Raw genomic sequence first — 48,687 nt, forward strand, 5'->3', positions numbered from 1 at the left:
CCGGCCACTGCTGGCCGTGCTGCGGATCGCGGCCCAACCGGAGCTGCTCGACGTCGACCTCGCCGAAATGCTGCTGTCCTCGACGCTGGGCGGGGCCGATCCGCTCGCGTTGCGCCGGGTCCGCCGTGGCCTGCGCCGGCTCGAGCTGGCCGGCGGCGGCCAGCGCTCCAGCGACGAGCTGCTCGTGGAAGCCCTGCGCGGCGGCGACATCCTGGTCGGGCTCGCCGACGCCGAGGCGACGCCGGTGCGGCGCGTCGGCAAGCTGCTGAGCGTCACGCACCAGGCCGTCGCGCGCGGTGAAGGCGTGGAACAAGTGCTGTGGGAGCTCTGGGAGGCCAGTGGCCTGCAGGAACGGCTGCTGCGGTTCGTCGACCGCGGCGGCTCGCTCGGTGCGCAGGCCGACCGCGACCTCGACGCCGTGGTCGCGTTGTTCGACGCCGCCGGTCGTTATGTCGACCGGCTGCCGCGCGCGAGCGTCGCGTCGTTCGCCGACTACCTGTCGTCGCAGAACATCGCGGGGGACACGCTGGCGCCCGCCGCGATCCCGGGCGAGGGCGTGTCGCTGCTGACCGCGCACGCGGCTGCGGGTCGTGAGTGGACGGTCGTGGCCGTGGCGGGCGTGCAGGAAGGTGCGTGGCCGGACCTGCGCCTGCGCGGCTCCGTGCTCGGCGTGGAGCGGCTCGTCGACCTGCTGTCCGGAGTGGACGACGGCGACAAGGTCTCCGCCATCGCCCCGATCCTCGCCGAGGAACGGCGCCTGTTCTACGTCGCCGCCGCCCGCGCGCGCCGGACGTTGCTGGTCACGGCCGTGGCGGGCGAGGACGAGCAGCCGTCCCGCTTCCTCGACGACCTGGAAGAGAACGGCGCCGACGACGGCGCGCTCGACTCCCGCATGAAGCCACCCGGCCGTTCGCTGGTGCTGGCCGAGCTCGTCGGCGAGCTGCGTGAGGTCGTGTGCGACGACAAGGCCGACCCCGAACGTCGTGCCCGCGCGGCGAAGCAGCTCGCACGGCTGGCCGACGCCGGCGTGCCCGGCGCGCACCCCAGCACGTGGTACGGCCTGCTGCCGTCTTCCACCGACGAACCGGTGCACAAACCCGGTGACCTCATGCGGATCTCACCGTCCACAGTGGAAATCCTGGTGAAGTGCCCGCTGCGCTGGCTCGTCGAACGCCACGGCGGCAGCGACCCCGCGCAGCTCGCCGCGGTCACGGGAACGCTGGTGCACGGCCTTGCGCAGGCCGTCGCGGGCGGGCGCACCGAAGACCAGATCCAGGCCGCGCTCGACGACGCGTGGGTGCGCGTGGACGCCGGTGCACCGTGGTTCTCCCGGCGCGAGCGCAACCGCGTGGAGCAGATGCTGCGCAACTTCGTCGCGTGGCTGGAGGGCAGCCGCAAGGAGCTGATCGAGGCGGGTGTCGAGCAGGACATCGAGGTCGAGCTGCCGATGGGCGACGACGAGGTGCGCGTGATGTTGCGCGGCCGCGTCGATCGCGTGGAGCTGGACAAGGACGGCCGCCCGGTGATCGTGGACATCAAGACCGGCAAGGTGCCGGTGTCCAGCGCCGACGCCGAGCAGCACCCGCAGCTCGCCGCGTACCAGCTCGCCGTGCTGCTCGGCGCGATCGAGGGCAAGAACACCCCGGGTGGGGCGCGGCTGGTCTACGTCGCGAAGACCAACAACAAGACCGGCGCCACGCAACGCGACCAGCCGCCGCTCGACGACGACGGCGGCCGGCAGTGGCTCGACCTCGTGCGTTCGGCGGCGGCCTCCGCGGCCGGGCCCGGCTACCAAGCCCACGAGAACCCCGACTGTGACCGCTGTCCCGCCCGCAGCTGCTGCCCGCTGCGGCCCGAGGGCAGGCAGGTGACCGGCCCGTGAGCTTGCGGCTCATCGCCAACCCGGTCGAGCCCGCGGAGATCGCCGACGCACTGGGCCTGCACCGCCCGACCCCCGAGCAGGCCACGGTCATCGCCTCGCCCGTGGAGCCGTCGCTGGTCGTCGCGGGCGCCGGCGCGGGCAAGACGGAGACGATGGCCGCGCGCGTGGTGTGGCTGGTGGCCAACGGGATCGTGAGCCCCGAACGCGTGCTGGGCCTGACGTTCACCCGCAAGGCCGCGCGCCAGCTCGGCGAGCGCGTGCGCGCCCGGCTGCGCCGCCTGGCCGGGTCCGGGCTGCTCGAGAAGCTCGACCCGTCGGGCGGGTTGCGCGCCACGGTCGTCGCCGGTGAGCCCACCGTGCTGACCTATCACGCCTACGCCGGGCGGCTGTTGTCGGAACACGGCCTGCGGCTGCCGGTGCAGCCGGGCGTGCGGCTGCTTTCGGAGACGTCTTCGTGGCAGCTCGCCCACCGCGTGGTGTCCACTTGGGACGACGACCTCGACACCGACCGCGTGCCGTCCTCGGTCACGGCGCAGCTGCTCGCGCTGGCCGGGGAGCTCGGCGAGCACCTCGTGTCGACCGAACGGCTTGCCCAGTACACGACGTGGCTGTGCGAGGTGATCGAGAACGCCCCGCGCGCCAAGGGCCAGCGGGCGGCGCTGCCGCAGAAGCTGCAGGAAGTGATGGCGGCGCAACGGTTCCGGCTCGCGCTGCTGCCGCTCGTCGAGGCCTACCACCGGCGCAAGCGGGCCGAGGGCGCGCTCGACTTCGCCGACCAGATGTCGCTCGCGGCGCAGCTGGCCGACGGCTACCCGGCCGTGATCACCGGTGAACGCGAGCGCTACGGCGCCGTGCTGCTCGACGAGTACCAGGACACCGGCCACGCGCAACGCGTGCTGCTGCGGTCGTTGTTCGGCGGGGGCGACCACGCGCCGATGCCGGTCACCGCCGTCGGCGACCCGGCGCAGGCCATCTACGGCTGGCGTGGCGCGTCGGCCGCCAACCTGCCGCGCTTCACCACCGACTTCCCGCGCCAAGCCGAAGGGCGGCTCGCGCCCGCGCACGAGTTCGGCCTGCTCACCAGCTTCCGCAACCCGCCGCAGATCCTGGACCTGGCCAACGCCGTGGCCGAGCCGTTGCGGTCGCGCGGCCTCGGCGTCGAGCCGCTGCGGGCGCGTGAGGGCGCCGGCCCGGCCGACATCGCCGTGGCACTGCTGCCGGATGTTCGAGCCGAACGCGAGTGGGTGGCCGACGCGCTGGCGCGGCGCTGGCTCGCCGAGAAAGAGGAGACGGGCAAACCGCCGACGGCCGCCGTGCTGGTGCGCCGGCGCGCGGACATGGCGCCGATCGCGGCCGAGCTGCGGATGCGCGGGCTGCCGGTCGAGGTCGTCGGCCTCGGCGGGCTGCTCGACGAACCGGAGGTCGCCGACCTCGTCAGCACGCTGCGGGTGCTGGCCGACCCGCTCGCCGGCAGCGCGGCGGCCCGCCTGCTCACGGGCGCGCGCTGGCGGCTCGCGGCGGCGGACCTGGCCGCGCTGTGGCGGCGCGCGGGGGAGCTGTCTTCGCCCGTGCCACAGGCGGATTCCGAGGACGAACCCGTGCTGGTCACCGAACGCGCCGAGCAGGCCGGGCTCATCGACGCCGTCGACGAACCCGGCAAGCCCGAGCGTTACTCCGCGGACGGCTACCGGCGGATCCGGCGCATCGGTGCGGAGCTGGCGGCGTTGCGGCGGCGCCTCGACCAGTCGTTGCCCGAGCTGGTGGCCGACGTCGAGCGCACGATGCTGCTCGACGTCGAGTCCCTCGCCCGCCCAGGCTCGGCCGGCCGCGCGCACCTCGACGCGTTCGCGGAGGTCGTCACCGATTACGCCGAGACGGCGCCGACCGCGACTCTGCTGTCCTTTGTGGACTACCTCAACACCGCCGCCCACGCCGAAGACGGCCTCACGCCCGGCGAGGTCGAGGTCGTGCCCGACCGCGTGCAGGTGCTCACCGTGCACTCCGCCAAGGGGCTGGAGTGGGAGGTCGTGGCCGTGCCGCACCTCGTGGCGGAGGTGTTCCCGAGCAAGCGCCGGTCCTCGTCGTGGCTGCGCACGGCGACGTCGCTGCCCGCGTTGCTGCGCGGCGACTCGGCCGACCTGCCTGAGCTGCGCGTTTCCGACGGCTTCGACCGCAAGGAGGTGCAGGAGGCCCTCGAGCTGCACGAGGAGGGTTTCGTCGAGCGGGAGGCCGACGAGGAACGCCGGCTCTGCTACGTCGCGTTGACGCGGTCGGAACGCGCGCTGATCGTGTCCGGTCACTGGTGGAACGAGAGCAGCACGCGCGCGAAGGGACCGTCGGTGTTCCTCACGGAGATCGCCGACGTGCTGCGCGCGGCCGAACCGCCGATCGGCGTGCTCGACGCGTGGGCCGACGAACCCGCCGAGGACGAGGAGAACCCGCTGGTCGCCGACTCCCGCAAGGCGAGCTGGCCCGTCGACCCGCTGGGCGACCGGCGGACCGGGGTGTCGACCGGTGTCGAGATGGTGTTCGCGGCGATGGCGGCGCTGCCCGAAGCACCCGAAGAGACAGAACCTGCGCCGGTGAAGGCCGAACCCGAGCAGCCGGAACTGTTCGGCGTCGCCGAAGACGACGAGGTGCCGCTCCCGCCCGAACCCGACGAGTTCGACGAAGAACCTTATGAGGACGAAGAAACCTACGAGGAAGACGATGAGGACGACGAAGACGACGTCGACCCCGAAGACCCCGACGGCTGGGCCGCCGACACCGACGTCCTGCTCGCCGAACGCGCCCGCGCCCAGGCCACTGTGGACCGGGTCGTACTCCCCGCCCAGCTTTCCGTGAGCCAGCTCGTGGAGCTCGCCGCCGACGCCGAAGCACTCGCCCGGAAGCTACGACGCCCGCTTCCGTTGCCGCCCAACACCTTCGTTCGCCGCGGCACCGCGTTCCACACCTGGCTCGAACAGCGCTTCTCCGGCGAGGGCCTGCTGGACATCGACGACCTGCCCGGCGCCGCCGACGTCGGCGAGGCCCCCGACTCCGATTTCGAAGTACTGCAAGAAGCCTTCGAACGCAGCGAGTGGGCCGAGCGTGTGCCGCTGGCCGTGGAGGTGCCGTTCTCGGCCGACGTCGAGGGCATCACCGTGCGCGGCCGGATGGACGCCGTCTACGCGGATCCCGACGGCGGCTGGACCGTGGTGGACTGGAAAACCGGCTCCGTCCCGTCAGCCGACCGCCTGCCCGCGCTGGCCGTGCAGCTCGGCGCGTACCGGCTCGCGTGGGCGGCGCTGAAGAACGTGCCGGTGGACCGCGTCCGCGCCGCGTTCCACTACGTCCGCCACGGGCACACGCTCAGCCCCGCCGACCTCCTGGACGCCGAAGGCCTGAGGGACCTGCTCCGCCGTGTCCCGCGCGAGTGACTGTCCCGCGCGAGTGGCTCAGGCGTTGTCGCGAACCTTCAACGCCCATTTCACGAGCGGCCACTGTGCTGTCAACCGGAACCAGGCCGCCGCGCGCACCGGCGCCGCCAGCTTCTTGCGTTCGAAGTCCAGCGCCATCTTCACGTTGCCGGGGAGCACACCCACGAACAGCAGCGCCGCCGCGAGCCCGCCCAACCGGCGGGTCCGGGGCAGCGCGATGGCCGCCGCGACGCCGAGCTCGGCGGCGCCCGAGGCGTACGTCCATGCTCGACGCGAACCGGGGAGCTCCTCCGGTACCAGCGCGTCGTACTGCTTCGGGCGCAGGAAGTGCGTCAGGCCCGCGGAGGCGAGGAAACCGGCCAGCCAGTACGCGGGCCGTTGCGGCCTGCTCGAGTCGGACATGCGTCCAGCCTGCCACAACGTGATCAGCGCGACGGGTGTGCGGGCGATGACCTTCGGCTATCCTCCCCGCTGTGAGTGACGCCGAACACCCGCGGGGAGCCGGTGCATGAAAGCCTTGAAACGGCTGCCCCTGAACGTCCGGCTCAACGACCGCCCCGACCACGAGCTCGTCGGCGTGATCCGCATGCCGGAGTTCACCACGAGCCCGATGCGCTCGATCGTCAAGCGGATCATCGGCGCGCTGCTCGCCCTGCTGGCGACGGTGCTGATCGTATTCGCCGACCGCGGCGGCTACCGCGACGTCAACGGCGACGGGGTGTCCTTCCTCGACGCGATCTACTACTCCACCGTCTCGCTCTCCACGACCGGCTACGGCGACATCGCGCCGGCCTCGGCCTCGGCGCGGCTCGTGAACGTCCTCATCATCACGCCCTTGCGCGTGCTCTTCCTCATCGTCCTCGTCGGGACCACGCTGGAGGTGCTCACGGAGCGCTCCCGGCAGGCATTCAAGATCCAGAAGTGGAGGACGAAGGTGCGTGACCACACCGTCGTCGTCGGATTCGGCACCAAGGGCCGCTCGGCCGTCAACGCGCTGCTCGGCGACGAGGACGTGCAGCCCAGCCGCATCGTCGTGGTCGACACCGACCAGCAGGCGCTGGAGGCGGCGAGCTCGATGGGCCTGGTGACCGTGCACGGTTCCGCGACCAGGTCCGACGTGCTGCGGGTGGCCGGCGTGCAGCACGCGAAGGCCGTGGTCGTTGCCCCGAACCGCGACGACACCGCCGTGCTGGTCACGCTCACCGCGCGTGAGCTGGCGCCGAAGTCGCACATCGTGGCGTCGGTGCGGGAGGCGGAGAACGTCCACCTGCTCAAGCAGTCGGGCGCGAACCAGGTCGTGGTCTCGAGCGAGACGGCCGGGCGCCTGCTGGGCATGGCGACGTCGACGCCGCTGGTGGTCGACATGGTCGAGGACCTCATCACGCCGGAGTCGGGCCTGGCGATCGCCGAGCGCGCCGTGGAGCCGTCCGAAGAGGGCGGTTCGCCGCGGCACCTGCCCGACATCGTGCTCGGCGTGGTCCGCGACGGCGTGCTCTACCGCGTCGACGCCCCGCAGGCCGATGCGATCGAACCGGGCGACCGGCTGCTGTACGTCAAGAAGGTCACCTCGGCCGACAAGGTCGAATCCTGATCCGTGACTTCTTGACCACTGGGTGACGGCCGATCGGCGGAGGGTGACGCCGGTGGTCGGGACCTCACTGGGTTTTGCCCCGTGGATCTGGAACCATGGCGGCGTGCAGCTCTCCGACCTCACGAGCAAGACCTCAGTCCAGAGGTGGCTGCAGGTGGGCATCCCGGCTGCCGCCGGCGTGCTTGTGGTGGTGCTGGCGTGGCTCGCCGGGCCCGGCCTGTTCGGCATCGCGGGCGACGAGGCCGGCGCGCCCGTGCAGGCCGAAGTGACCCAGCCGGCCGCGTGCTCGGCGGGGAACCCGGTCGAGTCCGTCACGTTCAGCCTCGGCGGCAAGCCGCGCCAGGGCACGCTCAACGGCTGCGGCCATGCCAAGGGCGAACGCGTCGAGGTCGGCGTGCCCGTGGACGCTCCGGCCGACGGCCCGATCACCGTCAGCGCGGCCGACACCTCGGCGGGCGCTCAGGACTCGCGCGGGCCGGTCGCGCTGGTGCTGCTGGTCTTCGCATGCTTCGCCGGCGGCACGTACGCGTTCCTGGTCATCAAGGGTCCCGGCAAACTGGCCCTGCTGCACTGACCGCCCCAGCACCCCAATGCGGCATTGGTTGCGCTCAACGCACCGAACGCCACATTGGGTGCTCCATCCATGCCCCCGCCACCACCCTCAACGGAGGCGCTGCGCGCCCAGGCCCGGTTCAACGCACCGAACGCCACATTGGGGCGCGTTAGCTGACCAGGGACGACGGCGCCGCGAACGTGTTGCAGTCGGCGATCCGATTGGCCTTCGCGCCCTGGCGCCACCAGTAGGCGTAGTGCGCGTTGGTGCCGTGGTCGTGGCTGTGGGAGGTGTTGTCGCCGCGGGTCTCCTGGTCGTTCCAGGCCTTGTTGTACATGTCGCGGGTGATCGTGCCGCCCTGGTCCACGTGGGCACCGAGGAACATGCCCGAGAAGCACTGGGCCTGCAGCTCCTTGCGCCGCGACATCTCCAGGCCCTGGGCGCTGTTCTGGCCGGCCGCGTAGATCTTCTGCCACGCGGCGTCCATGATCCCGGCGACCTCCTGCACGTGGTGGCCGTACTCGTGAGCGAACAACGCCAGGTAGACACCCGGGTTGTTGCCGTACTGGTCGGTCTGCAGCCCCGCGAAGGGCACGTACAGGTTGTCCTCGCAGTAGTACGCGGCCGTCGCGATGCCGACCTGGATCGTGCCGCACGCGGTTTCGAAGCTCGGCCCGGTGGGGAAGTGCAGCGCGGGCGGGGTGAACGGCAGGTTGTAGGCCTGGAGGAACGGGCCCCACGCCGCGTCGAGGCACTTGCTGGCCGAGGTGAAGAACGCTTCCGCGCCCGACTGCGTGCTCTGCCACGTCGGTAGATCGCAGACGCGGTTCTGCAGCCCGGCGTTGGGGTCCTGCAGGATCGGATGGTCGGCCAGCTTGAGGATTTTCTGCGGGCCGGCGGAGCTCGGTTCGGAGGACTCAGTCGGCGCCGAAGACGCGGTGGAGGACGAGCCGTTGTTGGGCGGCAGCTCGAACGCGCTGGTCGGCGCGGGTGCCGGCGGGTTCTGGTAGCCGGTGGCGTTGACGTTCTGACTCGGCCGGTTCAGCGCGACGATCGCGACGACCCCGAGCACCAGCACCGTGACGGCACCGAGCGCGATCCCGATGATCGCGCCCGGCGACTTCTTCTGGTGCTGCGGCGGGAAGCGCTGCGGTGGGTACTGGCCCATCCACGGGCTCTGCGGCGGCGGCCCTTGCGGAGGTCCCTGGGGCGGGCCCTGCATCGACGGACCCTGCATCGTCGGACCCTGGGGCGGGGGACCCGCGGGTCCCTGCCTGCCGGGTCCGTGACCCGGGACCGGCGGTGGTTGAACGGTCCCGCGAGGCGGCACCTGGCCGTAAGGCGGTTGCGTCATCAGGGCAGTCCCGGAGGGTCTCGGCACGGGCCGGGCGGCCCCCGGCTTCCGTTCAGCATATCGGGGGAACGGGGGGCGTACGCACCACTCGTGCCGACGCCGTCACCCGACCCGGGTGTCACCCCAGGTCTGGCCCGGTTTGGGCGCCTCTGGAAGAGTGAGCGGCAGCAAGTGACGGGTCGTGAGTACGAGGGGCTTCGATGACAAACACACCCGGTTCGCCGGGGTCCGGCGCACCCGACGACGCGCCCACCCCGAGCCAGGGTTTCCAGCGTCCCGAACCGACCAGTCCTGAACAGACCGGATCCACGGGCACGCCCGCGTCCGGCACGCCCGCGTCCGGCACCGCGCAGCCCGAAGGCTCGCCGCAGACGCCCGGCTCCGGCGGCGTTTCGCCGCAGCAGCCCCAGACCCCGCAGACCCCGCCGTCCGGCGGCTGGCAGTCGCCGGGGCAGCAGCAGACCCCGCCGCCCAGTGGTCAGTGGCAGTCGCCCGGTCAGCAGTACGGGCAGCCGATGCCGCAGTACCCCGCCGGCGCCTATGGGCAGCAGGGTGGCTGGACCCCGCACGGCCTCGGCAAACCCGGCGTGATCTCGTTGCGCCCGCTCAACGTCGGCGACATCCTCGACGGCGCGATCACCGCCATCCGCCGCTACCCGGCGCTGATCCTGGGCACGTCGGCGGTCATCGCGGTGTTCGTGGCGGGCCTGAACCTCATCGTGCAGCTCGTGGTGCAGCCCGACCTCAACCGCGTCGCGACGCTCGGTCCGGCCGCCACGCAGCAGGAAGCGCTCGACGCGATGTACAACCTGCTGGGCAGCACCGCGTTGTCGCTGATCCCGACGCTGATCATCACGCTGCTCGGCCAGACGTTCCTCACCGGTTTCCTCACGGTGGTCATGGGCAAGGCCGTGCTCGGCCGTCCCGTCGACTTCCGCACGGCGCTGCGCGAAGCCGCGCCGCGGCTGCTTCCGCTGCTGGGCCTGACGGTCCTGTACGCGCTGGCCACCATGGTCGCCGCGATCTTCTGCCTGCTGCCGGCCGTGATCCCGTACGTGTTCTGGGCGCTCGCCAGTCCCGCGCTGATCCTGGAGCGCGGCACGATCCGGCAGGCGTTCGGCCGTTCGCGCACGCTCGTGTCGGGCGCGTTCTGGCGCGTGCTCGGCATCCTGCTGCTCGCCGCCGTGATCGGCTACCTGATCTCGGCGATCATCGCCATCCCGTTCGACCTGGGCTCGGGGGCGTTCTCCGGCCTGTTCGACCCGCAGGCCACGGCGCCGGTCCAGACCACCGGTGGCCTGGTGCTGAGCGCGGTGGGCGTGGTGATCGCGAGGACGATCGTCGCGCCGTTCATCGCGCTGGTCACGGTGGTCCTCTACATCGACCAGCGGATGCGCCGCGAGGGCATGGACATCGAGCTGGCGCGCGCCGCGGGCCTCAACCCGCCGCCGGCGCCGCGGCAGGCGTGGTGACGTTCCTGCTCACCGACGTCCCGGTCGACATCGACCGGGACCCCGCTCACCTGCGGGCGATCCAGGAGCTGAGCGACCCGTCGTACGCGGCCGCTCGGCCCGGTGTGCTGCAACAGCTCGCGCACTGGCTCGGCGAGCTGTTCAGCGAGCTGCTGAACAGCCTGTCCGGCGTGCCGGGCGGGCCGCTGGGTCTGCTGCTGATCATCGGGCTCCTGATCGTGCTGATCGTGGTGGTGCGGCTGCGCGTCGGGAAGGTCGGACGCGCGGCGCGGGCGGCGCGGCAGGTCTTCACGGGCCGCCGCCGCAGCGCCGGCGAGTACCGCAAGGCGGCCGAACAGGCTGCCGCACAAGGACAGTTCGCCGACGCCGTGCGTGAGCGCTTCCGCGCCATCGTGCGCGGCCTCGAAGAACGGGCGCTGCTCGACTCGCGCACCGGCCGCACGGCCGACGAAGCCGCCGCCGAAGCGGGCGCGCTGCTGCCTGCCCTCGCCGCCGACCTCGCGGCGGGCGCCCGGCAGTTCGACGACGTGCACTACGGCGGCCGGCCCGGCACCGAAGCCGCGTACCGTGCCCTGACCGAACTCGACGACCGCGTCCGCCGTGAGCGGCCGGTGCTGGTGGGCGCGTGAGCACTTCTGTCTCGCCTGATCTCCGGCGTATTTGGCACGGCGTGCGGGTTCCGCTCGCGCTCCTGCTGCTGATCGTGGTCGTCGCGCTGGCGCTCGTGCTCAGCCGCGGCGACCAGACGAGCGGCGAGCTCGAGCCGGGTTCCTACGAACCGAACGGCAGCCACGCCCTTTCCCACCTGCTGCAGGAAGAAGGCGTCGACGTCCACCCCGTCCACACCATCGCCGAGGCGCTGGAGCAGGTCGACGGCGGCACGCTCGTGATCACCGCGCCGGATCGGGTTCCGGGCGACGGCCTCGTCGACCTGCGCCGTCGCGTCGCGCACCTCGTGCTGCTGGCGCCGGGGCCGGAGTCACTGTCCAAAGTGCTCCCGACGGTGAGCGCGGTCGGCAGCACCGACGTCGCCACGCTCGACCCGGGTTGCACGGTCGGCGCCGCGGTCGGCGCCGGTCCCGTGACGCTCGGCGGCACGCGCTTCCGCACCGACGACCCCGAAGCCCGCCAGTGCTACCGCGACGGCGACGCGCCGACGTTCGTGCAGGTCGCCGACCGTTCGGGCACCGTCACCGTGCTCGGCACGGGCGCACCGCTGACCAACGACCGCCTCGCCGACGAGGGCAACGCGGCGCTCGGGATGCGGTTGCTGGGCGACCACCAGCGGCTCGTCTGGTACGTGCCGTCGCCGACGGATCCCGCGCTCGCCGGCGTGCAGAAGACCTTCTACGAACTCATCCCGCCCGGCTGGCGCTACGGTGCTTTGACGGCCGGGATCGCCGTGGTGCTGCTGGCTTTGTGGCGCGCGCGCCGCCTCGGCGCGGTGGTGAGCGAACCGTTGCCGATCGTGGTGCGCGCGGCGGAAACGGCCGAGGGCCGCGCGCGGCTGTACCGCCGGGGCGGCGCGGCCGGGCACGCGGCGGAGACGTTGCGGGAAGCGGCCCGCGCGCGGCTGCGCACGAGGTTGGGCTTGCCACGTGACGCCGAGGCGGCCGCGGTCGTCGAGACGGTGAGCGCGCGCACGGGCCGGAACCCGGCCGAGGTCGGCGGCGTGCTCTACGGTCCGCCCCCGGCCGACGAAGCCGGGCTGGTCCGGCTGGCGGACGAACTGGACAGCGTGGAACGAGAGGTGGAGCGGTCTTGAGTACCGAACAGACGCAGGCGCCGAATCAGGCTCAAGACGCGCGAGCGGCCTTGATCGCCCTGCGCGCCGAGGTCGGCAAGGCCGTGGTGGGCAACGACGCGGCCGTCACCGGGCTCATCCTGGCGCTGCTCTGCCGCGGCCACGTGCTGCTGGAGGGCGTGCCCGGCGTCGCGAAGACGTTGCTGGTGCGGGCTTTGGCGGCGTCGCTGGACCTGAAGACCAAGCGCGTGCAGTTCACGCCCGATCTGATGCCGGGCGACGTCACGGGTTCGCTCGTGTACGACGCGCACAGCGGCGAGTTCTCCTTCCGCGAGGGCCCGGTGTTCACGAACCTGATGCTGGCCGACGAGATCAACCGCACGCCGCCGAAGACGCAGTCGTCGCTGCTGGAGGCGATGGAGGAGCGGCAGGTGTCGATCGACGGCACGCCGCGGCCGTTGCCCGACCCGTTCATGGTGATCGCGACGCAGAACCCCGTGGAGTACGAGGGCACCTACCCGCTGCCGGAGGCGCAGCTGGACCGGTTCCTGCTCAAGCTCACCATGCCGGCGCCCTCGCGTGAGGACGAGATCGGCATCCTCTGGCGCCACGCGCAGGGCTTCGATCCGCGGGACCTCGCCGCCGCGGGCCTCCGCCCGGTCGCCGGCGCGGAGCAGCTCGCGACCGCGCGCCAGGCCGTGGCCCGCGTGACGATCGGGCCCGAGGTCATCGGTTACGTCGTGGACCTGTGCCGAGCGACGCGCGAGCTGCCGGCCGTGCGCATCGGCGTTTCCCCGCGTGGCGCAACGGCTTTGCTCGCCGTCACGCGCGCGTGGGCCTGGCTCGCCGGGCGCGACTACGCGACGCCGGACGACGTGAAGGCGCTGGCCCGGCCCGCGCTGCGGCACCGGCTCGACGTGCGGCCCGAGGCCGAGCTCGAGGGCGTGACCGCCGACGGGGTCCTCGACCGGGTGCTGGCCTCCGTGCCGGTGCCGCGCTGAGCGGTGGCCCTCACCGGGCGGCTCGGGCTGCTGGCGCTGCTGGGTGCGCTGGTGGTCGGGCTGCTGTTCCCGTCCGCGGCCGGCGTGCTCGGCGTCGTCGTGGTGCTGCTCGTGCTGGTTGCCGTGGACCTCGTGTTCGCCGGCAGCGTGCGTGCGCTGCGGTTTTCGCGCAGTGGCACCACTTCCGTGCGCCTTGGCGAGCCCGCCGAGGTCGCCTTGACCGTCACGAACCCGGGCCGGCGCGCGGTGCGCGGGCTGCTGCGCGACGCGTGGCCGCCGAGCGCGGGCGCCGACGACCGGCACCGGATCTCCGTGCCACCGGGCGAACGCCGGGTCTTCACCACCGCGATGCTGCCGACGCGCCGAGGCGACCGCCGGGCGTTCCGCGTGACCGTGCGCGCGGCGGGACCGCTCGGCCTCGCGGCGCGCCAGGGTTCGCACGAGGTGCCGTGGTCGGTGCGTGTGCTGCCGCCGTTCCACAGCCGCAAGCACCTCCCGTCACGGCTGGCGCGGCTGCAACAGCTCGACGGCCGCAGCGCCGTGATGATCCGCGGCCAGGGAACGGAGTTCGACTCCCTGCGCGAATACGTGGCCGGCGACGACGTCCGCTCCATCGACTGGCGCGCCACCGCCCGCGCGGCCGACGTGATGGTCCGCACCTGGCGCCCGGAACGCGACCGCCACGTGGTGCTCGTCCTCGACACCGGCCGCGTCTCCGCCGGCCGCGTCGGCGACGCACCTCGGCTCGACGCCGCCATGGACGCCGCGCTGCTGCTGGCCGCCTTGGCCTCCCGCGCCGGCGACCGCGTGGACCTGCTGGCCTACGACCGCCACATGCGCGCCGCCGTGCCGGGCTCGTCGGCCACGACGTTGCTGCCGTCGCTCGTGAACGCCATGGCGCCGCTCGAACCGTCCCTTGTGGAGACCGACTCCCGCGGCATGGTCGCGGAAATCCTCCAGCGCACCCGCCGCCGCGCCCTTGTCGTGCTCCTGACGGGCCTCGACGCGGCACCGCTCGAAGAGGGCCTGTTCCCCGTGCTCAGCTCCCTGACCTCCCGGCACCAGGTGATCATCGCCTCCGTGGCCGACCCGCGCGTCGCCGAGATGGCATCAGGCCGCGGCGACGCCGATGCCGTCTACGACGCCGCCGCCGCCGAGCGCACGCTGGCCGAACGCGCCTCCGTCACCGCCCGCCTGGGCCGCCGCGGCGTCGACGTGGTGGACGCCGTGCCGGAAGACCTGCCCCCGGCGCTGGCGGACCGGTACCTGGCGCTGAAGGCCGCCGGCCGGCTGTAGGGGAGTCGGGTTCTGCGCCGACGTGGTCCAGCACGAGATCCGCACCCGATGGAGTGGCTCCCCTTGGTCCGCCGCGGCCGGTGCTGTTAAGCCGGAAGCAACTTCGGCTCGAGGGAGTGCTCGCGTGCGACGGCTGCTGTTCGTGGTGGTGCTGCTGTTCATCGGGTCCGGCGGGGTCGCGTACGCGGCCGACGGCGCGCCCGTCTACCTCGCCGACGGTGGTGGCACCGTCTCGCTCGCCACCGTCGGCGGCAAGGTGCAGCTGGCCGACGCGAAGGACCCGGGCGCGGCCTGGACGTACGACAAGGCTTCCCAGCACTACCGCAATGTCGCGAGTGGACAGTGCCTCGCCGCGCAGAGTCCCGTCGACGGCGTGGGCGTGCTGGTGGCCGCGTGCGCCGACGGGGATCACAAGCAGCAGTGGCGCCGCGTCGCGGGCAACCCCGGGCTGGTGACGATCGCGAACGTCGCCTCCGCGCGCTGCCTCACCGCCGAGGCGCCGACGCCGGGCGCGCGGCTGTACCAGGAAGTCTGTTCGCTGCCGGGCCTGTCCAACGCGTGGGCGGCGGGTGGCCGCACGCTCGCCATCCTGTCCGGCAACGGCCAGCACCTGGCCACGAAAGACCCCGCGAACCCGTTCGTGGTCCGCGTGATCGGCGAGAACGGCCAGCCGGCGCCCGACGTGCCCGTCACCTTCTACGTCCACGCCGCCCGGGCGCAGAACGTCCTGGTCTTCGAAGGCGGCAAGGAAACCGCACAAGCCAAAACCGGCGCCGACGGGCAAGCCACGAGCCCGAAGCTCGTCCTCACCGACCCCGGCGAGTTCGACATCCGCTTCACCGGCAGCGCCACCCTCGACGACGGCAACTCCATCGCCTTCGAGGGCAGCTGCCTCTGCTAGCCCGCTTCCGGCAGCGAGTCGCCGGTGTAGCGGCGGTCGAGGTCGCCCCGCTCGCCGTCACGCGCGGCGCGACGGCCGAGGGTGAAGACGTAGGTCAGGAACAGCAGTTCCACGACCGCGCCGATGCCGATGCGCACCCACGTCGGCCAGCCCGACGGCGTCACGAAGGCCTCGATCACGCCGGACACCAGCAGCACGCACGCCAGCCCCAGCGCGATCACGACAACGGACCGGCCCTGTTCGGCCAGTGCGGCGCTGCGGGAGCGGCGGCCGGGGTCGATCACGGTCCAGCCGAGCTTCAGGCCGGTGCCCGCGGCGATGAACACGGCTGTGAGCTCCAGCAGGCCGTGGGGCAGCAGCAGGCCGAGCAGCACGTCGCCGCGGCCCGCCGAGGACATCAGGCCGATGGCGATTCCCGCGTTGAGTGAGTTGAGCCACAGTGCGCTGATCACGGGCAGGCCCAGCGCGACGCCCAGGAACAGGCAGGTCGCGGCCACCCACGCGTTGTTCGTCCACACCTTCGCGGCGAACGAGCTCGCCGGCCCGGTCGAGTAGTACGTCTCGTACTGGCCGCCGGGCGCCGTCATGGCCTTGATCTCGTCGGGGGAGACCAGCGCCGAACGCACGGACTCGTCGCTCGCGATCCACACGCCGAGCACCGCCATCACGACCACCGACGCCAGCGCGGCGGGGATCCACCAGCGCCGGCTGAGGTACACCGCGGCCGGGAAACGGCGGGTGAAGAACAGCGCCACCTCGCGCCACGCCGGGCTGTGCGAGCCCGTGACGGCCGAACGGCCCCGCGCGACCAGGGTCGACAGCCGCGCCAGCAGGGCCGGGTCGGGCGCCGTCGAGCGGATGATCGACAGGTGCGTCGCTGTGCGCTGGTAGAGCGTCACGAGCTCGTCGGCCTGAGCCCCGGACAGCCTGCGCTGCCGCACGAGCTCGCCGAGCCGGGCCCACTCCGCGCCGTGCGCCGCGACGAAGACGTCGACATCCACCGGATCACCTCCTGGAACCCCAGCCTAGGGCTCAGTGCGCCGTCTGTTGCCGACCGGCCACAGCCACGGCGGAAACGTTGCGACATGCAGGTGGCGCTCGGTTGGGTGTCCGCCTACTTTTGGCCGGACCGGCAACTGCGCCGTCTGTTGCCGATCCGGCCACAGTCACGGCGGAAACGTTGCGACATGCAGGTGGCGCTGAGTTGGGTGTCCGCCTACTTTTGGCCGGACCGGCAACTGCGCCGTCTGTTGCCGATCCGGCCACAGTCACGGCGGAAACGTTGCGACATGCAGGCGGCGCTCGGTTGGGTGTCCGCCTACTTTTGGCCGGACCGGCAACTAGGCTGGCCTGGTGCAGGAAGAGTCCGATCTCGTCACCGGTGAGGCTGTGGTCCTCGACCTTCGGGTGGCCAAGCTCGCCAGCCGCGGCGCCGCGATGCTGCTCGACGTGCTCGTGCAGGGCGCGCTCCTGCTGATCGTCGTGGTCACCGTGGCCGCAACTTCGTCCGACCTCGACCCGGCGCTCACGATCGCGCTGTTCCTTTCGGTGTTCGTGCTGATCGTGATCGGCTACCCGGTCCTGTTCGAGACGCTCACCCGCGGCAAGTCGCTGGGCAAGATGGCGCTGGGCCTGCGCGTGGTCCGGCTCGACGGCGGCCCCATCCGCTTCCGCCACGCCCTCACCCGCGCGCTCGCCGGCTTCTTCGTCGACTTCTGGGCCCTCGGCTTCCTGGGCGCGGTAGCCGTGATCACGTCGCTGAGCTCGTCGAACGGCCGCCGCGTCGGCGACTACCTGGCCGGCACGCTGGTGATCCGCGAACGCGTGCCGCAGAGCGCGCAGGCCCAGGTCGTGATGCCGCCGGGCCTCGAAGGCTGGGCTGCGCAGCTGGACCTCAGCCGCCTGCCCGACGACCTGGCGCTCGCCGCGCGCCAGTACCTGAACCGCTTCCACGAGCTGCGGCCCGACGCGGCCCACGCGCTCGGCCAAGGGCTTGCCGACCAGACGGCGCACGCTGTGGGGGTGGCGGTGCCGCACGGGATGCCGGCGTGGGTGTTCCTCTCGGCGGTGCTGGCGGAACGGCGCAACCGCGACCAGGCGCGGCTGGCGCAGCAGGTGTACGCGGGGCCGCAGCAGCAGGCGTACCAGCCGCAGCCGTTCCAGCAGCAGTCGTCTCAGCAGTTCCAGCCGCAGCAGTTCGAGCCCGCCGCCCAGCAGACTCAGCAGTACCAGCAGCAAGTCCAGCCGACGGCCCAACAGCTCCAGCCGGTCGCGCCTCAGCCGCAGCAGCAGTTCCAGCCGGTCGCGCAGCAGACCCAGCCGCAGCAGTTCGAGCCCGCCACGCAGCACCTGTCCCAGCCGGTCGCCCAGTACCCGCCGCAACAGCCCGCGCCACCGGCCCCGCCGGAGCGGGGGCCGGAGCCGGAGAACCCCTTCACCCCGCCGAGCTGACCCGATGCTCCTGGAACTCGCCACGGCGCTCGCCGGGCTCACCGCCGACGTCACCGCCACGGCCCACCCCGACGGCTCCGTCACGGTCACCGAACAGGTCACCACCGGCACTCCCGCCACTCACCGCATCGCCCTGCGCGTGGCCACCACCGACGACGAGGACCGCGTCTACACCGTCCGCGACGCCCGCCTCACCGGCTCCGGCCACCTCGACGAGGACTCCGACGGCCTCGCCGCGACCTACACCGGCCCCGCCACCCTGTCGTACACAGTGGACGGAGCCGTCGCCGGCGGCGGGCAGCTGCGCTGGCAGGTCACCGGCGGCTGGGACGCCGACCTCACCCGCCTCACCACGGCGTTCAGCGCCCCGGGGATCTCCACAGTGGACTGCTACGCCGGCGCGATCGGCTCGGCTCGCCACTGCACGTTCTCCGAGCTCGGTGCCGGCGGTATCGCCCGCGTCGAGCAGGACGGCCTGCGCCGCGGCGAGCGCGTGGACCTCGCGGTCGAGATCCCGCCCGGCGCGCTGCCCGCCAACGCCCGGTTCGTCGCGGTCTCCCCGGTGGCCGACTTCTTCAAGGGCCCGGGCATTCCCGTGCTCGCCCTGGTCCTGCTGCTGATCGCCGCCGTGCCGACGTGGCTGCACCGCCGTCGTGGCAAGAACCGCTTCGAGGTGCTCAGCCATGGTTACTGATCCGGCCAATAGTAGGCCGACCCCCGCGCGGCACGTAACCGTTGCCGCGAAGTCATTCGGCCGTGACTGTGGTCGGATCGGTAACGATCGGCACAGTAGCTTCCGCAGCTTCGCCGTCGTCCTGGCGATCCCGGCCCTCGTCTTCGCCGCGACCCCGGCCCAAGCCCAGGACCTGCCCGCCCTGCCGCAAAGCGCCGAGGTCACGCTCAAACTCCAGCGCGACGGCACCCTGTCCGTCACCGAGGCCGTCTCCGTCCCGGCCGGCACCACGATGACGCGCACCCTCCCGCTGCGCACCTCCGCCGACGCCGGCCACGACCGCGTGCTCACCGTGCGCGACCTCAGCATCGAGGGCTCCGGCAGCACGCAAACCACGGACGACCAGATCGTCGTCGACCTGCGCGGCGGCACTTCGGTGGTCCGCTACACCGTGGCCGGGACCGTCGGCAGGACGCTCGGCGTCGAGCACCTGACCTGGGACCTCGCCGGCGGCTGGGACACCCGCCTGGAGCTGCTGCGCGCGACCTTCGCCGCGCCGAACTTGCCCGACGCCGTGGTCTGCCTGGCGGGCCCGCCCGGCTCCGCCACCCCGTGCGGCGCCGCGCAGCTCGACCACTCCGGGCTCACGCGCGTGTCGGTGTCGAAGCTGGCGCCGGGCGACCGCGTGGAGCTCACCGCGGAGCTGCCCGCCGGCACCGTGCCCGCGACCGAACAGCTCGTGCCCGCGAAGTCCGTGGCCGGCGCCTTCCTCGTCACCACCCCGATCCTGGCCGCGTGGCTCGCCCTCGCGGCGCTCGCCATCGCCGGCCTCGTCACGCTGCTGGTCCTGCGCCGCCGCGACCGGGCCGCCGTGCTCCCGGTCCGGCTCGAAGTCGACGGCCAGTTCTCCTCACCCCAGGGTGTGCTCCCCGGTCACGTCGGGTTCCTGCTCACCGGCCGTACCGACGACCTCGACGTCGCCGTCACCGTGCTCGACCTCTGCGTCCGCAACTACCTGTGGGTCGGCGAAGACGGGCAAGAAGGCTGGACCCTCCACCGCCGCAACCCACCCGACGGGTACCTCACCGCCTTCGAACGGACGGTCTACGAAACCGCCGTCCCCGGCGATTCGGCGCCGCTGTCGGCCATCACGCCGGACATCGAGGACGAACTGCGCACCGCCGTCGTCCGCCGCGGCTGGCTCACGCGCCGGCCGGCCCTGGTCGCCAAAATCGCCGCCCGCCTCTGCTTCTACGGCGTCTTCCTCACTGCCCTGCTCGCTTTCACCGCCGGATACGCCCAGCTCGGCCTGGTCGTGGTCGCCACCGGCGCCGCGCTCACCCTCTTCGCCCAGTGGCTGCCCCCGCGCACGCAAGACGGCAGCCTCCTGCGCGACCAACTCCGGGGCCTGCGCACCGAACTGGCCACCCCGGCGGAAGTCACCGAACTGATCTTCTCCCGCGCCCTTCCGTACGCCGTCGCGCTCGGCGAAACCGACCGTTGGCTCGGCACGCGCGCGGAACCGGTTTGTTCGCTTCAGGCGTACTGGTTCGGCGCCCCCGCCACACCCGTCCGGACCAGCGCTTTCCTGGCCGCGCTCGGCGCCGCGACCAAGAGCGCGCCCCACGCGCTGGGAGGGGTGCCACCAGCCGAGCCGAGGGTCGGGTCCTCTGCGTAGGGTGGGGGCATGGCCGATCCCGAGCTCGTCCGTTTCACGATTGACAACGGTCTGCGCGTGGTGCTCGCCCCGGACCCGACCGCGCCTGTTGTCGGGGTCAGCGTGCACTACGACGTGGGCTTTCGCTCCGAGCCGGAGGGGTTGACGGGTTTCGCGCACCTCTTCGAGCACTTGATGTTCCAGGGCAGTGAAAGCCTGGAGAAGCTGGCCCACTTCCGCCACGTGCAGTCGAGCGGCGGGACCTTCAACGGGTCCACCCACCCCGACTACACCGACTACTACGAGGTGCTGCCGTCGGCGGCCCTCGAGCGCGCGCTGTTCCTCGAAGCCGACCGCATGCGCGCCCCGAAGCTGACCGCGGAGAACCTGGCGAACCAGATCGAGGTCGTCAAGGAGGAGATCCGCCTCAACGTGCGCAACCGCCCGTACGGCGGGTTCCCCTGGATCCTCCTGCCGCCGGTGCTGTACTCGACGTTCGCCAACGCCCACGACGGCTACGGCGCGTTCGAGGACCTCGAAGGCGCGACGCTCGACGACTGCGCCGCCTTCTTCGACACCTACTACTCGCCGGCCAACGCGGTGCTCACCGTCGCCGGCGACTTCGAGGTGGAGAACGCCAAGGCGCTCATCCAAAAGCACTTTGGCGACGTGCCGCACCGGCCCGCGCCGGTGCGGCCTTCGTTTGCCGAGCCGCTGCCCACCACGGAGCTGCACGGCGAGCACGAGGACGCGCACGCGCCGCTGCCCGCGATCGCCGTGGGCTACCGCATGCCCGACCCGATCAATGACCTCGACGGTTACCTCGCGTACCTCGTGCTGGCCGGTGTCCTCACCGACGGTGACGGTTCCCGCCTGCAGCAGCGCCTGGTGCACCGCGAGCCGCTGGTGGTCGACATCGGTGCCGGCGCCGGGCTGTTCGGCCCGTTCGAGGCGCGCGACCCCGACACGTTCACGATCACCGCGATCCACCCGCCGGACGTGGATCGCGAGCGCGTGCTGGCCGCCCTCGACGAGGTGCTGGACGAGCTCGCGACGACGCCGCCCGATGAGCAGGAGCTCAAGAAGGTGACCGCGCGCTGGGCCGCGAGCCTGCACTCGGAACACGACCGGCTGGTGTCGCGCACGCTGGCGCTGGGCGCGTTCGAGCTGCTCTACGGCGACGCGTCGCTGGTGCACCGGCTGGCCGACCGCATGTCGGCGGTCACCGGCGAAGCCGTTTCGGCCGCGGCGAAGGCGCTGCGCCCCGACGCGCGCGCCGTGCTCGTCGTGAAGCCCGCCAACTCCGAAGGGATGGACGAGCAGTGACTTCGGCTACGCATCGCAGCGCGCAGGAGATCGGGCGCACCGCGACCGGTCCGCGTCCGCTGCCCGAGCTCGGCGCGCAGCGCGCCGCCACCGACCTGTCCCATGTGGACACCACGCTGAGCAACGGCCTGCGCGTGCTCGCCGTGCGCAAGGCCACGGTCCCGCTGGTCGAGGTGCGGCTGTGGATCCCGTTCGCGGGTGAGGACGCGCTGCACCCGGCCACCGCGGAGGTGCTGGCCGAGACGCTGCTCACCGGCACCGCGAAGCGCGACCGCGTGGAGATCGACGCCGAGCTGGCGCTGATCGGTGGCGACCTCGGCGCGGGCGTGGACCCGGAACGCTTGTACCTCAACGGTTCCGCCTTGGCTGAAGGCCTGCCGACGCTGCTCGACGTGCTCGGCGACGTGCTGACCGGCGCCACCTACGGCGAGGCCGAGGTGACCCGTGAACGCGAGCGGCTGATCGAGCGCATCGCGGTGTCGCGCACGCAGCCCCGCACGATCGCGCGGGAGGCGTTGCAGAAGCAGCGCTACGGCGACCACCCCGTCACGCGTGAGGTCCCGCAGGCTTCTGATGTTGCTGTTGTCGTTCCCGAGCAGGTGCGGGCGCTGCACGCGGCATCGGTGCTGCCGCGTGGTTCCGTGCTGGTGGTCGTCGGCGACATCGACCCCGACACCGTGCCGGCCGAGCTCGAACGCGCGCTCGGCGGCTGGGCCTCGGACCGCTCGGCTCTCGTGCTTCCGACGCTGCCGGAGCTGACCGGCGGCAACGTGCTGCTGGTGCCGCGCACCGGCGCGGTGCAGTCGCAGATCCGGCTTTCGGCCCAGACGGTGGCCCGCACGCACCCGTCGTACGCGGCGCTGCAGCTGGCGAACCTGGCGTTCGGTGGGTACTTCTCCTCGCGCCTGGTCGAGAACATCCGTGAGGACAAGGGTTACACCTACGGCGCCCACTCCGGCTTCGAGTTCACCGGCGAGAACGCGGTGGTGAACGTCGACGCCGACACGGCCAACGAGGTCACCGCCGCCGCGCTGCTCGAAACGCGCTACGAGCTGGGGCGCCTCGGTCTCGTGCCGCCGACGGCCGAGGAAGTGGAGTCGGTGCGCCAGTACGCGATCGGCTCGCTGCTCACTTCCACGTCGTCGCAGTCGGGTCTGGCCGGGCAGCTGATGGCGCTGGCGACCACGGGCCTCGGCGTCGAATGGCTGCAGGAGCACCCGGCGCGCCTCGCGGCCGTGACGGGGGAGCAGGTGGCCGAGGTGGCGCTGGAGTACTTCGCGCCCAAGCGGTTCACCGGCGTGGTCGTCGGCGACGCGGAGCTGCTCGCGCCGAAGCTGACGGCGCTGGGCGACGTGACGGTGGGCTCGGAGACGGCCGACTGATGACCGTACCGTTCACCCTGGAGTCGCTGCCGACCCTGTCGCGGTCCACTGTGGACCGTCAGGAGACGTTGCGCACCAACCCGGAGCGTCTCGTCTCCAAGTGGTCCGAGGCCCGCGTGGTGCTGCTCGACGACACCGGCCGCACGCCGGTGGCCGAGGGCAGCTCCTCGCTGGCCGCCCGCAAGGCCATCGACTTCGGCACGGAACCCCCGGCCGACGCGGTGTTCCTCGGCGAGTGGGAGGACACCGACTACTGGTCGCTGCCCGGCCGCCCCGAGGGCGACGTCGACACCGTGCAGATGTCCGGCAGCTGGGGCGTGGTCGAAGAGGTCCCGCGCGTCGACGGCGAGATCTGGGTCGAGCTGCGCGGCTACGGTGACCAGCTGGACGACACCTCGGCCGGCCTGTTCACCACCGCGCAGGCCCTGCGCCACTGGCGGCGCCAGGCCCGCTTCTGCACCCGCGACGGCTCACCCACGAACCTGATCCAGTTCGGCTGGGCCAGCAAGTGCGAGGCCAAGGGCCACGAGGAGTACCCACGCACCGACCCGGCCGTGATCTGCCTCGTCCACGACCAGGACGGCGTCAACGGCTCCCACGTGCTGCTCGCCCGCCAGCCGGTCTGGCCCGCGGGCCGCTACTCCGTTCTCGCCGGCTTCGTCGAAGCCGGCGAGTCGCTGGAGGGCTGCGTGTCGCGGGAGATCCGCGAGGAAGTGGGCGCTTCCGTCACGGACATCCGCTATCTGGGCAGCCAGCCGTGGCCCTTCCCTCGCTCGATCATGCTCGGCTTCACCGCCCGCGCCGACCGCTCCGCCCCGCTGGTCCCCGCGGACGGCGAGATCGAAGAAGCCCTGTGGGTTTCCCGCGACGAGGTTCGTGCCGCTTTCCGCAACAGCGCGGGCGGCGAGGCCGTCCCGACTCCGATCGCAGGTGGTGCGTCGGAGATCATTCTGCCGGGTAACTCGTCGATCGCTCGCGTGATGCTGAAGGCGTGGGCTGACGCGGAGGAGTGACCTTCGGTTTTGCTCGTGACAGGGCCCCTTCCCGGCTTGAGCCGGGGAGGGCCTTTGTCGTTTCGCGGTGCGATTGCTCGTTGTATAGCGCGACTCGGCGAACCATTTTCGGTGCGTGCGAGGACGGCGGACCGCACGCTGCTCGGTGATCTACGACAGCCACCCCGAAACCAGCGACAACGAGGAAGACTTCGACGGTGAATGATCTTCCGGTCGCCGCTTACTGACTCCTGACCAGGCGAGGGGGCCATTTTCGCCCGGGGCTCTTTTCGTTTCGCAGTAGCGTGATTTCCCTGTGCCGTCGTTTCCTCGAACCGGCTGCGCTCGGCGAGCCTCCGTCGACCACGGCTGCTCGGTGCCAGCATGGGGCTCATGGACACCGTCGTCGTTCCGCGGAGCGTCCTCAGTGCGCTGAGGCAAGCCAGTGTCGCCGGAACAGCCACCGTGCTGATCGACCGATTTCGCACCACCGCCCGGGAAGCGGTCGCGCGGCCGCCGGCCGCGTACGGCGAGATCTTGGCTTGGCTGTGGCGGATAGACGCCGATGCCGCCGTGATCCACATCGCCGACCTGATGAAGCAGCTGCGCGAACACCATCCGCTCGCCCACGTGGTGACGCCTCCCGTCGGATTCGGCGAGCTCCTTGACGGCGTGCGCGAGTGCTTGCCCGCCGGCTTCGCCCAGGCTGACCTGCTGATTTCCTACACCCGCACCTCGCTGGGCGACTTCTACGGCGGTTGACGGCCTCCGGAGACCTGCCTCTGACGCCGCGCGCACGCTGAGCACCCGCTCAGTCACCCACCGCCGCGCCCGAAACCTCCTGGACTCGAAGTGTTACCCGCTCGTTCCGGATGACCATTGACGCGATGTGGCCCCGCTCACTACAGTCGCCCGAAACCGTCTGTAAAGTATCCTAATTAAGGGGCCACGAGTGCGCGCCGGAAGCCCGAGGATGTTGCGCGAGATCAACGATCGCGCGGCGATCGAGGCGTTGCTGCGCGGCGGGCCGCTCACGAGGGCGGAGCTCGAAGTCGTGATCGGGCTGTCCAAGCCGGCCACGGCGCAGCTGCTCACGCGCCTCGAGCAGGACAATCTCGTGGGCAAAGCGGGCGAACGCGCGGGCGGCGGACGCGGGCCGCGGGCCCAGCTGTGGGCCGTCAACGGCAGTCTCGCCCACGTCGCCGCCGTGGATCTCACGCCGCACGTCGCCGATTTCGTGATCGCGGATGTCGCGGGGACGGTCGAAGCGGAGTATCAGGTCGAGCTGCCTGTGCACGAGGGCGCCGACGTGATCGGCACGTTCGGCAAGGCGCTCAAGCACGTCACCAAGAAAGCCGGCAAGAACCTCGACGACCTGGCCAACGTCGTGATCGGCGCGCAGGGCGCGTTCGACCCGCGCACGGGCCTGCTCTCCTCCGCGCCCCACATCCCCGGCTGGCTGGGGTTCGACGTGCCGGCAAGGCTGAGCGAAGAGCTCGGGATCGCCGTGACCATCGAGAACGACGTGAACCTGGTGGCCGTCGAGGAGATGACGGTCGGGAAAGCCCAGGAAGTCGACGACGTCGTGATGGTGTGGCTCTCCGAAGGCGTCGGTGGCGCCGTGGTCATCGGGCGCCGGCTGCTGCGCGGCGCGACCGGCGGTGGCGGCGAGATCGACTGGATGCGCGTGCCCGATCCGTCCACTGTGGACACTAGTGACCGCTGGCCCGAGGCCGGCGCACGATTCGGCAACCTCGTGGACTCGCCCGCCATCGCAAGGCTCGCCCACGCGCACGGCCTCACTGCCGAAACAGGCCCGCAAGCGGTAATCCAAGCGACAACCCAAAGCCACCAACCCTTCCTCGACGACCTGGCCCGCCGCGTCGCCGGCGGTCTCGCGAGCCTCGTGGCCGTTGCCGACCCGCAGCTCATCCTGCTTTCGGGCGACACGAGCCGCGCCGGTGGCGACGAATTCGCCCAGCGAGTCGCACGAAAACTCCACGAACTGGTCCTGCCCCGAACCCCCGTCGCGCTCGCTTCGGTGCAGGGCAACGCCGTGCGCGCGGGCGCGTTGCAGTCCGCGCTCGCCACCGCCCGTGAAGACGTCTTCGGCGTCGTCACCCCCACGCTCCGCGGGTCGCGTCGGCCCTTGGAGGACACAGCGGGAGTGCCTCGGACGGCACTCCCGAGCTCTGCCCCGTCCCCGACCGAGTAACCACCATGAGGAGGAGGGTCATGGCCCCCACGACCCGCATCCGGAGGATCGCGCGAAGGCGTGGTTCTCTGCTGCTGTCCGCCGCGGCCGCCGCCACGCTGCTGGCGACCGCCGCGTGCGGCGCGGCCGCGCCGAGCGGCTCGGGCGACGCCGCCGCGCCGCCGAACAAGGACGACAAGCTCACCCTCACCGTCTACAGCAAGTTCACCGACCGCGAGTACGGCGTGGTCACGGCCGCGCTGAACAAGCTGAAGGCCAAGTACCCCAACATCACCATCAACCACGAGGGCAACCAGGACGACGACAAGCTCACGCAGTCGATCCGCGGCGGCAACCCGCCCGACGTGGCCATCTCCTTCTACACCGACAACCTCGGCGCGTGGTGCTCCACTGGCAGCTTCCAGGACCTCAAGCCGTACCTGGACCGCGACAAGATCGACGTGAACCAGATCCCCCAGGCCGTGCGTGACTACACGTCGTACCAGGGCAAGCGCTGCGCCATGCCGATGCTCGCCGACGTCTACGGCCTGTACTACAACAAGGACATGTTCGCGGCGCACGGCATCTCCTCGCCGCCGAAGACCACGACCGAGCTGTTCGAGGACGCGAAGAAGCTCACCGAGTTCAACCCGGACGGCTCGATCAAGACGATGGGCTTCATCCCGGCGATGCCGTTCTACGCCAACCAGGCGCAGTACTGGGCTCCGAACTTCGGAGCGCAGTTCATCGGTCCGGACGGCAAGTCGTCGATCTCGTCCAGCCCCGGCTGGAAGGCGATGTTCGAGTTCCAGAAGAAGCTCATCGACTTCTACGGCGGCCACGACAAGGTCGAGAAGTTCAAGGCCGGCCTCGGCGACGAGTACTCCGCCGACAACGGCTTCCAGAAGGGCAAGCTGGCGATGATGTACGACGGTGAGTTCCGCACCGCGTTCATCAAGGACCAGACCCCGACGCTGAACTACGCCACCGCGCCCGCGCCGGTGCTCGACAGCATGGCCGACCACTACGGTGCCGGCTTCGCCACCGGCACGATCATCGCGATTCCCAAGGGCGCCAAGAACCCCGGCGCCGCGTGGGAGCTGATCAAGCAGGTCACGCTCGACACCGACACGCTCGTGGACATGGCCAACGGCCTCAAGAACGTGCCGAGCACCACGGCTTCGCTGTCCTCGCCGAAACTCGACGCGCCGCCGCAGTTCAAGACGTTCCTCGACATCTACGGCAGCGGCAAGCTGGTCGCCAACCCGTCCACGCCGATCGGTGACGCCTTCCTCAAGGCGGTCAACGACTTCGCCGAGAAGTGGCAGGCCGGCTCTGTGCCCGATCTCGACGCCGGCCTCAAGCAGGTCGACGCCCAAGTCAACGACGAGCTGGCGCAAAAAGGATCGGGCGGATGACTCTGTCCAACGGCGCCTCGGCGGTAACGAGTACCTCGTCGCAGGTCCTCCCCACTGAGGCGACGATCCCGCCTGCACCTGCCAAGGTGCGGGCGGGATCCCGCCGGGCCAAGCGCCGTCGCACGGTGTTCTACTTCATGGCGCCGGCGACGCTGGGGTTCCTGATCTTCTTCGGGTACCCGCTCATCGCCACGGTGTACTACTCGTTCACCCGCTACGACCTCATCAACCCTCCACAGTGGATCGGGTTCGACAACTACGTGCGCATGTTCACCAGCGAGCCGCTGGTGAAGACCGCCGCGTACAACACGTTGTGGCTCGTGATCATCCTGACGATCTGCCGGGTGCTGTTCTCGCTCGGCGTCGCGTCGGTGATCTCGCGGCTGAAGTCGGGCGTCGGCCTGGTCCGCACGCTGTGCTACCTGCCCACGCTCGCGCCGCCGGCCGCGGCGACGCTCGCGTTCGTCTTCGTGTTCAACCCGCAGTTCGGCCCGGTGAACCGGTTCCTGCACCTCGTGGGCATCGACGGCGGGCTGTGGTTCAACAGCCCGGTGATGTCGAAGCCGTCCCTCACGCTGCTGGCGCTATGGGGTTCGGGCGAGCTGATGATCATCATCCTGGCCGCGTTGCTCGACGTGCCGACCGAGCAGTACGAGGCCGCCGAGCTCGACGGCGCCGGCGCGGTCCGCAAGTTCTGGCACGTCACGCTGCCCACGATCTCGCCGGTGCTGCTCTTCGGCGTGGTCAACTCGATGATCTACGCGCTGCAGTTCTTCACCCAAGCCATCGTGGCGTCGTCCGCCTCGGCGGGCACTGCCGACGTGGCCGGCAACTCGAAACTCATCGGCGCGCCGGAGAACTCTACGCTGACGTATCCGATCTGGTTGTACGTACAGGGTTTCCGCTACTTCAACATGGGCTACGCGGCGGCGATGGCCGTGCTGCTGTTCATCGTGTCCGCGGCCTTCACGTGGGTGCTGGTGCGGCAGCTGCGTAAATCCCAACACCAGGAGGAGGGGGCATGACGACGCTTTCGGCTCCTGCGAAACCCGCGGCTCCCGTCCCACCACGCGTGCAGTTCAAGCGCCAGTGGGACAAGCGGCTGGGCTTCATCGCGACCCACGCCATCGGCATCGCGCTCGGTGTGATCTTCGTGTTGCCGCTGCTGTTCGTGTTCCTCACCGCGGTGATGAAGAGCGACCAGGCGATGACGTCGAGCCTGTGGCCCACGGAATGGCACTTCGAGAACTTCGTCGAGGTATTCCGGAAGGCTCCTCTGCTGGAGTACTTCGGCAACAGCCTGCTGTACTCGTCGCTCGCGACGGTCGGCGCGCTCGTGTCGGCCATCCCGGCCGCGTACGGCCTCGCGAAGGTCAAGTGGCGTGGGCAGAACCTGTTCTTCATGCTCACGGTGGCCGCGATGATGCTGCCGCCGCAGGTCACCGTCGTGCCGCTGTACGACCTGTGGGTGCGGATGGGCCTCACCGGCACGCTCGTGCCGCTGATCGTGCCGTACTTCTTCTTCGACGCGTTCTCGATCTTCCTGCTGCGCCAGTTTTTCCTCACCATTCCCAAGGATTACCTGGAAGCGGCGAAGATCGACGGCTGCAACGAGTTCCGGGCCATGACGCGGGTGCTGCTGCCCATGGCCAAGCCCGGAATCGCGGCCACCGCGATGTTCTGTTTCCTGTTCACCTGGAACGACTACTTCGGACCCCTGCTCTACACCGGTGAGAACCAGGACAACTGGCCGCTTTCGCTGGCCATCGCCTCGTTCCGCGGCATGCATCACGTGGAGTGGAACCTCACGATGGCCGCGACCGCGCTGATCATGGCGCCGGTGATCGTGTTGTTCGTGTTCGCGCAGAAGTCGTTCGTCAAGGGCATCACGTTCACGGGAGTCAAGGGATGAAGCTGGCAGTCGTCGGTGGCGGGTCCACCTACACGCCGGAACTGGTCGACGGCATCGCGGGCCGCAGGTCCACTTTGGATGTCGACGAGATCGTGCTGATCGACCCGGACTCCTACCGCGTGGAGACCGTCGGCGGGTTCAGTCAGCGGCTGCTCGACCACGCCGGGCACCCGGCGCGGGTCCGTACCACCGCGAACCTGGAGGAAGGCGTCGAAGGCGCTTCGGCTGTGCTCATCCAGCTGCGGGTGGGCGGACAGAAGGCGCGGGCGTCGGACGAGACGTTCCCGCACGCGTGCGGATGCCTCGGCCAGGAGACGACCGGCGCGGGCGGTTTGGCGAAGGCCCTGCGCACGGTGCCGGTGGTGCTCGACATCGCCGAGCGCGTGCGCAAGGTCGCGGGTGACGACACTTGGATCGTGAACTTCACGAACCCCGTCGGCATCGTCACGCGGGCGCTGCTGCAGGAAGGCCACCGCGCGGTGGGGCTGTGCAACGTCGCGATCAACCTGCAGCGGAAGTTCGCCAAGCTGCTCGGTGCGTCGACGGGAGACGTGCGGCTCGTCCACACCGGACTCAACCACCTGAGCTGGGAGCGCGGCGTGCTCGTCGACGGCGTCGACCGGCTGCCCGAGCTGCTGGACAAGCACGCGGAGTTCCTTGGCGAGGAGGTGACCGCGCCCGTCGAGTGGATGCGCCGGATGAACGCCGTGCCGTCGTACTACCTGAAGTACTACTACTCGCACGACGCGCAGGTGGCCAAGCAGCTCACGGAACGCCCGCGCGCCGAGGTGGTGAGCGACGTCGAGGAGGAGCTGCTGAAGATCTACCTCGACCCCGAGCAGGTCACCAAGCCGGATTCGCTGGAGAAGCGCGGCGGCGCGTACTACTCGGAGGCCGCCGTGCAGCTCGTGCACGCGCTGACGGCGGGCGGGCCGGCCGAGGAGCACGTGGTGAACGTGCGCAACGACGGCACGTTCTCCTTCCTGCCCGATGACGCGGTGATCGAGGTTTCGTCCTCTGTGGATTCGGACGGTGCTCGGGCGATACCGCAGCAGACGGTGGAGCCGCGCTTCGCCGGCCTCATCGCCGCGGTCACGGCCTACGAGCACCTTGCCCTCGAAGCCGCTGTGAAGGGCGGACGCGACCGCGTGGCCGACGCGCTACTGGCCCACCCGCTCGTCGGCCAGTACACCAAGGCCGACCAGCTGGCCGACTCCCTCGTGTCGATCAACCGCGATTTCCTGCCGTGGGCGCGCGGATGAGCGAAGCCGGGCCCGCGGTCGTGGCGATCGACGGGGGCAACAGCAAGACCGAGGTGCTCGTGGTGTCGCGCGAGGGCGACGTGCTCGCCGAATCGCGCGGCCCCGGCGCCTCGCCGCAGAACGTCGGCGTCGACGGCTGCGTCGCGGCGCTGGAGACGCTGGTGCTTTCGGCATTGACGTCGGCGGGTCTGCCGACGGCGCGGCCGTTCGGCGTGCACACCTCGGCTTACCTCGCGGGGCTGGATTTCCCGCGTGAGGAAGAGGCGCTGCACGCCGCGTTGTTCGCGCGCGGCTGGAGCTCCACCTTGCACGTGGGCAACGACGTGCTCGCTCTGCTGCGCGCAGGCAGCTCCGACGGCACGGGCGTGGCCGTGGTGTGCGGCGCCGGGATCAACGGCGCCGGCGTCGGCCCGGACGGGCGCGTGCACCGCTTTCCCGCGCTGGGCAAGATCTCCGGCGACTGGGGCGGCGGTTACCGCCTCGGTGAGGAAGCCCTGTGGTGGGCCGTGCGGGCGGAAGACGGCCGCGGGCCTTCTACGGCGCTGCAGGCGGCGGTTTCGGGTTTCTTCGGTGTTTCGAGAGTGTTCGACGTGGTGCAGGGCCTGCACTTCAAGGAGATCGACTCCGCCCGGATCCACGGGCTGTGCCCACTGCTGTTCGACGTCGCCGCCGCCGGCGACGAGGTCGCGCAGCAGGTCGTGACGCGCTTCGTGGAGGAGGTCAGTGTGTTCGCCGCGGTGATCCTGCGGCAGCTCGACCTGACCCAGTCGGCACCCGAGGTGGTGCTCGGCGGGGGAGTACTCACGGGCGTCGGCCCGTCGGTGATCTCCGAAATCGAGCGGCGCTGCCTGAAGGTGGCTCCGCGGGCGGTGGTGCGGGTGGTCGACGTGAACCCCGTCGTCGGCGCGGCATTGTTCGGCCTCGACGAGCTGGGTGCCCCACCTTCGGCCAAAGCCGCCCTGAAGGCGGCCACCCAACGCACCCCAATGTGGCGTTCGGTGCGTTGAGCGCACCCAATGTGGCGTTCGGTGCGTTGAGCGCAACGAACGCCACATTGGGGCGGTTGGGGCCTCAGCCCACGATGTTCTTCCCGGTCTCCAGCACGGACTTGAGGTCGGAAAGCACCCAGGCCCAGCCGCCACCGGCGTTCTCGCCCGGACCGGCGTCGACGTTCTCCATCGCGCCCGACACGAGCGCCGCGTGCCCGGGCGCGCCCGTGACGTCGTGGGTCACGGTCAGTCTGGTCCCGGCGGTCTTGGTTTCCTCGATGTCGTACGTGAGCGTCGTGTAGGGCTCCGCGACGAGGCTCGGGTCCATCAGCAGCTTCCACGTGATCACGAGCTTGCGCGGCGGGTCGGATTCGAGCACCTCGCCGTCCAGCAGGTCACTCGTGAACCCCGCGTCGATGAACTCCTGCGTCGGCTTGGTGCGGTGCTTGCCGCCCGTCTTGAGGTCGAACTCGGCCAGCCCGGAGTACCCGTACTTCTGCGTCCACTCCGGCTTGGTGATCGCGTCCCAGATCGCCTGCGGCGTCGCCTTGATGTACACGCGGTTGACCTGCACGGTCTTGGTCTCGGTCATTTCGGTGGCTCCCTCTCCAGATCGCTCTTGAGTTCCATCAGCGCCGACACGTGGCGCTCGGTGTACTTGTCGATCCACCGGTCGTGGATCTCCCGGATCGGCACGGGGTTGAGAAAGTGGAGCTTCTCCCGCCCCTCCTTGCGCGTGACGACGAGGCCGGCCTCCTCGAGCAGCTTGAGGTGCTTCATCACCCCGAACCGCGTCATGTCCACTTCGGACTCCAGCTCCGTGAGCGTGCGGCCGTCACGTTCGAACAGCCGGTCCAGCAGACCCCGGCGGGTCGGATCCGCCAGCGCCTTGAACACCAGGTCGTCGTCAGGCACTCGACGAGAATAGGTGACCAAAAGGTCACATGTCAACCCGTGCTCGAATCAGGGCCTGGCGTTTGTGCTGATCAGCGGGTTCGGCTGCTCGCGGGGGAGACCCCGGTGACCCGCTTGAACGCTGCACTGAACGCGCTCTCCGAGCCATACCCCCACCGCGCCGCCACGGACGCGACCGTGCGGCCCTCGGCCAGCTCCCGGGTGGCGCCGGAGATCCGCCGGTGCAGCAGGTAGTCCATCGGCGACAACCCCACCAGCGCCTTGAACCGCGTCGCGAACACCGTGCGCGACAGGCGTGCCTCGGCCGCCAGCCGGGCGACTGTCCAGCCGAACGCGGGACGCCGGTGCATCGCCGCCAGTGCGGCGCCGATCGCGGGGTCGCGGAAGCCCGCCAGCCACGCGGGTTGCGCGCCTGCGCCGAGGAGAGCGCGCAGCACGTGCAGGGAGAGGATCTGCGTGAGGTGCTCACGCATCGCGCCGCCGCCTGGTCGGCCGGTGGTTTCGAACGCGAGCAGCCGCAGTGTCGAGCTCAGCGCCGTGTCCGGATCGGTGATGCGGATCGAGGAACCGAGGTCCTCCAGCAGCACCGCCGCCGCGGGGTCGGCGAAGTCCAGGGTGGCGCCGACCAGGACAGTGCCGGCCGGAGAAGGGTCCGAAGTGGAACCGGCGTGCCCGTCGGTGCCGGTGAACACGCTGCGGGCCTCGACCGGCGTGACGTCCGGTGTGCTGGCCGTGACGTACGCGGCGTCGCGGCCCACGAGGTAGCAGCCACCCGCCGCGAGAAACACCGGCGCCGACCCCTCGGGCAGCAGCCAGCACGAGCCTGCCGTCACGGTGATCACCTTGGGGTGCGAGCCGCCGAACCGCACCGCCCACTCGCCGCCCGCCGTCAGCCGGGCTGGGAGAGCCGGGCGCACGGCCGCCATCGACAGGACGTCCGCAAGCGGGTCCGGACGATCCAGCACGAGCTCCGAACGCTCACTCATGGTCCGCACCCTCCGCCCTGCCTAGCGTGGGAAGCACCGAAGAAAGGAACCTCCGTGCAGTATCAACAACTCGGCGCCACCGGAACTTTCGTGTCCAGGATCGCACTCGGCACCATGACGTTCGGCGGCTCGGGCACCATGCCGTGGGACTTGATCGGCGGGCTGGACCTCAAGGCGGCCGACGAACTGGTCGGCATCGCCCTGGACCAGGGCGTGAACCTCATCGACACGGCCGACATGTACGCCCGCGGTGAGACCGAGGAGATCCTCGGCAAGATCCTCAAGGGCCGCCGCCGCGACGTGGTGCTCGCCACCAAGGCGTACTCGCGCATGGGCGCCGGTCCCAACGAGGTGGGGCTCTCCCGCGTGCACCTGCGCCATGCGATCGAGGACAGCCTCCGCCGCCTCGGCACCGACCACATCGACCTCTACCAGATCCACGCCCACGACCACCTGACGCCGCTCGACGAGACCCTGGCCGCCCTCGACGACGCCGTCCGTCAAGGCAAGATCAGCTACGTCGGCACGTCCAACACCTTCGCCTGGCAGCTCGCCAAGGCCCTCGGCGTCGCCGACCTGCGCGGCTACCCGCGGTTCGTGTCGCTGCAGGCGTACTACTCGCTCGTCGGCCGTGATCTCGAGCGAGAGCTGCTGCCGCTGGTCAACGAGGAGAAGCTCGGCCTGCTCGTCTACAGCCCGCTGGCCGGCGGCTTCCTCTCCGGCAAGTTCACCCGCGACAGCCACGACGCCTCCGGCCGCCGCGCCCAGGCCGACAACCCGCCGCTCGACCGCGAGCGCGGCTACGACATCGTCGACGCCCTGCGCAAGATCGCCGACCGCCACGACGTCGGCGTCGCCCGCGTCGCGCTGGCCTGGGTGCTCGCGCAACGCGGCGTGACCAGCGTGATCGTCGGCGCCAAGCGGCCCGACCAGCTGCACGAGAACCTCGCCGCCGTCGACCTGGAGCTCACCGGGCAGGATCTCGCCGAGCTGGACGCCGTCAGCGCTCTGCGGCCGGAGTATCCGGCCTGGGCCCTCGACGGCGCCTATCCGTCGCGCACGCCCTAAAGCAAGGCGCCCAGCGGCAGAATCAAGGCGATCGACACCACCGAGATCACCGTCTCCATCACCGACCACGTCTTCAGCGTCTGCCCCACGGACATCCCGAAGTACTCCTTGACCAGCCAGAACCCGGCGTCGTTCACGTGCGAGAAGAACAGCGAACCGGCGCCGATGGCCAGCACCAGGAGTGCGTTGTGCGTCGGGTCGAGGGTCGCGGCGAGCGGCGCGACGATGCCGGCGGCGGACACGGTGGCGACGGTCGCGGAGCCCGTCGCCAGACGGATCGCCACGGCGACCAGCCAGCCGAGCAGCAGCGGCGACAAGTGGGCGCCGGTGGACAGGTTGGTGATCACGCCGCCGACGCCGGCGTCCACCAGCGTCTGCTTGAAGCCACCGCCCGCGGCCACGATGAGCAGGATGCCCGCGATCGGGGCGAGTGAGTCGCTGATGATCGACGACAGTTTCGCGCGGTACAGGCCCGCCGGGCGGCCCAGTGTGACCATGCCGACGAGCACCGCGAGCAGCAGCGCCACCAGCGGGTCGCCGACGAAGTCGAGCACGCGGCGCACGGCGTTTTCCTTGCCCAGCAGGATGTCCGACAGCGCCTTGAGCAACATCAGCGCCACGGGCAGCAGGACCGTGGTCAGCGTCGCGCCGAAGCTGGGCCGCTTGTCGACCTCGGTGCTCTCGGACGCGGGCACCAAGCGCTGCGGCGGCGTGGCGTCCGGCACCCACCGCGCCGCGACGCGGCCGAACAGCGGGCCGGCGATGACCACCGTCGGGATGCCGACGAGCAGGCCGAGCGCGAGCGTGATGCCCACGTTGGCGCCGAGCGCACCCGCCGCGGCCAGCGGGCCGGGGTGCGGCGGGATCAGCCCGTGGAGCACCGACAGGCCCGCGAGCGCCGGGATTCCCAGCAGCAGCACGGGTTTCCCGCTGCGCTTGGCGACGAGCAGCACCACCGGGATCAGCATCACGAGACCGATCTCGAAGAACATCGGCAGTCCGATCAACGCGGCCACCAGCGCCATCGCCCACGGCAGCCCGGCGCCGTGCACGCGCCCGAGAATCGTGTCCACGATCCGGTCCGCACCGCCGGAATCGGCCAGCAGCTTGCCGAGCATCGCGCCGAACGCGATCAGCAACCCGACCGAAGCGACCGTGCTGCCGACGCCGCTTTCGAAGCTCTTCAACAGCTTGTCCACGGGCATACCGGCCACGAGGCCGAGCACGCCGGAGCCGATCGTCAACGCCAGCAGCGGGTGGAGCTTCAGCTTGCTGATCAGCACCACGATCACGGCGATGGCGAGCACCGTCGCCAGGGTCAGGCGGCTGTCGTGGCCGGTCCAACCGGCCGCGAGGGTGGTGGTCATGCACGCTCCTGGAACGCGTGAAGCGCCGCCTCGACGAGGGCGGCGGGAGGTTCGGTGATCTCGACGACGTAGCCCGGCTCGTCCGGCTGCAGGGGTTCGAGGTCCGCGAGCTGGGAGTCGAGCAGCGTGACGGGCATGAAGTGACCCTTGCGGGCCTGCATGCGCTCGGCGAGCACGTCGCGATCGCCGTGGAGGTGGAGGAACCAGACGCTGCCGCCGGCTCTCAGCTCGTCGCGGTAGCGGCGTTTCAGCGCGGACGACGACACGATTCCACCGGACTTCTGGTGCGTCGCGATCCAGTGCGAGATCGCTTGCAACCAGGGCTCGCGGTCGGCGTCCGTCAGCGCGTGGCCGGCGGTCATCTTCTCGATGTTGGCCTTCGGGTGGAAGGTGTCGGCCTCGGCGTACTCCACGCCCAGGCGCTCGGCCAGCGCCTCGCCGACCGTCGTCTTCCCCGAGCCGGAAACGCCCATCACGACGATGACGGTCATCCGCACCTCCTTGTGTCCGCACGAGTCAAACTCAAAAGTACTACTTATTCAAGAACAAGTAGTACTTAATCGAATCAGAGCGGTAAGTTGGCCGAATGGGGAGCGATCGGCACGAGGAAGTCCTCGACGTGCTGGGCGCGGCGATCGCCAACGGCGAGCTGGCGCCCGGCGCCGTGCTGCGATCCGACGAGCTGCAGGAACGCTTCGGCACCTCACGCACGGTCGCGCGAGAAGTCGTGCGCGTGCTCGAAACGATGGGGCTCACCACAAGCCGCCGCCGCGTCGGCGTGATCGTGAGCGGCCCGGACGGGTGGAACCACTACGACCCGCGCCTGATCCGCTGGCAGCTCGACGGATCCGGGCGCGCGGCGGCGCTGCGGACGTTGACGGAGCTGCGCTCGGGCGTCGAGCCGTCGGCCGCGCGGTTCGCGGCGCTGCGCGCGACGCCGGAGGACCGCGGCCGGCTGCGCGCGCTGGGCCATCGTCTGGAGGAGACGGCCCGGGCGCGCGACCTGACGACGTTCCTCGGCCACGACATCGCGTTTCACGACCTGCTGCTCACCGCGTCGGGAAACCCGATGTTCGCACAGCTGTCCTCGGTGGTCGCCGAGGTGCTCGCGGGCCGCACCTCCCACGGCCTCATGCCCGAGGAACCGCAGCCCGAAGCCGTCGCGCTGCACGTGGAAGTGGCCGTGGCCGTGGATTTCGGCGACCCCGATCGAGCCGAGCGCGCGATGCGCGACATTGTGGACCAGGCACGGGACGAAATCGCCGCCGCGGTGTCGAGTAATCTCGGCGGGCAGTAACCACACGCACTGAAATCACCGGCGTTTCGCCGGCCGGGCGTCGACCCGGCGGCGGCACCGGAAACCACGTTCCCGGGGGGCTACTGGTGAGCGCGGCACGCGCGATCGGCTTGATGCTCGGCCTGGCGGCCGACGGCGTCCTCGGCAACCCCCGGCACCGCCCGACCGTCACGGCGTTCCGCCGCTTGGCGACGCTGGGCTCCGGCGCCGGGCAGGGCGGGGATTCCGCCGCTGCGCTGCGCGCGGGTGTTGCTGTTGGGATGCCTGGGGAATCCGCTTTCACGCTTGCAGCCGGCGCCGAGGCTGTCGGTGCGCCCGGGGGAGAGCTCGCCGCCTCGATGTCCGCCCGCGCCGCCGTCACCGGCCTCGGCCTGGCGGGTGCCGTCGTTGCGGTCGGGCTGTTCGCCGAACGCGCCGCGCGCGACCGTCCCGTGGTGCAGGCCGTGGTCACGGCCGTCACGACCTGGGCCGTCGTCGGCGCCGCCGGTCTCGCGACGCAGGGCACGGAGCTTGCGCGCGACCTCGAAGAGGGCCGCCTCGAACCCGCGCGCGGCACACTGTCCGAACTGGACCCGCGCGTCGCCGACGGGCTCGGCATGATCGCGCTTTCCCGTGCCTCCGTGGAAACTCTGGCCGAGAACACGTCCGAAGTGGTCGTCGCGCCGCTGCTGTGGGGAGCGCTTGCCGGGGTGCCGGGGCTGCTCGCGTCGCGGACCATCAGCGTCCTCGCGCGCGGCTCGGCGGGTCACTGGCTGGTCGCCCGGCTCGACGAGCTCGTCCACCTCGTGCCGACGCGTGTCGCGGCCGCCCTCACGGTGCTGGCCGCTCCCGTCGTCGGCGGCTCCGCGGGCGGCGCGTGGCGGGCTTGGCGGCGGGACACGATCGCCCACCCGAGCCCCAACGCGGGCCGCGTGGAGGCCGCGTTCGCCGGTGCGCTGGAGATCCGCGTTGGTGGGCGCACGGTGTACCCGCAGGGGGTGGTCGAGCTGCCCGTGCTGGGCGTCGGCCGCAACCCGGACGCCGGTCACGTCACGCGCGCGGTGGAGCTGTCGCGTGTCGTCGGCTGGCTGGCGGGCGCGACTTCGGTGACGGTGGCCCTCCTCGTCGGCGCGCGCCGACGTCGTCGCAAGTAAGTCGGTCGCAAGTGAGTCAGCTGCGCCGCTGAAGGTGCTCCAGCGCGGCCGCGTCCAACGGCCCGCCCCGCGCCGCCAGCTTCCCCGAGATCCGCTCCCGGTCGGCCGGCGTCTTGTTGCCGCCGTACTTGAACTTCGCCTGCACCGACGTCACCGTCAGCTCGATCCCGCGGATCCCCGGCAGGAGCCGCCGGTCGGGGGCATCGACCGAGGACACCGGCGTGCGGCTGCTGCCCGGTTCGAAGTGCCCGAGCTGTCGATTGAGCACCTCCGCCTTCTCAGCCGGATCGTCGACGATCCGCACGTCGCAGGCGAGCTGCGCGGTCGCGTAGTACGACGTCGGCACGCCCACCGCTGGGTCGTCGGCGGTGTTCCAGTCCGACCGGATGTAGGTGTACTCGCCGATCACCGTCAGCAAGGCCCGCGGGTGTTCCTCCAGCAGCGGCCACACCGGGTTGGGCCGCGCGAGGTGCAGCCACACGGTGGCCTCGCCGTCGAAGGTGAAGTGCGTCGGGACGACCACCGGGACGTCGCGGCCGCGGCCGCCGGCCACCAGCTGGCCGAAGTCGTGGCTCTTGAGCCACTGCCGCCATTCCGCGTCGTCCCCGGCATCCCAAGGGTGGATCAGTATGACACCGAGTATCGCCCGACGAAGTGGCCCCGAAACAGGGCCAGTTCCAGGCTGGAACAGGTGACCACTTGGCAACCGCTTCGGCTACGCCGAGGGGGTGAACTCTTCCTCGTCCTCGGCCAGCATCTCCGCCACGGACTTGCGGCGCGTGCGCTCCGGCTTCTCCGTGGTCAGGGCGCCACCGGGCTTGAGCTCCCGGATCGTGAAGTACAGCCAGCCGAAGATCGCCATGCTGCCGAACGCCAGCCACTGCAACGCGTAGGAGAAGAACGGCCCCGAGTCCAGCTGCGGCAGCGGCAGCGCGCCGAGCACGCCGGGCTGGTTCTCGTCGAGCTGGAAGTAGCCGGGCCGGATCTTCAGGCCGGACGAGCGCGCCACCACCTGTGAATCGACGGTGTAGCTCTGCAGCTTCCCCTTCGTCGACGCGTCGGAGAACGCGTCGCGGTGCTTCGGGTCCACCTCGTCGCTGCGCACGCGCGCGACCACGGTCACCTGGCCTCCGGGCGCGACGGCGTAGGGGAGCACGCCGGACTGGTCGTCGAGCCGCACGTAACCGCGGTCGATGAGGTAGACGGTCCCGTCGGCCGCGCGCAACGGCGTGAGCACCTCGAACGCGGCCTCACCCTGCACGGTCCGCAACCGCGCCACGACCTCCGCCGACGGCAGGTACGTGCCCGTGATCGACACGAGGTGCCATTCCGTCTGCTGGTCGGGCGTCGCGTCGGCCGGCATCAGCTGGGCGACGGGCGCCGGCTGGGCCGTGAACGACGCGGTGAGCGCGTTGTTCTGGGCCTCCTGCTCGGCGTCGCGCCGGAACTGCCAGGGCGCGAGAAGGGTGTAGCAGCAGACGGCGAAGGTGAACACCACCACCGTCAGTGCCAGCCAGCCGGGCCGGAGCAGAAACCGCAACCGCACCCCTCCACGGTAGGCCGTCGCCCCCACCGGGTGCGCGGCGACCTCTCCCACCTGTGATTTCCCCGGGACAAACCGGTCCTAACCGTGCGCGCGCACCCAGTCGAGAAGGGCGGGCATCGCGCGCTCGATCATCGCCAGCACGTCCTCGAAGCCCTCGTCACCGCCGTAATACGGGTCCGGCACCTCCGCGCCGACCCTCGCCGACGGGTCGAACTCACGCAGCAGCCGCACCTTCGCCGGATCCTCGACGCGCCCGCGCAGGAAGTCGAGGTGCCCCTCGTCCGCCGCCAGCAGCAGATCGGCCTCCAGGTCTTCGTCATTCACCTCCGACGCGACGTGCTGCGTCGGGTAACCGTGCGCACGGAGAGTCGCCTGCGCCCGCCGGTCCGCGGGCTCCCCCGCGTGCCACGGCCCGGTGCCGGCACTGGACACCTTCACGCGGTCGGCCAGCCCCTCCTCGGCGAGCTTGGCCCGGAACACCAGCTCCGCCATCGGCGAGCGGCAGATGTTGCCTGAACACACGAACACCACAGTCAGCACGGGTTTCCTTCACTCCTCGGATGGGTGGCTCGGACACGGGAAAGCCCTCCAGGGTTCTCGGATCGCTGGAGGGCTTTCTCCGGGTTTTTCCGTTACGGATCAGCGTCCGAGCTGTGCCAGGAACGCCGACCAGCCGTCACGCGTGGCCGTCAGGTGCCCGGCCGGCCGGTCCTTCGTGTCGCGGATCCCGACGAGGTCGGTCGCCACGGCGACCTCCACGCAATTCGAGGTGTTCTGTGACCGGCTCGACTTCCGCCAGCCGGAGAACTGCTGCTGTTTCATGCCTTCGTCTCCAAGTTGCCGAGGACATCAGCGATGAACGCACGTGTTTCGTCCGGACTCATCGCAATGTCCTGAACCCTATCGGTCGCCAGCCGGTACGCCTCGACGTCGACGGATTCGTGGAAGAACAGGGCTGATCGCCGGTTTTCGATCTGAACCACCGGCGTGCGGTCGACGAATTCCAGAACATCGAACGGACCTTCCAGCGCGGGATGCCAGCCCGCGGACTCCGGGATGGCCCGAAGGGTCACGTTGCTCCAGTGGCTCGCCTCTTCGAGCGCACGCAACTGCTCTGCCATCACGGCCGGGCCGCCGATGTTCCGGCGCAGCGCGGACTCGTCGACCAGCGCGAGCAGCTCGGCTGGGCGTGCACGTCGCATGATCACGTCACGGCGCCCGATGCGCACCGCAACCCGGGTTTCGATCTCCCCGGCGGGAACACCACCGGCGCCGATGATGGCGCGCGCGTAGCCCGAGGTCTGCAGCAGACCGGGGATCAGCAGTGGCGACACGTTCACGATCCGAGTCGCGTCGCGTTCCAGTTCGAGCAGCGCGGCGAGCTGGCGTTGCTGCTCGGGCAGGCCCGAAGCGACCCAATGCCGCCCGTCGGTGTTGCGTGAGAGTTCGACGAGTTCCTCGCGAAGCTCATGGTCGGTGCCGAGCGCGCCGAGAACCGTGGCCACGTCTGTTGGCCGCGGGCTCCTTTCACCCGACTCCCATCGGCCGACCGTGGTGTGTGCGACGCCGATACGGGCCGCGAGCGTTCGCGCGCTGAGCCCAGCGTCCTCGCGAGCCCTGCGGAGTTCGGCGCCGATTGCGCGCGCTCTGGGACTGGTGCCAGCCATGTGCCATAGGAAACCACACGCAGAGTCGCGAACAGTTACCCGATCGGTGCATTGTGCCGAGCAGTGTCGCGATACATAGTTTCCCGGCTCCAAACGGCACCGCATGGCACCAGGGCGGCACCGGCTGGAGCGGGAGATCAGATGCGGCGACGGGGAGCGGGGCATGACGGTGAGGATCTCGGGCGAACTATCGCCGGCGATGGTCGAACGTGGGCTGTACGCGGTGCATTTCTGGGCAGTCGACACCCGCAACCACCGTTACATGCGATCGCAACTCGAAGACCCCGATCGCGGCACCTTCCATCCCGGCTGCGTGCTGAACAGCTCCATGATCCCGGCGCGCTGGGCCTTCCGGTCCGAACTGTCAACGGACGAACTCGCCGAGGACCGCGACAAGTCCCGCGACTGCCGCGTGTGCTTCCGGGCGAGGCGATGACCATGGGCTGGTGGATCACCGACGACGGCCACGAAGTCGACACCGACCGCGACACCGGCCAGGTCATCGACGACGCCGGCCGGCGCACCGTCGCCGACTTCGCCACGTGGGCCCTGACCGGCGTCGAACAGGGGCGCACCATCGACGACCTCGCCAAGACCGCCCAATGCGGCGACGCCTTGATCCGCCTCGCGATCCTCGTGGCCCGCCGCCACCGCGCCGCCGGCCACCACACCGCCGCGGACCGCCACCCCGACGACCTGCTCGCCGAGGACCCCGCCCGGGACCGCGTCGCCGAGGCCCGCCCTGCCGAGGACCGCGCCGCCGCAGACAGGGTCGCCGAGGGCCGAGCCGCTGGGAACGCCACCCCTACCTGACCGACCCCCATCCAGCTCCCGGCCGCCGCCCTGGTGCCCCGACCCCGGTGCGGCGGCCGGGTTCCAACCTTCGCCGTCCGATGGTGCGGCGACGGTGGAGGGCCGACGCCCCCGGTGACTTCTCGGACGCCGGGGGCGTCGCGCCGCCTCGGGGTCCCGGGGCCGCCACCGCCGTCGTGGGAAGATCCCGTGGTGCCTGCTCTAGCCGAGATCCTCGACGTCCTCGAACGCCACTACCCGCCGCGCCTCGCGGAGAAGTGGGATGCCGTCGGGCTCGTGTGCGGGGACCCGGCGGAGGAGGTCACGCGGGTGCTGTTCTGCGTCGACCCCGTCGAGGAGACGGTGGCCGAGGCCGAGGACCTGGGCGCGCAGCTGATCGTCGCGCACCACCCGTTGCTGCTGCGTGGGGTGCACGGCGTGCCCGCCGACACGGTCAAGGGCGGCCTCGTACACCGCCTCATCCGCGGCGGCCGCGCGCTCTACTGCGCGCACACCAACGCCGACTCGGCCGACCCCGGAGTGTCCGACGCGCTCGCGAACGCCATCGGCCTCACCGTCGACCGGCCGCTCGACCCGCAGGAACCCGGTGGCCGCACGGGCATCGGGCGGATCGGGCACCTGGCGAAGCCGAGCCGTTCGCGGTGTTCGTGCAGCGCGTCGCCGAGGCGTTGCCGGCCACGGTGCCGGGAGTGCTGGGCGCGGGGGACCCGGATCGGCCGATCCGCACTGTCGCGGTGTCCGGCGGCGCGGGCGACTCCTACCTCGCGCGCGCCACGGCCGAGGGCGTCGATGCGTACGTGACGGCGGACCTGCGCCACCACCCGGCAGGCGAGCACCTCTCCGCCGCGGGGCCCGCGCTGGTCGGGCTCACGCACTGGGCCAGCGAATGGCCCTGGTGCGGGCAGGCCTCGGCCCTTGTCGACGCGGCCTTTGCGGGTAACGTCGACAGTCACGTCTCCACGAGGCGCACCGACCCGTGGACCGTCCGCGCGACCCCCGCAAGCTGACTCCCCGCACGACCACCAATTCCGCCGAGTCAATTCCACAAGGAGCACCGTGAAGGCCGACCCCGCCGTCCAGCGCCAGCTGCTCGAACTCGCGAAGGTGGACGCCGAGCTTTCGCGCACCGCGCACCGCCGGCGCACCCTGCCCGAGCTCGCCGAGATCGACGCGGGCGAGAAGACCGTGCGCGACAAGCGCGACGCGCTGGTGTCCGTGCAGACCGCCGCGTCGGACCTCGACCGCGAGATCGCCCGGCAGGAGAAGGAGGTCGAGTCGGTGCGGGCTCGCGAGGACCGCGACCGCAAGCTGCTGGAGTCGGGCTCCGTCAACGCCAAGCAGATGACCGACATCGAGCACGAGCTGCAGACGCTCGGCCGCCGCCAGAGCGCGCTCGAAGACGACCTGCTCGAGCTCATGGAGCAGCGTGAGGCCCTGGAGCTCGACGCGCAGCGCACCGGCGCCGAGGTCGACAAGGCCGAGGCGGGCGTCGCGGCCGCGATCGAGCGCCGCGACGCGGAGTTCAAGGACCTCGACACCACGCGCGCCCGCCGCGACGAAGACCGCGCGAAGCTGCTGCCGCGCTTCCCGGAGCCGGTGCTCAAGCTGTACACCCGCGTGCTGGACCACAAGGGCATCGGCGCGTCCTTGCTGCGAGCTCGCCGCTGCGGCGCCTGCCAGCTGGAGCTGGACCGCAACACCATCGCCGAGATCAAGGCGACGCCCGAGGACACCGTCGTCCAGTGCGAGAACTGCGGGGCGATCCTGGTCCGTACGTTGGAGTCGGGCCTGTGACCGACCGGGTCGTCGTCGAGGCCGACGGGGGGTCCCGGGGCAACCCGGGCCCGGCCGGCTACGGCGCGGTCGTGAAGGACGCCGCCACCGGCGAGGTGCTGGCCGAGCGCCACGAGTTCCTCGGTGTGGTGACCAACAACGTCGCGGAGTACTCGGGGCTCATCGCGGCGCTGACCGCGGCGGCGGAGACCGGAGCGTCCATTGTGGACGTGCGGATGGACTCCAAGCTGGTCGTGGAGCAGATGTCCGGCCGCTGGAAGATCAAGCACGCCGCGCTGCAGCCGCTCGCCGCGCGGGCGCGTGAACTCGCGGACGGGTTCGATCGTGTCACCTACATGTGGATCCCGCGCGCAGAGAACTCCCACGCCGACCACCTCGCCAACGTCGCGATGGACAGCGGCACCGGCAAGGTGACCACTCAGGCCCCGGCGTCGACCAAGCCGCAGGTCAAGACCACCTCCGGCACCGGTGAAGCCGACCGCGTCGCCAAGGCCGGCTGGACCGGCGCGCGTGGCACGCCCACCCGACTGCTGCTCCTGCGCCACGGCCAGACCGAGATGTCGGTCGACCGCCGCTACTCCGGCCGCGGCGACGTGCCGCTCACCGAGCGCGGGCGCGGCCAGGCGGCCGCGGCGGCGAAGCGGCTCGGCGCGTGGCCGGGCCTCGTCTCCGAAGACGGCGAGGCCGCCCCCATCGTCTCCTCGCCCCTGACCAGGACGAAGCAGACCGCGCAGGCCGTGGCCGACGCGCTGGGTACCCGCTTCGTCACGCACCCGGGCCTCATCGAGACCGACTTCGGCGAGTGGGAGGGCCTCACTTTCACCGAGGCCGCTGAACGCGACCCCGAGCTGCACCGCTGCTGGCTGCGCGACTCGTCGTGCGCGCCGCCCGGGGGCGAGAGCTTCGACGCGGTCCACGAGCGCGTCGGCCAGGCCCGCCGCGACCTGATCGAGCAGTACGAGGGGAAGACGATCATCGTCGTCAGCCACGTCACGCCCATCAAGACGCTGCTGCGGATGGGGCTCGACGCGGGCCCGAGCCTGCTGTTCCGCCTGCACTTGGACCTGGCGTCGCTCTCGATCGTGGAGTTCTACCCGGATGGCAACTCCTCCGTGCATCTCGCCAACGACATTTCACACCTCTCCTGACCGGGCGCTGACCGCGCGCTGACCGGCGAAAGTGTGGGGCGGATCACGCGCAGGGATGACGCGTGAGCGGGCGCCGATCCGGTATTGGCTAGAGTGCTGTGTCGACCGCGGCGCCGCGGCGCGGGTTCCACCCGGGATCCTCATCAGGGGGGCGCAGGCTCGTGCGTTTCTCGGCAAGCTCTGCGAGTAGAAACAGTGACGAGGTAATGACCGCTAGCGCACTCACCGAAGCATCCGAACGCGACCTCCCCGGCGAGGACGCGCCCGTGACCGCCGTCGGCCTGCGCCACGGCTGGATCGCCTCCGTGCTGGCGGTGCTGGCCGGTGTCGCTGCGGTCGCCTGGCACGCCACGCGCTATGGCCACTGGATCGTGGACGACGCGGCCATCACGTTCTCCTACTCGCGCAGCCTGGCCGACGGCCTCGGCCCCGTCCTGCAGCCGGGCGCGCCGCCCGTCGAGGGCTTCTCCGACCCGACGTGGATGGTCCTGCTCGCGCTGGGCAAGCTCGCCGGCCTGTTCGACCACGGCCTCCTGTTCGGCATCCCCGACTACGTGCTGTTCCCGAAGCTGCTCGGCCTGCTGTTCACCGCCGGCATCCTCACGCTCTGCCACGTCGTGGCGCGGCAGATCTTCCCGCGTCACGCGTGGGCGGTCACGCTGGCCGTGGGTCTCACGCTGGCGACCATCCCGTCGTTCGTGATCTGGGTGGTCTCGGGCCTCGAGAACTCGCTGTTCGCGTTCGCGGTGCTCGGCCTCGCGGTGCTGCTGTTCACCGCGGTGCGCAAGGAACGCACGCTCACGTGGAAGGTCGCGGTGGGCGCGGGCGTGATCGTGGCGTTCGCCGCGCTGACGCGTCCGGAAGGCCTGATCTACGCCGGCGCGTACCCGATCGTCCTGCTCTACGGCGTGCGGCGCGAGGGTTTCTGGGTCAGCTTCCGCTACGCCGTGCTGTCCATTGTGGCTTTCGCGGTCCCGTTCGGCGCTTATGTGGCTTGGCGCCACAGCGAGTTCGGCGGCCGGTTCCTCGCCAACCCGTCGGTGGCGAAGAAGCAGGGCCTGCCTGACCTGATGTCGTTGGTCCGGCCCGGAACCCTGATCCTCTACGCCGGTGTCGCCGCCGTAGTCGTGCTCGCGGTGGTCGTGATCTGGGCGCTGCGGAAGGCGCCGTGGCGGCGTCCGCTGGCCGCGTTGATCACGCCCTTCGCGCTCGGCGTGATCGCCTTCGGCGTGATGGTGCCCGACTGGATGGCGCAGTTCCGCTTCGCGACGCCGGTGTGGGTCCTCGGCGTGCTCGCGGGCACGCTCTCGTTCGGCGAGCTGCTGCGCACGGTGAAGGTGCGCTGGCGCGCCGTCGCGTCGGTGGTCGTGGTGGCCGCGGCGATCCCGTCGCTGGTCGGTTTCGTGCAGCAGTCCGACGAGTTCATCAAGAGCCCCACCGTGCCGGCGTGCCTGATCGCCGACCGCTTCGGCCGCGGCTTCAACACCTACGCCGACATGCTGGGCCTGCAACAGGCGTCGCTGCTGCTGCCGGACCTCGGCGGCTCGTCGATGACCAGCCGGCTGCAGCTCGTGGACATGGCGGGCCTGGTCAACGCGCCCATCGCCGACCTCACGCACGACGAGAACATGGCGGGCCTGCGCGACTACGTGTTCGACACGGTCAAGCCCACCTTCATCCACTCGTGGGGCCCGTGGGCCGGCGGCAACGGCATCTCCCTCGACCCGCGCATCGACCGCGACTACTACCCGATCTTCATCTACCCCGGCCCGGGCCTGCGCAACGGCGACTGGGTCCGCAAGGACGCGGTGAAGGATCCGGCGAAGCTCCAGGCCGTCCAGCACTACGCGGCGACCACGATGATGGACGTCGAGGCCTACCGCTTCGGCAACGGCCTCGACGACTGCGGCCCCACGCTGGAGCCGGGGCAGACGATCCCGCCGAAGTCGTAGCCGGGTTCCGTTCGCCCTGATCTGTCACGGCAGTACCAGCCACAACGCGGCGGTCGCCGCGGCCAGGGAGACGGGCGTGGTCAACGCGCCCAGCGCCGTGAACTCCCTCGCGCGCGGTGTGTGCCCGTGGCGGGCCAGCACTCGGCGCCACAGCAGCGTCGCCAAGGAGCCGAGGTAGGTCGCGTTCGGTCCGACGTTCACGCCGATCAGCACGGCCAGCAGCACGCCCGTGTTCGGGTGGTCGCCGAGGACCGACAGCAGGATCAGCGTCGCGGGCAGGTTGTTGACGAGGTTCGCCAGCACGGCCGCGATCGCGGTGGTGAGCAGCAGCTCGGGCAGCCCCGCCGTCGTGGGCAGGAACGCTCTGAGGGCGCCGCCGAGCACGTGTTCGTCGACGGCCTCCACCGTGATGGCCAGCCCGATTACGAACAGCACCAGCATCGGCGACGCTTCCGTGATCACCTGCCACGGCTTGATCTTGCGTTCGCCCAGCGCCCGCGCGCTGAGCACGAGCGCCGCCAGTGCCGCGACCCAGACCGGCTCGACGTGCACGAGCTCGCCCACACCGAAGCCGACGAGCATCACGCCGAGCACGACGAGCGCGAACACCGGCGCCTCGCGGTGCTGCGGCTTTTCGGTGCTGCGGGGGCCTTCCAGGTCGCGTTTGAAGAACCTCGCGAACACGGCCAGCTCGATCAGGATCGTGACCAGCCAGGGCAGCGCCATCAGCGCGGTGAACCCGGCGAACGTGAGCCCGGATGCGGCGAAGGCCAGCAGGTTGGTCAGGTTGGAGACGGGCAGCAGCGTCGAGGCCGAGTTGGCGAGGTGGGCGCAGGCGTAGACGTGGGGCTTCGACTCGAGCCTGAGCCCCTCGGCCGTGGCCAGCACGACGGGCGTGAGGAGCACGACGGTCGCGTCGAGGCTCAGCACCGCCGTCACGCCTGCCGCGGCGACGAAGGTGAACACGAGCAGCCGCTTGGGCTCACCCCGGCAGAGTTCGGCCAGCCGGCTGCCCAGCCAGGTGAACACACCGTCGATGGCGGCGAGGTGGCTGACGAGCAGGATCGCGGCCAGGAACCCCATCGTCGGCAGGATCTCGACGACCCGCTGCCATGCGGCCGCGGGCGTGGTGAGCCCGATGGCGAGCACCACCGCCGCGACCGGAACCGCGGCGACCGCCTCGGGCAGACCGCGCGGGCGCACCATCGCGAACCCCAGCGTCACGGCCAGGAGCGCGAGGGAGACGACCGCGGCGAGGGGTTCGGGCACGCGAGAACGCTAATCGAGCCCACCCGGCGACCGGTGAGCGGCTGTTCAAGGCGCCGCCGAGGCCCGGCTTGCACAGTGCCGTCTCGACCACACGCTGCCGTCTCGCCAGCGCGCCCCACTGCACAACCTGCTCCGGGGCTTCCCCTTGCCTTTGCCAGTACGCCCCGCGAGATCGCGCCGGCTTCTGGACTGAGCGATTTTCGCGCGGCCCCTGGGCCGCGCGCCAATCGGGGGGGGAGTGGCCCGGCGATCGGGAGAGCGTG

45 protein-coding genes and 1 pseudogene (1 of these 46 cut by a window edge) are annotated in these 48,687 nt (G+C 71.0%); 32 read left to right on the plus strand and 14 right to left on the minus strand.

The genetic code is table 11. The annotated features are described in order from the left end of the window. Both ABZU76_RS20030 and ABZU76_RS20035 read left to right on the plus strand, forming a co-directional pair. Positions 1-1,882: the 3' portion of an ATP-dependent DNA helicase gene (locus ABZU76_RS20030; RefSeq protein WP_354871603.1), read on the plus strand. The gene continues 1,292 nt to the left of window position 1, outside the view; only the last 1,882 of its 3,174 coding nucleotides appear in the window; its start codon lies off the left edge, out of view; the stop codon is at positions 1,880-1,882. Next, entirely contained in the window at positions 1,879-5,301 is a 3,423-nt protein-coding gene (locus tag ABZU76_RS20035) for an ATP-dependent DNA helicase (protein WP_354871491.1), read from the plus strand. Before ABZU76_RS20030 ends, ABZU76_RS20035 begins: the two co-directional genes overlap by 4 nt. Before the next feature lie 18 nt (positions 5,302-5,319). On the opposite strand, the gene ABZU76_RS20040 is transcribed toward ABZU76_RS20035, so the two are convergent. Beyond that, the gene (locus tag ABZU76_RS20040; RefSeq protein WP_354871493.1) at positions 5,320-5,703 is read right to left on the minus strand and encodes a hypothetical protein; all 384 of its coding nucleotides are present in this window, start codon (positions 5,701-5,703) and stop codon (positions 5,320-5,322) included. A 106-nt stretch (positions 5,704-5,809) separates the two neighbouring features. On the opposite strand from ABZU76_RS20040, the gene ABZU76_RS20045 reads away from it, so the two are divergent. Next, entirely contained in the window at positions 5,810-6,892 is a 1,083-nt protein-coding gene (locus tag ABZU76_RS20045; RefSeq protein ID WP_354871495.1) for an NAD-binding protein, read from the plus strand. 154 nt (positions 6,893-7,046) lie between these two features. After that, positions 7,047-7,466: a hypothetical protein gene (locus tag ABZU76_RS20050; protein WP_354871606.1), complete on the plus strand. Its 420-nt coding sequence runs from the start codon at positions 7,047-7,049 to the stop codon at positions 7,464-7,466. Between the two features lie 148 nt (positions 7,467-7,614). Here the strand turns inward: ABZU76_RS20050 and ABZU76_RS20055 are convergent, their stop codons facing one another. Beyond that, positions 7,615-8,613: a neutral zinc metallopeptidase gene (locus ABZU76_RS20055; protein WP_354871609.1), complete on the minus strand. Its 999-nt coding sequence runs from the start codon at positions 8,611-8,613 to the stop codon at positions 7,615-7,617. 386 nt (positions 8,614-8,999) lie between these two features. Here ABZU76_RS20055 and ABZU76_RS20060 point away from each other — a divergent pair, with 386 nt between their 5' ends. The 6 genes from ABZU76_RS20060 to ABZU76_RS20085 all read left to right on the plus strand — a co-directional run bounded on the left by ABZU76_RS20060 (position 9,000) and on the right by ABZU76_RS20085 (position 15,213). Next, a complete protein-coding gene (locus ABZU76_RS20060) occupies positions 9,000-10,271 on the plus strand; it encodes a hypothetical protein (RefSeq protein ID WP_354871498.1) in 1,272 nt (423 codons plus the stop codon). After that, the gene (locus ABZU76_RS20065) at positions 10,265-10,900 is read left to right on the plus strand and encodes a DUF4129 domain-containing protein (RefSeq protein ID WP_354871500.1); all 636 of its coding nucleotides are present in this window, start codon (positions 10,265-10,267) and stop codon (positions 10,898-10,900) included. The genes ABZU76_RS20060 and ABZU76_RS20065 overlap by 7 nt, the downstream gene beginning before the upstream one ends. Then, on the plus strand, positions 10,897-12,036 hold the full coding sequence (locus ABZU76_RS20070) for a DUF4350 domain-containing protein (protein ID WP_354871503.1): 1,140 nt from the start codon (positions 10,897-10,899) through the stop codon (positions 12,034-12,036). The genes ABZU76_RS20065 and ABZU76_RS20070 overlap by 4 nt, the downstream gene beginning before the upstream one ends. Further along, positions 12,033-13,016: a MoxR family ATPase gene (locus tag ABZU76_RS20075; RefSeq protein WP_354871505.1), complete on the plus strand. Its 984-nt coding sequence runs from the start codon at positions 12,033-12,035 to the stop codon at positions 13,014-13,016. The genes ABZU76_RS20070 and ABZU76_RS20075 overlap by 4 nt, the downstream gene beginning before the upstream one ends. A gap of 3 nt (positions 13,017-13,019) precedes the next feature. Then, a complete protein-coding gene (locus ABZU76_RS20080; RefSeq protein WP_354871508.1) occupies positions 13,020-14,312 on the plus strand; it encodes a DUF58 domain-containing protein in 1,293 nt (430 codons plus the stop codon). Between the two features lie 124 nt (positions 14,313-14,436). Then, positions 14,437-15,213 (plus strand): ricin-type beta-trefoil lectin domain protein, encoded by a 777-nt coding sequence (locus tag ABZU76_RS20085; protein ID WP_354871510.1) that lies wholly within the window; start codon positions 14,437-14,439, stop codon positions 15,211-15,213. On the opposite strand, the gene ABZU76_RS20090 is transcribed toward ABZU76_RS20085, so the two are convergent. After that, entirely contained in the window at positions 15,210-16,214 is a 1,005-nt protein-coding gene (locus ABZU76_RS20090; RefSeq protein ID WP_354871512.1) for a stage II sporulation protein M, read from the minus strand. The two genes, ABZU76_RS20085 and ABZU76_RS20090, sit on opposite strands and share 4 nt — an antisense overlap. Positions 16,215-16,566: 352 nt before the next feature. Between ABZU76_RS20090 and ABZU76_RS20095 the strand changes: the two genes are divergently transcribed. From ABZU76_RS20095 to ABZU76_RS20155, 13 genes are all read left to right on the plus strand, one after another. After that, positions 16,567-17,664 (plus strand): RDD family protein, encoded by a 1,098-nt coding sequence (locus tag ABZU76_RS20095; RefSeq protein WP_354871514.1) that lies wholly within the window; start codon positions 16,567-16,569, stop codon positions 17,662-17,664. 4 nt (positions 17,665-17,668) lie between these two features. Beyond that, positions 17,669-18,358: a DUF2207 domain-containing protein gene (locus ABZU76_RS20100; protein WP_354871517.1), complete on the plus strand. Its 690-nt coding sequence runs from the start codon at positions 17,669-17,671 to the stop codon at positions 18,356-18,358. Then, positions 18,348-20,015: a DUF2207 domain-containing protein gene (locus ABZU76_RS20105; protein ID WP_354871519.1), complete on the plus strand. Its 1,668-nt coding sequence runs from the start codon at positions 18,348-18,350 to the stop codon at positions 20,013-20,015. The genes ABZU76_RS20100 and ABZU76_RS20105 overlap by 11 nt, the downstream gene beginning before the upstream one ends. A gap of 9 nt (positions 20,016-20,024) precedes the next feature. Further along, positions 20,025-21,320 (plus strand): pitrilysin family protein, encoded by a 1,296-nt coding sequence (locus ABZU76_RS20110; protein ID WP_220246484.1) that lies wholly within the window; start codon positions 20,025-20,027, stop codon positions 21,318-21,320. Beyond that, a complete protein-coding gene (locus ABZU76_RS20115; RefSeq protein WP_354871522.1) occupies positions 21,317-22,702 on the plus strand; it encodes a pitrilysin family protein in 1,386 nt (461 codons plus the stop codon). Before ABZU76_RS20110 ends, ABZU76_RS20115 begins: the two co-directional genes overlap by 4 nt. After that, positions 22,702-23,715, plus strand: coding sequence for an NAD(+) diphosphatase (nudC, locus tag ABZU76_RS20120; RefSeq protein ID WP_354871525.1), 1,014 nt, complete (start codon positions 22,702-22,704; stop codon positions 23,713-23,715). Before ABZU76_RS20115 ends, nudC begins: the two co-directional genes overlap by 1 nt. Positions 23,716-24,087: 372 nt before the next feature. Beyond that, positions 24,088-24,456 (plus strand): hypothetical protein, encoded by a 369-nt coding sequence (locus ABZU76_RS20125; RefSeq protein WP_354871528.1) that lies wholly within the window; start codon positions 24,088-24,090, stop codon positions 24,454-24,456. 211 nt (positions 24,457-24,667) lie between these two features. Beyond that, complete coding sequence (locus tag ABZU76_RS20130; RefSeq protein WP_354871612.1) at positions 24,668-25,909, plus strand: ROK family transcriptional regulator; 1,242 nt, start codon at positions 24,668-24,670, stop codon at positions 25,907-25,909. A gap of 20 nt (positions 25,910-25,929) precedes the next feature. After that, complete coding sequence (locus ABZU76_RS20135; RefSeq protein ID WP_354871531.1) at positions 25,930-27,306, plus strand: extracellular solute-binding protein; 1,377 nt, start codon at positions 25,930-25,932, stop codon at positions 27,304-27,306. Further along, positions 27,303-28,331: a sugar ABC transporter permease gene (locus ABZU76_RS20140; RefSeq protein WP_354871533.1), complete on the plus strand. Its 1,029-nt coding sequence runs from the start codon at positions 27,303-27,305 to the stop codon at positions 28,329-28,331. Before ABZU76_RS20135 ends, ABZU76_RS20140 begins: the two co-directional genes overlap by 4 nt. Next, positions 28,328-29,218: a carbohydrate ABC transporter permease gene (locus ABZU76_RS20145; RefSeq protein ID WP_354871536.1), complete on the plus strand. Its 891-nt coding sequence runs from the start codon at positions 28,328-28,330 to the stop codon at positions 29,216-29,218. The genes ABZU76_RS20140 and ABZU76_RS20145 overlap by 4 nt, the downstream gene beginning before the upstream one ends. Then, positions 29,215-30,480 carry a 6-phospho-beta-glucosidase gene (locus ABZU76_RS20150; protein WP_354871539.1) on the plus strand — a complete coding sequence of 422 codons (1,266 nt, stop codon included), beginning with the start codon at positions 29,215-29,217 and terminating at the stop codon, positions 30,478-30,480. The genes ABZU76_RS20145 and ABZU76_RS20150 overlap by 4 nt, the downstream gene beginning before the upstream one ends. Then, entirely contained in the window at positions 30,477-31,487 is a 1,011-nt protein-coding gene (locus ABZU76_RS20155) for a BadF/BadG/BcrA/BcrD ATPase family protein (protein ID WP_354871542.1), read from the plus strand. Before ABZU76_RS20150 ends, ABZU76_RS20155 begins: the two co-directional genes overlap by 4 nt. A gap of 64 nt (positions 31,488-31,551) precedes the next feature. Here ABZU76_RS20155 and ABZU76_RS20160 read toward each other — a convergent pair whose 3' ends face one another. The 3 genes from ABZU76_RS20160 to ABZU76_RS20170 all read right to left on the minus strand — a co-directional run bounded on the left by ABZU76_RS20160 (position 31,552) and on the right by ABZU76_RS20170 (position 33,370). Beyond that, positions 31,552-32,061, minus strand: a complete 510-nt coding sequence (locus ABZU76_RS20160; protein ID WP_354871544.1) for an SRPBCC domain-containing protein — start codon at positions 32,059-32,061, stop codon at positions 31,552-31,554. Beyond that, positions 32,058-32,384, minus strand: a complete 327-nt coding sequence (locus tag ABZU76_RS20165) for a metalloregulator ArsR/SmtB family transcription factor (protein WP_354871546.1) — start codon at positions 32,382-32,384, stop codon at positions 32,058-32,060. Before ABZU76_RS20165 ends, ABZU76_RS20160 begins: the two co-directional genes overlap by 4 nt. A gap of 71 nt (positions 32,385-32,455) precedes the next feature. Then, positions 32,456-33,370: an AraC family transcriptional regulator gene (locus ABZU76_RS20170; RefSeq protein ID WP_354871548.1), complete on the minus strand. Its 915-nt coding sequence runs from the start codon at positions 33,368-33,370 to the stop codon at positions 32,456-32,458. Between the two features lie 90 nt (positions 33,371-33,460). Here ABZU76_RS20170 and ABZU76_RS20175 point away from each other — a divergent pair, with 90 nt between their 5' ends. Further along, complete coding sequence (locus ABZU76_RS20175; RefSeq protein WP_354871551.1) at positions 33,461-34,438, plus strand: aldo/keto reductase; 978 nt, start codon at positions 33,461-33,463, stop codon at positions 34,436-34,438. Here ABZU76_RS20175 and ABZU76_RS20180 read toward each other — a convergent pair. After that, positions 34,435-35,805 (minus strand): gluconate:H+ symporter, encoded by a 1,371-nt coding sequence (locus tag ABZU76_RS20180; RefSeq protein WP_354871554.1) that lies wholly within the window; start codon positions 35,803-35,805, stop codon positions 34,435-34,437. The two genes, ABZU76_RS20175 and ABZU76_RS20180, sit on opposite strands and share 4 nt — an antisense overlap. After that, positions 35,802-36,296, minus strand: a complete 495-nt coding sequence (locus ABZU76_RS20185) for a gluconokinase (protein WP_354871555.1) — start codon at positions 36,294-36,296, stop codon at positions 35,802-35,804. The genes ABZU76_RS20180 and ABZU76_RS20185 overlap by 4 nt, the downstream gene beginning before the upstream one ends. Positions 36,297-36,391: 95 nt before the next feature. Between ABZU76_RS20185 and ABZU76_RS20190 the strand changes: the two genes are divergently transcribed. Next, on the plus strand, positions 36,392-37,102 hold the full coding sequence (locus tag ABZU76_RS20190; RefSeq protein WP_354871558.1) for a FadR/GntR family transcriptional regulator: 711 nt from the start codon (positions 36,392-36,394) through the stop codon (positions 37,100-37,102). Positions 37,103-37,215: 113 nt separating this feature from the next. Continuing rightward, positions 37,216-38,235: a cobalamin biosynthesis protein gene (locus ABZU76_RS20195; protein ID WP_354871614.1), complete on the plus strand. Its 1,020-nt coding sequence runs from the start codon at positions 37,216-37,218 to the stop codon at positions 38,233-38,235. Positions 38,236-38,251: 16 nt separating this feature from the next. Here the strand turns inward: ABZU76_RS20195 and ABZU76_RS20200 are convergent, their stop codons facing one another. The 5 genes from ABZU76_RS20200 to ABZU76_RS20220 all read right to left on the minus strand — a co-directional run bounded on the left by ABZU76_RS20200 (position 38,252) and on the right by ABZU76_RS20220 (position 41,448). Further along, positions 38,252-38,866, minus strand: a complete 615-nt coding sequence (locus ABZU76_RS20200) for an FMN-binding negative transcriptional regulator (RefSeq protein ID WP_354871616.1) — start codon at positions 38,864-38,866, stop codon at positions 38,252-38,254. An 84-nt stretch (positions 38,867-38,950) separates the two neighbouring features. Then, positions 38,951-39,781, minus strand: a complete 831-nt coding sequence (locus ABZU76_RS20205; RefSeq protein ID WP_354871560.1) for an SURF1 family cytochrome oxidase biogenesis protein — start codon at positions 39,779-39,781, stop codon at positions 38,951-38,953. A gap of 78 nt (positions 39,782-39,859) precedes the next feature. After that, entirely contained in the window at positions 39,860-40,321 is a 462-nt protein-coding gene (locus tag ABZU76_RS20210; protein WP_354871562.1) for a low molecular weight protein-tyrosine-phosphatase, read from the minus strand. 99 nt (positions 40,322-40,420) lie between these two features. Continuing rightward, positions 40,421-40,603: a DUF397 domain-containing protein gene (locus ABZU76_RS20215; RefSeq protein WP_354871565.1), complete on the minus strand. Its 183-nt coding sequence runs from the start codon at positions 40,601-40,603 to the stop codon at positions 40,421-40,423. Next, positions 40,600-41,448, minus strand: coding sequence for a helix-turn-helix transcriptional regulator (locus ABZU76_RS20220; RefSeq protein WP_354871567.1), 849 nt, complete (start codon positions 41,446-41,448; stop codon positions 40,600-40,602). The genes ABZU76_RS20215 and ABZU76_RS20220 overlap by 4 nt, the downstream gene beginning before the upstream one ends. Positions 41,449-41,611: 163 nt before the next feature. Between ABZU76_RS20220 and ABZU76_RS20225 the strand changes: the two genes are divergently transcribed. From ABZU76_RS20225 to ABZU76_RS20250, 6 genes and pseudogenes are all read left to right on the plus strand, one after another. Next, positions 41,612-41,884, plus strand: a complete 273-nt coding sequence (locus ABZU76_RS20225; protein WP_354871569.1) for a hypothetical protein — start codon at positions 41,612-41,614, stop codon at positions 41,882-41,884. A 2-nt stretch (positions 41,885-41,886) separates the two neighbouring features. Then, entirely contained in the window at positions 41,887-42,261 is a 375-nt protein-coding gene (locus ABZU76_RS20230; protein WP_354871572.1) for a hypothetical protein, read from the plus strand. Between the two features lie 192 nt (positions 42,262-42,453). Continuing rightward, positions 42,454-43,268 (plus strand): annotated as a pseudogene (locus ABZU76_RS20235) (Nif3-like dinuclear metal center hexameric protein). Between the two features lie 49 nt (positions 43,269-43,317). Beyond that, a complete protein-coding gene (locus ABZU76_RS20240) occupies positions 43,318-44,055 on the plus strand; it encodes a C4-type zinc ribbon domain-containing protein (RefSeq protein ID WP_354871574.1) in 738 nt (245 codons plus the stop codon). Further along, positions 44,052-45,203, plus strand: a complete 1,152-nt coding sequence (locus ABZU76_RS20245; RefSeq protein ID WP_354871577.1) for a bifunctional RNase H/acid phosphatase — start codon at positions 44,052-44,054, stop codon at positions 45,201-45,203. Before ABZU76_RS20240 ends, ABZU76_RS20245 begins: the two co-directional genes overlap by 4 nt. Positions 45,204-45,409: 206 nt before the next feature. Then, on the plus strand, positions 45,410-47,155 hold the full coding sequence (locus ABZU76_RS20250) for a hypothetical protein (protein ID WP_354871580.1): 1,746 nt from the start codon (positions 45,410-45,412) through the stop codon (positions 47,153-47,155). A gap of 24 nt (positions 47,156-47,179) precedes the next feature. On the opposite strand, the gene ABZU76_RS20255 is transcribed toward ABZU76_RS20250, so the two are convergent. Then, positions 47,180-48,361, minus strand: coding sequence for an SLC13 family permease (locus ABZU76_RS20255; RefSeq protein ID WP_354871618.1), 1,182 nt, complete (start codon positions 48,359-48,361; stop codon positions 47,180-47,182). Positions 48,362-48,687 lie beyond the last annotated feature (326 nt).

This window comes from Amycolatopsis sp. NPDC005232 (genome assembly GCF_040607795.1).
Taxonomy (GTDB): domain Bacteria; phylum Actinomycetota; class Actinomycetes; order Mycobacteriales; family Pseudonocardiaceae; genus Amycolatopsis.

Coding starts and splice junctions, on each gene's coding strand:
- ABZU76_RS20195 (WP_354871614.1), top strand. CDS start 37,216: ATGCTCGGCCTGGCGGCCGACGGCGTCCTCGGCAACCCCCGGCACCGC.
- ABZU76_RS20135 (WP_354871531.1), top strand. CDS start 25,930: ATGGCCCCCACGACCCGCATCCGGAGGATCGCGCGAAGGCGTGGTTCT.
- ABZU76_RS20040 (WP_354871493.1), bottom strand. CDS start 5,703: ATGTCCGACTCGAGCAGGCCGCAACGGCCCGCGTACTGGCTGGCCGGT.
- ABZU76_RS20125 (WP_354871528.1), top strand. CDS start 24,088: ATGGACACCGTCGTCGTTCCGCGGAGCGTCCTCAGTGCGCTGAGGCAA.
- ABZU76_RS20160 (WP_354871544.1), bottom strand. CDS start 32,061: ATGACCGAGACCAAGACCGTGCAGGTCAACCGCGTGTACATCAAGGCG.
- ABZU76_RS20130 (WP_354871612.1), top strand. CDS start 24,668: ATGTTGCGCGAGATCAACGATCGCGCGGCGATCGAGGCGTTGCTGCGC.
- ABZU76_RS20215 (WP_354871565.1), bottom strand. CDS start 40,603: ATGAAACAGCAGCAGTTCTCCGGCTGGCGGAAGTCGAGCCGGTCACAG.
- ABZU76_RS20190 (WP_354871558.1), top strand. CDS start 36,392: ATGGGGAGCGATCGGCACGAGGAAGTCCTCGACGTGCTGGGCGCGGCG.
- ABZU76_RS20155 (WP_354871542.1), top strand. CDS start 30,477: ATGAGCGAAGCCGGGCCCGCGGTCGTGGCGATCGACGGGGGCAACAGC.
- ABZU76_RS20100 (WP_354871517.1), top strand. CDS start 17,669: ATGCTCCTGGAACTCGCCACGGCGCTCGCCGGGCTCACCGCCGACGTC.
- ABZU76_RS20255 (WP_354871618.1), bottom strand. CDS start 48,361: ATGGTGCGCCCGCGCGGTCTGCCCGAGGCGGTCGCCGCGGTTCCGGTC.
- ABZU76_RS20150 (WP_354871539.1), top strand. CDS start 29,215: ATGAAGCTGGCAGTCGTCGGTGGCGGGTCCACCTACACGCCGGAACTG.
- ABZU76_RS20225 (WP_354871569.1), top strand. CDS start 41,612: ATGACGGTGAGGATCTCGGGCGAACTATCGCCGGCGATGGTCGAACGT.
- ABZU76_RS20220 (WP_354871567.1), bottom strand. CDS start 41,448: ATGGCTGGCACCAGTCCCAGAGCGCGCGCAATCGGCGCCGAACTCCGC.
- nudC (WP_354871525.1), top strand. CDS start 22,702: ATGACCGTACCGTTCACCCTGGAGTCGCTGCCGACCCTGTCGCGGTCC.
- ABZU76_RS20230 (WP_354871572.1), top strand. CDS start 41,887: ATGGGCTGGTGGATCACCGACGACGGCCACGAAGTCGACACCGACCGC.
- ABZU76_RS20140 (WP_354871533.1), top strand. CDS start 27,303: ATGACTCTGTCCAACGGCGCCTCGGCGGTAACGAGTACCTCGTCGCAG.
- ABZU76_RS20045 (WP_354871495.1), top strand. CDS start 5,810: ATGAAAGCCTTGAAACGGCTGCCCCTGAACGTCCGGCTCAACGACCGC.
- ABZU76_RS20185 (WP_354871555.1), bottom strand. CDS start 36,296: ATGACCGTCATCGTCGTGATGGGCGTTTCCGGCTCGGGGAAGACGACG.
- ABZU76_RS20170 (WP_354871548.1), bottom strand. CDS start 33,370: ATGAGTGAGCGTTCGGAGCTCGTGCTGGATCGTCCGGACCCGCTTGCG.
- ABZU76_RS20060 (WP_354871498.1), top strand. CDS start 9,000: ATGACAAACACACCCGGTTCGCCGGGGTCCGGCGCACCCGACGACGCG.
- ABZU76_RS20180 (WP_354871554.1), bottom strand. CDS start 35,805: ATGACCACCACCCTCGCGGCCGGTTGGACCGGCCACGACAGCCGCCTG.
- ABZU76_RS20110 (WP_220246484.1), top strand. CDS start 20,025: ATGGCCGATCCCGAGCTCGTCCGTTTCACGATTGACAACGGTCTGCGC.
- ABZU76_RS20055 (WP_354871609.1), bottom strand. CDS start 8,613: ATGGGCCAGTACCCACCGCAGCGCTTCCCGCCGCAGCACCAGAAGAAG.
- ABZU76_RS20105 (WP_354871519.1), top strand. CDS start 18,348: ATGGTTACTGATCCGGCCAATAGTAGGCCGACCCCCGCGCGGCACGTA.
- ABZU76_RS20250 (WP_354871580.1), top strand. CDS start 45,410: ATGACCGCTAGCGCACTCACCGAAGCATCCGAACGCGACCTCCCCGGC.
- ABZU76_RS20145 (WP_354871536.1), top strand. CDS start 28,328: ATGACGACGCTTTCGGCTCCTGCGAAACCCGCGGCTCCCGTCCCACCA.